Annotated in this window: 42 protein-coding genes and 2 pseudogenes; 29 read left to right on the top strand and 15 right to left on the bottom strand. The window is 47.1% G+C overall.

Annotated features, from left to right (window positions below):
* Positions 1-209: 209 nt before the first annotated feature.
* On the bottom strand, positions 210-635 hold the full coding sequence (gene mobA / locus QGT73_RS09415) for a conjugal transfer protein MobA (RefSeq protein ID WP_148464239.1): 426 nt from the start codon (positions 633-635) through the stop codon (positions 210-212).
* An 820-nt stretch (positions 636-1455) separates the two neighbouring features.
* Between mobA and QGT73_RS09410 the strand changes: the two genes are divergently transcribed.
* From QGT73_RS09410 to QGT73_RS09320, 19 genes and pseudogenes are all read left to right on the top strand, one after another.
* Positions 1456-2214, top strand: a complete 759-nt coding sequence (locus QGT73_RS09410) for a ParA family protein (protein WP_148464238.1) — start codon at positions 1456-1458, stop codon at positions 2212-2214.
* Between the two features lie 3 nt (positions 2215-2217).
* Complete coding sequence (locus tag QGT73_RS09405) at positions 2218-2682, top strand: DUF3408 domain-containing protein (protein WP_148464237.1); 465 nt, start codon at positions 2218-2220, stop codon at positions 2680-2682.
* A 10-nt stretch (positions 2683-2692) separates the two neighbouring features.
* Complete coding sequence (locus tag QGT73_RS09400; protein WP_148464236.1) at positions 2693-3007, top strand: DUF3408 domain-containing protein; 315 nt, start codon at positions 2693-2695, stop codon at positions 3005-3007.
* Entirely contained in the window at positions 3004-3780 is a 777-nt protein-coding gene (locus QGT73_RS09395; protein ID WP_148464235.1) for a hypothetical protein, read from the top strand. Before QGT73_RS09400 ends, QGT73_RS09395 begins: the two co-directional genes overlap by 4 nt.
* Positions 3781-3901: 121 nt before the next feature.
* A complete protein-coding gene (locus QGT73_RS09390; protein ID WP_148464234.1) occupies positions 3902-4201 on the top strand; it encodes a DUF4134 domain-containing protein in 300 nt (99 codons plus the stop codon).
* The gene (locus QGT73_RS09385) at positions 4201-4518 is read left to right on the top strand and encodes a DUF4133 domain-containing protein (RefSeq protein ID WP_148464233.1); all 318 of its coding nucleotides are present in this window, start codon (positions 4201-4203) and stop codon (positions 4516-4518) included. Before QGT73_RS09390 ends, QGT73_RS09385 begins: the two co-directional genes overlap by 1 nt.
* Positions 4515-7016: a TraG family conjugative transposon ATPase gene (locus QGT73_RS09380; protein ID WP_148464232.1), complete on the top strand. Its 2502-nt coding sequence runs from the start codon at positions 4515-4517 to the stop codon at positions 7014-7016. Before QGT73_RS09385 ends, QGT73_RS09380 begins: the two co-directional genes overlap by 4 nt.
* A gap of 177 nt (positions 7017-7193) precedes the next feature.
* Positions 7194-7832, top strand: coding sequence for a DUF4141 domain-containing protein (locus tag QGT73_RS09375; RefSeq protein ID WP_148464231.1), 639 nt, complete (start codon positions 7194-7196; stop codon positions 7830-7832).
* Between the two features lie 17 nt (positions 7833-7849).
* Positions 7850-8848 carry a conjugative transposon protein TraJ gene (gene traJ, locus QGT73_RS09370; protein ID WP_148464243.1) on the top strand — a complete coding sequence of 333 codons (999 nt, stop codon included), beginning with the start codon at positions 7850-7852 and terminating at the stop codon, positions 8846-8848.
* 16 nt (positions 8849-8864) lie between these two features.
* Positions 8865-10022, top strand: coding sequence for a DNA (cytosine-5-)-methyltransferase (gene dcm / locus QGT73_RS09365; RefSeq protein ID WP_280122290.1), 1158 nt, complete (start codon positions 8865-8867; stop codon positions 10020-10022).
* A gap of 21 nt (positions 10023-10043) precedes the next feature.
* Complete coding sequence (gene traK / locus QGT73_RS09360; RefSeq protein ID WP_148464229.1) at positions 10044-10679, top strand: conjugative transposon protein TraK; 636 nt, start codon at positions 10044-10046, stop codon at positions 10677-10679.
* Positions 10676-11053 carry a TraL conjugative transposon family protein gene (locus QGT73_RS09355; RefSeq protein ID WP_148464228.1) on the top strand — a complete coding sequence of 126 codons (378 nt, stop codon included), beginning with the start codon at positions 10676-10678 and terminating at the stop codon, positions 11051-11053. Before traK ends, QGT73_RS09355 begins: the two co-directional genes overlap by 4 nt.
* Complete coding sequence (traM, locus tag QGT73_RS09350; RefSeq protein ID WP_148464227.1) at positions 11040-12236, top strand: conjugative transposon protein TraM; 1197 nt, start codon at positions 11040-11042, stop codon at positions 12234-12236. The genes QGT73_RS09355 and traM overlap by 14 nt, the downstream gene beginning before the upstream one ends.
* Positions 12237-12419: 183 nt before the next feature.
* Positions 12420-13271, top strand: a pseudogene (gene traN / locus QGT73_RS09345) (conjugative transposon protein TraN); the annotation flags it as partial.
* Between the two features lie 3 nt (positions 13272-13274).
* Positions 13275-13856: a conjugal transfer protein TraO gene (locus tag QGT73_RS09340; RefSeq protein WP_148464226.1), complete on the top strand. Its 582-nt coding sequence runs from the start codon at positions 13275-13277 to the stop codon at positions 13854-13856.
* 4 nt (positions 13857-13860) lie between these two features.
* Positions 13861-14232 (top strand): hypothetical protein, encoded by a 372-nt coding sequence (locus QGT73_RS09335; RefSeq protein WP_148464225.1) that lies wholly within the window; start codon positions 13861-13863, stop codon positions 14230-14232.
* On the top strand, positions 14229-15107 hold the full coding sequence (locus tag QGT73_RS09330) for a toprim domain-containing protein (protein WP_148464224.1): 879 nt from the start codon (positions 14229-14231) through the stop codon (positions 15105-15107). The genes QGT73_RS09335 and QGT73_RS09330 overlap by 4 nt, the downstream gene beginning before the upstream one ends.
* Before the next feature lie 36 nt (positions 15108-15143).
* The gene (locus QGT73_RS09325; RefSeq protein ID WP_280122291.1) at positions 15144-15641 is read left to right on the top strand and encodes a DUF3872 domain-containing protein; all 498 of its coding nucleotides are present in this window, start codon (positions 15144-15146) and stop codon (positions 15639-15641) included.
* The gene (locus tag QGT73_RS09320) at positions 15638-16336 is read left to right on the top strand and encodes a M23 family metallopeptidase (RefSeq protein WP_148464675.1); all 699 of its coding nucleotides are present in this window, start codon (positions 15638-15640) and stop codon (positions 16334-16336) included. The genes QGT73_RS09325 and QGT73_RS09320 overlap by 4 nt, the downstream gene beginning before the upstream one ends.
* A gap of 4 nt (positions 16337-16340) precedes the next feature.
* Here QGT73_RS09320 and QGT73_RS09315 read toward each other — a convergent pair whose 3' ends face one another.
* Genes QGT73_RS09315 through QGT73_RS09305 form a run of 3 tightly spaced genes read right to left on the bottom strand, consistent with a single transcriptional unit; the run spans position 16341 to position 19557 of the window.
* Positions 16341-17390, bottom strand: coding sequence for a tyrosine-type recombinase/integrase (locus tag QGT73_RS09315; protein WP_123476834.1), 1050 nt, complete (start codon positions 17388-17390; stop codon positions 16341-16343).
* Positions 17391-17393: 3 nt separating this feature from the next.
* Positions 17394-18386: a tyrosine-type recombinase/integrase gene (locus tag QGT73_RS09310; RefSeq protein WP_160899848.1), complete on the bottom strand. Its 993-nt coding sequence runs from the start codon at positions 18384-18386 to the stop codon at positions 17394-17396.
* Positions 18379-19557 (bottom strand): tyrosine-type recombinase/integrase, encoded by a 1179-nt coding sequence (locus tag QGT73_RS09305; protein ID WP_123476830.1) that lies wholly within the window; start codon positions 19555-19557, stop codon positions 18379-18381. Before QGT73_RS09305 ends, QGT73_RS09310 begins: the two co-directional genes overlap by 8 nt.
* A gap of 233 nt (positions 19558-19790) precedes the next feature.
* Here QGT73_RS09305 and QGT73_RS09300 point away from each other — a divergent pair.
* Positions 19791-20126 (top strand): annotated as a pseudogene (locus QGT73_RS09300) (glycoside hydrolase family protein); the annotation flags it as partial.
* 116 nt (positions 20127-20242) lie between these two features.
* Here the strand turns inward: QGT73_RS09300 and QGT73_RS09295 are convergent.
* The 5 genes from QGT73_RS09295 to QGT73_RS09275 are packed head-to-tail and all read right to left on the bottom strand — an operon-like array spanning position 20243 to position 22894.
* Positions 20243-20560 (bottom strand): hypothetical protein, encoded by a 318-nt coding sequence (locus tag QGT73_RS09295; protein ID WP_148464624.1) that lies wholly within the window; start codon positions 20558-20560, stop codon positions 20243-20245.
* Positions 20545-20790, bottom strand: coding sequence for a DUF3873 domain-containing protein (locus tag QGT73_RS09290; protein ID WP_148464623.1), 246 nt, complete (start codon positions 20788-20790; stop codon positions 20545-20547). The genes QGT73_RS09295 and QGT73_RS09290 overlap by 16 nt, the downstream gene beginning before the upstream one ends.
* Positions 20791-20803: 13 nt before the next feature.
* Positions 20804-21061 (bottom strand): hypothetical protein, encoded by a 258-nt coding sequence (locus tag QGT73_RS09285; RefSeq protein WP_148464622.1) that lies wholly within the window; start codon positions 21059-21061, stop codon positions 20804-20806.
* Between the two features lie 54 nt (positions 21062-21115).
* Positions 21116-22444 carry a PcfJ domain-containing protein gene (locus tag QGT73_RS09280; RefSeq protein ID WP_148464621.1) on the bottom strand — a complete coding sequence of 443 codons (1329 nt, stop codon included), beginning with the start codon at positions 22442-22444 and terminating at the stop codon, positions 21116-21118.
* Positions 22445-22456: 12 nt separating this feature from the next.
* Positions 22457-22894 (bottom strand): PcfK-like family protein, encoded by a 438-nt coding sequence (locus QGT73_RS09275; RefSeq protein ID WP_148464620.1) that lies wholly within the window; start codon positions 22892-22894, stop codon positions 22457-22459.
* A gap of 261 nt (positions 22895-23155) precedes the next feature.
* Between QGT73_RS09275 and QGT73_RS09270 the strand changes: the two genes are divergently transcribed.
* The gene (locus QGT73_RS09270; protein WP_255563928.1) at positions 23156-23287 is read left to right on the top strand and encodes a hypothetical protein; all 132 of its coding nucleotides are present in this window, start codon (positions 23156-23158) and stop codon (positions 23285-23287) included.
* Positions 23288-23689: 402 nt separating this feature from the next.
* Here QGT73_RS09270 and QGT73_RS09265 read toward each other — a convergent pair whose 3' ends face one another.
* Complete coding sequence (locus QGT73_RS09265; protein ID WP_068959864.1) at positions 23690-24967, bottom strand: site-specific integrase; 1278 nt, start codon at positions 24965-24967, stop codon at positions 23690-23692.
* A gap of 702 nt (positions 24968-25669) precedes the next feature.
* On the opposite strand from QGT73_RS09265, the gene QGT73_RS09260 reads away from it, so the two are divergent.
* The 8 genes from QGT73_RS09260 (at position 25670) to QGT73_RS09225 (ending at position 36380) form a co-directional block, all read left to right on the top strand.
* A complete protein-coding gene (locus QGT73_RS09260; protein ID WP_123400128.1) occupies positions 25670-27133 on the top strand; it encodes a tyrosine-type recombinase/integrase in 1464 nt (487 codons plus the stop codon).
* A 129-nt stretch (positions 27134-27262) separates the two neighbouring features.
* Positions 27263-28057: a hypothetical protein gene (locus QGT73_RS09255; RefSeq protein WP_123400126.1), complete on the top strand. Its 795-nt coding sequence runs from the start codon at positions 27263-27265 to the stop codon at positions 28055-28057.
* Between the two features lie 35 nt (positions 28058-28092).
* A complete protein-coding gene (locus QGT73_RS09250) occupies positions 28093-29742 on the top strand; it encodes an ATP-binding protein (protein WP_280122289.1) in 1650 nt (549 codons plus the stop codon).
* 1560 nt (positions 29743-31302) lie between these two features.
* Entirely contained in the window at positions 31303-31632 is a 330-nt protein-coding gene (locus QGT73_RS09245) for a helix-turn-helix transcriptional regulator (protein ID WP_123400122.1), read from the top strand.
* Between the two features lie 4 nt (positions 31633-31636).
* Positions 31637-32854 carry a primase-helicase family protein gene (locus tag QGT73_RS09240; RefSeq protein ID WP_280122288.1) on the top strand — a complete coding sequence of 406 codons (1218 nt, stop codon included), beginning with the start codon at positions 31637-31639 and terminating at the stop codon, positions 32852-32854.
* A 450-nt stretch (positions 32855-33304) separates the two neighbouring features.
* Positions 33305-34090 (top strand): hypothetical protein, encoded by a 786-nt coding sequence (locus QGT73_RS09235; protein WP_280122287.1) that lies wholly within the window; start codon positions 33305-33307, stop codon positions 34088-34090.
* 430 nt (positions 34091-34520) lie between these two features.
* Positions 34521-34904: a plasmid mobilization protein gene (locus QGT73_RS09230; protein WP_123400117.1), complete on the top strand. Its 384-nt coding sequence runs from the start codon at positions 34521-34523 to the stop codon at positions 34902-34904.
* Positions 34905-34910: 6 nt separating this feature from the next.
* Entirely contained in the window at positions 34911-36380 is a 1470-nt protein-coding gene (locus QGT73_RS09225; protein WP_123400115.1) for a relaxase/mobilization nuclease domain-containing protein, read from the top strand.
* 243 nt (positions 36381-36623) lie between these two features.
* Here QGT73_RS09225 and QGT73_RS09220 read toward each other — a convergent pair whose 3' ends face one another.
* The 5 genes from QGT73_RS09220 to QGT73_RS09200 are packed head-to-tail and all read right to left on the bottom strand — an operon-like array spanning position 36624 to position 40428.
* Positions 36624-37265, bottom strand: coding sequence for a hypothetical protein (locus QGT73_RS09220; protein ID WP_123611179.1), 642 nt, complete (start codon positions 37263-37265; stop codon positions 36624-36626).
* Entirely contained in the window at positions 37262-38053 is a 792-nt protein-coding gene (locus QGT73_RS09215; RefSeq protein ID WP_123400111.1) for a DNA-deoxyinosine glycosylase, read from the bottom strand. The genes QGT73_RS09220 and QGT73_RS09215 overlap by 4 nt, the downstream gene beginning before the upstream one ends.
* A gap of 41 nt (positions 38054-38094) precedes the next feature.
* Positions 38095-39204: a CFI-box-CTERM domain-containing protein gene (locus tag QGT73_RS09210; protein WP_123400109.1), complete on the bottom strand. Its 1110-nt coding sequence runs from the start codon at positions 39202-39204 to the stop codon at positions 38095-38097.
* Entirely contained in the window at positions 39201-39578 is a 378-nt protein-coding gene (locus QGT73_RS09205) for a hypothetical protein (protein ID WP_123400107.1), read from the bottom strand. Before QGT73_RS09205 ends, QGT73_RS09210 begins: the two co-directional genes overlap by 4 nt.
* 1 nt (position 39579) lies before the next feature.
* Positions 39580-40428 (bottom strand): SPFH domain-containing protein, encoded by an 849-nt coding sequence (locus QGT73_RS09200; RefSeq protein WP_280122286.1) that lies wholly within the window; start codon positions 40426-40428, stop codon positions 39580-39582.
* Positions 40429-40517 lie beyond the last annotated feature (89 nt).

Here is a 40517-nt window from a genome sequence, read left to right as displayed (position 1 = left end):
GGAATTGACCCGAACAAGACTTTAAATGCTAAACTTGTCAAAGAACTCCTTGGCTTGGCGGTAGATGCCGCTTAGCCTATGAATAATTTTTTAACGAACTATTGTTATTTGGAACACTTATCTAACCTCTTGCCAAAGAGGTATTTGTTATGCGACCATTACGGACGCACTTTCGCCGTTGTAAACCAAAGCTCCGTAAAGGGAGTTGCCTAAAGAGATTTTTGCAACCATCGCTCGTCGAATTTATTTGCGAGAGCGACAATCTCACGGTTCAGTTTCACAAGCTCGATGGTAATCTTCTCCAGTTTGTAGAGAGCAGCCATCGCTTTCTTTTCAGTGAAATTCTCACGGAGTGTCTTTACCATGGTGTCATATTCTACTCCGATAGTGCGGTAATGGGAATTGAACGCCGATAGCTTGTCAATGAAAATCCGTGTGTTCTCATCAACGATAAACACCTTGAATGGCTTGCCGAACAACTGCATTTTGATAAACGCAGACAATGATTCCACTCCCGATTGCTCGTGCATATCAAGCAAACGGGCTTTCTCCGCCGCAGAGAAATTGACCGAGCAGCGGAACACCGTGGCGTCAATCTTGGGGTGACGCCCGGCTTTCTTAAAGTTTTGTTTCATAAATAAGATGGAATTAGTGGTGGTTGGAAACTGCCAACCGCAGGTTTTTATCTTGGCGGTTATGACTTTGGAGTAACCGCTGGCTCCATGCACATGGCAAGGGTTTTATGCAGCAAATTCAATTTTGTGCTGCGTAAAACATACCTTGCAATGTTCGTTTGAACATCCTGAACTGATAATCGGAATGATATGTGTGGGATATTATAGGAAAAGGTGTACTAATAGTGTACTACTCCACATGAATGGCGCTTTTTTAATCGTCAGCACCTACTATATATGGTTGCGGTACGATGTCGCATCAGGTGTGTACGCCTTTGCATTTCCTTGACTCTATAACAATCGTAAAAGCCATTTCGGATTTTCAAAAAACAAAAGTTGGGTAATATTGGGTAATCGGTGTGTAACCGTGGGAAATCGCTGGTAATCAATAATCTTTTTGCGTACTATCATCGTTTTACTTGCACAGAGGCTGAGATACCAATGCCGATACCGAATGATGAAATCTACATAGATACAGACATTCATATATTCATACATTCGTATCCACATATATACATCTATACCTCTGCATCTACATACTTACATCTGTATATACATATATACATACGTACATACGGAGATACATTTGTAGGTATGGCGATACATAGATAGAAACATACGTACATAAATGTGTATGTGTATGGATATGAACGTATTTATCTACCTGTGTACGAATATACATACTCCAATCACGGAGTTTTCAGACCCGGACATGGTTATCAAGCCGGGCGTATGGTGAAACTGCACCGCACTATTCAATAACTCAAATCCCCATTTTATTATGAGCGACCCAATTTATGTCGCCTTCGCCACTCAGAAAGGTGGCGTTGGCAAGTCGACTCTGACTGCTCTCGTAGCGAGTTACCTGTACTACGTTGAGGGCATCGAAGTCGCGGCGGTGGACTGTGACAGCACCCAACACTCGCTGAATGTTTACCGCGAACATGACCTTATGGTTACAAAGGAGAACCCGTATCTGAAAAGAGTGTGCCACAAATTCTACTCTCAGTTCAAGCAAAAGCCTTATGAAATTTTGCTGACCTCTCCAGCTGATGCAATAGCGGTGACAGACAATTTCCTGAAAGCCGGGAACACACCGCAGGTCATCTTCTTCGACATTACCGGAACAATCAACGACCACGACATCGTGAATCTAATTGCAAACATGGATTATCTGTTTGTTCCGATCACGACAGAAACCGGAGAAATGGCAAGTTCCATTTCATTCGCCAACAATGTGAAGAACAAAATGATGACTACTCAAGTGACGAATGTAAAGGAGATGCACCTCGTCTGGAACAAAATCAACACCCGCGAGAAATCCCGTTTATGTGAGATTATTGACGACTACATTGAGAAGATGGGACTTGACTCACTCGACACCGTACTTGTAAAAAGCAACAAGTTTGAGAAAGACGGGCGTGAAACCGGAAATGTCGGATTATTCCGCTCAACCATGCTGCCGCCTGACAAGCGTCTGCTGAAAGGCTCGAACCTTGAAGAACTGGTATCCGAAATCCGTAATATCATAAAAGTATAGGTTATGGCAAGAAAACAAGTAACCGACTTTGATGCGGACAGCTTTATCCAATCCGTCCGGGAGTCAGCCGTTCCGACTTATCACACGGCATCCGATGTAGCACCAGCCGCTGCTACGGCACCGGAGAAAAAGCCTAAACAGAAAGAGCCGGTTGAAACAAGGCGCAAAAGACGCATCGGAGAGTCTTCCGATTTTCTTCTGAAGAAAGTATCGGAAATGAACATGACCGAGGAAGAAGGCAACTATGTCAAGACTTACATCGGCAATGTGTCATTCGGTCAGGTCAATCGTAACGGCAACCCGATAGTCGTGCGAGAGGATTACCGGGAAATGATAAAGGATATATTCTCAATGTTCGGTGTAAGACTCAACATGGCTGCTTATGTCGATGCAGTCCTTACGGAACACTTCAAGCAATGTTATCCGCTAATTCAGGGCATAGCCGAAAAATGCCCGTCAAAATTCTAACTGAGAAAATATGGAGAAAACAAAATTCTGTGACCTTCGCACTTGCAACAAGGTCTGCGGGGTGGAGCCGACTTTTACCCCGGATAAAGAGAAGGTAAAGGCGTATGCCGATGAGTACCTCACACCTTCCAATGTCGGCGCACGCAAGGGGATATTCGTTCCCCGTGAACTGGTTAACAAACTGTCCAAACTGATTGCCCTCTACGATGTGGAGGGGCTGACAATCGGGGCATACGTCACCAATATCCTTATCAATCATCTGGTGGAAAACCGAGATGTAATCAACGAACTGTCCTTCGAGGGCGAAAAGACGGTGGCTCTATGACAGGAGTATCAATCTTTTTGCTGGGAACCGTTGCACTGACAAATGTCGGCTTCCTTCTCTATCTGATGCGCGACAATAATCAGAAAGCCAGTCCACCGCAGGCAAAGCCGCCTGAGCAACCGCAACCAACCGAGGCTGAAACAGCGAAAGAGCCCCCGACACCGCAGGCTACCGTTGGCAAGAGCAAATTCCGCATAGAGGAATTTGACGAGCGGTTTGAGGAAATTGAACAGCGGTTTGACCGGGTGATCCAGCTGCTCGACCGCATTGAGGGCGATGTCAGGCTCAAAGATGTGGAGTTTGCCAACACCGATGACGCTCCCACTCAAGAGGAAATTGCCCGCGACGCCGAGGCCGTTGACAATCCGGCAAAGGACAACCGCATGACACGCGAACAGGAGAAAGCCGCCTTTACCGATGTCCGGATAGAGGACGTTGAGCCTGAAACCGTTTCGCCTCCGTCGGCAAGCGGCGCGACACTGGACGACATTGAGAAATCAATGGAAACAGCCGCCAACCCTGCCGCCACTCCCGAAGAAAAGGCGAAAGCCGGACGGGTGCTGATAACACTGACCGACACCAATTTCATGGAGCATTTTTCCGATGATGCGGACATTCTGCAAAACGTGATGAGGTGTTGCAGGGAAAGCTGCCGTCTGGACATAGCCGACAAGACAGGCGAAAAGCCGGTAAGTATAACACGCCGGAAAACAACCATCGAGATCGCCAAGAACATTGACGATTTCAATCCCGCCGACCTCCTGAAAAAATAGTCGGCAACCACTAATCCAAGTCTGCAAAGACAAAATCCAACCCAATTTTTAACCCGAAGTGTGGGCTGCTCCAATCGGAGCGGTTGGGGCTGTCCTATGCTTCAAAAACTGAAACAAAAACATGATTAAAAGAAAACTTTTCACTCTGCTGCTTATTGCAGCCACAGTAACTAACTCATTCGCTGCCGGAAACGGCATGGCAGGTATCAACGAAGCCACATCAATGGTAAGTTCGTATTTCGACCCCGGCACCAAACTGGTGTATGCCATCGGCGCGGTGGTCGGACTTATCGGCGGCATCAAGGTTTACTCCAAGTGGTCGAGCGGCGACCCCGACACCAGCAAGACCGCCGCGTCGTGGTTCGGTGCTTGCATCTTCCTTATCGTTGCCGCCACCATTCTCCGTTCATTCTTCCTCTAATGTCCGAGTATCAGATAAATAAGGGTATCGGACGCTCGGTTGAGTACAAAGGATTGAAAGCCCAGTATCTGTTCATCTTCGCCGGCGGATTGCTTGCAATGTTCGTGGTGTTCGTCATCATGTATATCGTCGGAATATCGCAATGGTTCTGCATAGGCTTCGGTGTCATCGCCACATCAATCCTTGTCTGGCTCACATTTCATCTCAACGCCAAGTATGGCGAACATGGACTGATGAAACTGTCGGCGTCAAAGTATCATCCGCGATACATAATCAACCGTCTGCGCATAACCCGCTTAATTAAAGGAAGAAAATGAGGAATACACTTAAAGCAACGACCCTCGAAAGCAAACTGCCGTTGTTGGCGGTTGAACACGGTTGCATCATCTCAAAGGACGCGGATATAACCGTGGCCTTTGAGGTGGGCCTCCCGGAACTGTTTACGGTCACAAGTCAGGAGTATGAGGCCATGCACGCCGCATGGTGCAAGGCGATAAAGGTGCTACCGCACTTCTCCGTGGTACATAAGCAGGACTGGTTTATGGCTGAGAACTATAAGCCGGAGTTACAAAAAGACGATTTGAGTTTTCTTGACCGCTCGTTTGAACGCCATTTCAATGAGCGTCCGTACTTGGCTCACAAGTGCTACCTGTTCCTGACAAAGACGACAAAGGAGCGTATGCGCCAGCAGAGCAATTTCTCAACCCTCTGCCGAGGACGTATCACTCCGAAGGAACTCAATCATGAGATGGTTGTTAAATTCATGGAGTCAGTTGAACAGTTCGAGCGCATAATCAACGACACCGGCTATATCAAGCTGCGCCGATTGTCCGACGATGAGATTGTCGGCACTGAAACGACCTCCGGCATAATCGAAAGGTATATGTCGCTATCTATGGGCGATGTCAACTGCCTTGAAGATATTGACCTGTCGGCAAAGGAGATGCGCATCGGCGACAAGATGCTATGTCTGCACACCCTTTCCGACACCGACGACCTGCCCGGCAAAGTCAGCACCGACAACCGATATGAGCGTCTGTCAACTGACCGCTCGGATTGTAGGTTGAGTTTTGCCTCTCCCGTCGGATTGCTTCTGCCGTGCAACCACATCTACAACCAGTATGTGCTGATTGACGACCACGATGAGAACCTTGCCCGTTTTGAGAAAACGGCACGCAACATGAACTCTCTGTCAAAGTACAGCCGTAGCAACGCTATCAACAAGGAGTGGATTGACCGCTATCTCAACGAGGCACATTCTTACAGTCTGACCTCGGTGCGCTGCCACTGCAACATCATGGCGTGGAGCGATGATGCCGAAGAACTGCGAAGGATCAAGAACGATGTCGGCGGACAGTTGGCGACAATGGGTTGTATGCCGAGGCACAACACTATCGACTGCCCGACACTGTTCTGGGCGGCGATGCCCGGCAACGAGGCTGATTTTCCAGCCGAGGAAAGTTTTTACACCTTTATTGAGCCTGCCGTGTGCTTCTTCACTGCCGAAACCAACTACCGCAGTAGCCTCTCTCCATTCGGCATAAAGATGGTTGACCGTCTTACGGGAAAGCCTGTCCACTTGGATATTTCCGATGAACCGATGAAGCGTGGCATAACTACCAACCGAAACAAGTTCATACTTGGCCCGTCGGGTAGCGGAAAGTCATTCTTCACTAACCACTTGGTGCGCCAATATTACGAGCAAGGAGCCCATGTGCTTCTGATTGACACCGGCAATTCATACGAAGGGCTGTGCAACCTGATCCACAACCGAACCCACGGCGAGGACGGCATATATTACACCTACACCGAGGAAAAACCGATTTCATTCAATCCGTTTTTCACTGATGACGGGGTGTTCGACGTGGAGAAAAAGGACAGCATCAAGACACTGCTACTGACGCTGTGGAAGTCGGAGGACGACCGCATAAGCAAAACCGAAAGCGGCGAACTTGGCTCGGCACTCTCCATGTTCCTTGACAAGATGAAAACTGACCGGAACATCGTTCCCTGCTTCAACTCCTTCTACGAGTTCATGCGCGATGATTACCGAGCGGAAATGGCGAACCGTCTTATCCCGATTTACAAACAAGATTTCGATATTGACAATTTCCTGACGACCCTACGCCAGTATTACCACGGCGGACGCTTTGACTTCCTGCTCAACTCAAAGGAGAACATTGACCTGCTAAACAAGAGGTTTGTTGTATTCGAGATTGACGCCGTGAAAGATAACAAGGAATTGTTCCCCATTGTGACAATCATCATAATGGAAGCCTTCATCAACAAGATGCGCCGCTTGAAAGGTGTCCGCAAGATGCTAATCTGCGAGGAAGCGTGGAAAGCGTTGTCAACGGCTAACATGGCTGAGTATATGCGCTATATGTTCAAGACCGTCCGTAAGTATTTCGGCGAGGCTGTGGTTGTGACACAGGAGGTTGACGACATAATTTCGTCGCCGATTGTCAAGGAAACAATCATCAACAACTCCGACTGCAAGATACTTCTCGACCAGCGCAAGTACATGAACCGCTTCGACCAGATACAGGAGTTGCTCGGCTTGACCGACAAAGAGAAAGCGCAGATACTCAGTATCAACATGGCGAATAACCCGAACCGACTTTACAAAGAGGTATGGATTGGACTTGGCGGAACACAATCAGCCGTGTATGCCACTGAGGTGTCGCCGGAGGAATATCTCTGCTACACCACCGAAGAAACGGAGAAAATTCATGTGCTCAACCGCGCCGCCCAACTTGGCGGTGATATTGAGATGGCTATCCGGCAATTAGCGTCTGAAAGACGCGACCATTAACAACCACAAATCAGATTATGTATGAAATTTTCAAGAGTCGCGGCAAATGTTGCGTCAGGGATTGTCATTGCCCTCGCGGGCCTCCTGATGATAGTTCTCAGACTACTGATATTTACCGCAAAACTAATCGTGGGCATGGCTCACAAAATCAGATAACTCACTAATCCAAAGTTATAGATGAAACAAATAAAAATTATAATTCCGCTTATCGCCCTATGCCTGTTCCTCGGAACCGGCAGGGCGAAAGCCCAATGGACGGTCATAGATCCGTCCAACATTGCCCAAAGCATAGTCAACTCGTCAAAGTCGCTGGTGCAGGAGTCAACCACCGCAAAAAATATGGTGTCGAATTTTCAGGAAACCGTGAAGATCTACCAGCAGGCGAAGAAATATTATGATGCACTGCAAGCGGTCAACAACCTCGTCCGCGATGCCCGCAAGGTGCAGCAGACAGTTCTGATGCTCGGCGACATATCCGGCTACTATGTGAACAACTACAAGAAGATGCTGACCGACCCGAACTACACATCGGCGGAACTGTCGGCAATAGCCTCCGGCTACACGAGGATACTCGAAGATGCAACCGGCGTGCTCAACGACCTCAAACAGGTCGTGAACATCACGACACTCTCCATGACCGACAAGGACAGAATGGATGTCGTAGATGATTGCTACAACGAGATGAAACGGCTTAAAAGCCTGACCGCCTATTATACAAACAAGAACATTTCGGTGTCCTATCTCCGTGCGAAGAAAAAGGCTGATACGCAGAGGGTAATCAACCTGTACGGCGACGGTTCTGAAAAATACTGGTGATGCCTATGTTTTGCTCCATTGATTTTTCAAACCTCCACACTATACTCCGGTCGCTCTACGATGAGATGATGCCTTTGTGCGAGGACATGACGGGAGTCGCACAGGGCATTGCCGGACTCGGCGCGTTGTTCTACGTTGCCTACCGTATCTGGCAGTCACTGGCAAGAGCCGAACCTATTGAGGTATTCCCGTTGCTCCGTCCTTTTGTGATAGGCTTCTGCATCATGTTCTTTCCGACGGTCGTGCTCGGCACAATCAACTCAGTGATGTCGCCGATAGTACAGGGCTCGGCAAGTATGCTTGAAGGGCAGACGCTCGATATGCAGAAATACCGCGAGGAAAAGGACAGGCTGGAATATGAACAGATGATGCGTGACCCGTCAACCGCCTACCTCGTCGATGATGCCGAGTTTGACAGGCAGATTGATGAACTGGGCATTACTGAGGTCGGCACAGCCGCCGGAATGTATATCGAGCGAGGAATGTACAAGATGAAGAAAGCGATTTCCAATTTCTTCCGTGAACTGTTGGAGATGCTCTTTCAGGCTGCCTCGCTGACGATAGACACGATAAGGACTTTCTTCCTGATTGTGCTGGCGATACTCGGTCCCATATCATTTGCGCTCTCCGTCTGGGATGGCTTTCAGAATACACTCGTCCAATGGATATGCCGATACATTCAGACATACCTGTGGCTACCGGTCGCCGACCTGTTCAGCACGATACTCGCCAAGATACAGGTGCTGATGCTCCAGAACGACATTTCTGAACTGACGAACAATCCCAATGCGGACTTAGATGGTTCAAACACTTGTTACATCGTCTTCATGATTATCGGCATAATCGGCTATTTCACAATACCTACGGTCGCCGGTTGGATCATTCAGGCAGGTGGCATGGGCAGTTACGGTCGCTCAATCAACAGCACCGCCATGACCGGAGGCAGAATAGGCGGAAGCATAGCCGGAGGTGTCGCCGGCAATATCGTCGGACGGGCAGGCAAATTGCTCAAATAGCCGCATATCCAAGTCTATGGACAACGACGGCCTGACAGTGCTGTCGCTTTTCGACGGCATGTCGTGCGGAGCGATCGCCCTGCGGGAAGCCGGAATAAAGGTCAAACAATATTTTGCGTCCGAGATTGACAAGGCTGCCATACGCCAGACCGCACACAATTTCCCCGACGCCATACAACTGGGAAATGTAGTCAATATCTCGGCGGCGGATTTGCCCCGCATAGACCTTCTTATAGGCGGTTCTCCGTGTCAGGGGTTCAGTTTCGCCGGCAAGCAGATGAATTTCAAAGACCCGCGAAGCGTGCTATTCTTTGAATACGTCCGCATACTCAACGAGATCATGGCATATAACCCTGATGTGAAATTCCTTCTGGAAAATGTAAGGATGCGTGCCGAATATGAAAATGTCATAAGCAGCCATCTGGGATTGCAGCCTGTGGCGATAAATTCATCGCTTGTGTCCGCTCAGAACCGGCTCCGGCTTTACTGGACGAACATACTTACCTTGTCAACTCCACATCTCTTTGGAGAAACTGTACGGACGGCTGTTCCCCAGCCCGAAGACAAGGGTGTGTATCTGCGGGATATTCTCGATGATGAGGCTGATGCACGGTTTTTCCTTTCGAGGAAAGACATAGATAAGCTGGAAAGGCAGATAGCCTATGAATCAGAAAGTCAGGATTTCAGACCGGAAGAGAGTTTCATGGATCTGTTCCGCGATGATGATTTCTGCGAAACTTACGCAACGACGCCAGCCTCCTGTTTCTGTCCTGAGAACTGGATTTCCAGCCACACTATCCGTCCATCCCCTGACATAGAGCGGTTTCCGCTGTCCGCCGTACAAGGCAGCAAGGCAATAAGGGACTGCGCGTTGAAAACCGATTCCACCGTGATAATCTCCGGCGCCATCGTGTCGCCACAGTTTGGCGGAGGGTTCAGGCCCGTATTGTCAGGAAAGGCGCCTTGTCTGCTTGCCACGTCGAGCAACTCAGCGGCATGCCTGATTGTCAACGGCGACGACATAGTGCTGAGGCGGCTTACTCCAAAAGAGTGCTGCCGGCTTCAGACAATCCCGGACTGGTATGAATGGGTGTGCAGCGAACCGCAGATATATAAAATGCTCGGCAACGGCTGGACGGTGGATGTGATACGCCACATACTCCAATTCTTATAAAAACATTCACTAATTAAAATTATGGAATTTAAGTCATTAAAAAACATCGAAACATCCTTCAGGCAAATCCGACTGTTCGGTATAATCGTCATATCGCTCTGCGCTCTGGTCGCGGTAGCCTCGGTTATGATGTCCTTACGGTTTGCCGAAAAACAGAGGGAGAAAATCTATGTCCTTGACAACGGAAAGAGCCTGATGCTCGCCTTATCACAGGACATGGAACAGAACCGCCCAGCAGAGGCGCGTGAACACGTCCGACGCTTTCACGAACTGTTCTTCACGCTGTCGCCCGACAAGTCGGCGATTGAGCACAACATCAACCGCGCCATGTCACTGGCTGACAAAAGTGCCTACAACTATTACTCCGACTATGTGGAGAAAGGCTACTACAACCGCATAATCGCTGGTAATATATCTCAGGTGCTTCAGGTTGACAGCATAGTCTGCAATTTCAACGACTATCCCTACAATATAAGGACTTACGCCCGGCAGATGATTATCCGCCAGAGCAACGTGACGGAAAGGTCGCTTGTCACGGATTGCCGCCTTGTCAACACCGGCCGCTCGGACGACAATCCCAACGGCTTCATGATCGAGGGGCTGACGATACTCGAAAACAAAGATTTGATAACCACCAAACGTACTTTATCTCAATGAAACTAAAAATCAGAAACCTCGTGTCGCCCTTATATAATAAGGTATGGCACACACCGAAGGGGCGACTTGTCGCCAAAATCAGGAAGGCGTGCGATGACCTGCCCCGTAACCAGAGGCTGATGGTCGTGACAATACTCCTGTCGGCTTTCATACTCGCCGCTTTCTTCGTGTTCGGCAATGCCTGTTACAAGATGGGGGCGGGTCATGCCCGCCAATCCTTAGAGATTGAGCATATCGAGGCAATCCCCATACAGAAGGGACTGAGGACTATTTCCGATGAGAAACTCATGGACATTAAAATCAAGGCTTATGAGGAAATGACATCGGAAATAAATGTCGAACCATTAGACTCCGCTGCCCATGAAACTGATTGACGAACTCAGGAACCGGCTCACGCCCAAGACTCCGGCTGACCGGGAACGGGTAAAGAAGATTGCAGTCTATACCGTGTTGTGCCTGTCATGCCTCGTGTGCATCTGGCTGATATTCGCTCCAAGCGGAGATGATGAAGCGGTGGCAGGCAAAGCCAACACCGAACTACCCGACGGAACAACCGACGGTATTCCGGACAGTAAGATTGCCGCTTACCAGCAGGCTGCGCAGAATAAGGAGAAGGAAACCCGGCAGGCCCAGCTCGAAAGCATATCGGCAACGCTTGATACGGTTGCCACTCAGTCAACAACCGATATGCCGGACGCTATCCAGTCATCGGCTGACGCATACCAGCAGGCTCAGGCTTCATTACAAGACTTTTATATCTCGGAGCCGTCAGGCGAGGCACAGCAGGTTGCCGAGTTGCAGGAACGTATCGCAGAACTGGAAATGCAACAGGCGATGCCGGACTACAACCACAAATCTCCCGATGAGATGGAGTTGCTTGAGCGCTCCTATCAGCTTGCCGCCCAATATATGGGCAATGGCAACGGTGGCAATTACCAGCCTACACAGCCGCAGGAGGAAGAAAAAGGCAAACGCAATGTCCTGCCCGTTGCACAGGTCAGCCGCAATGTCGTTTCATCGCTCGGATCATCTTCCAACCGTGGGTTCAACACCTCGGTCGGAGTACAAAAGACATCAAGCAAGAACACCATTTCCGCAGTGGTCGCCAACGACCAAACTATCGCCAACGGTCAGCCCGTCAGACTGAGGCTTACTGAGCCGATGTGGGTCGGGAACAGACTTGTGCCACGCAATACAATCATAATGGGCGAAAGCCGATTGCAGGGCGAGAGGCTGGAGATTGAGATTTCATCGGTCGAGTCGGAAGGCTCCGTGTATGAGGTGGAGTTGCAGGTATTCGACTCCGACGGTCAGGAGGGTATCAACATACCCAACTCAATGGAGTCTGACGCACTGAAAGAGATTGGAGCAAACATGGGCAGCACTGTCGGCAGTTCAATCAACATCTCCACCAATGCGGGAGCGCAGATAGTGTCAGATGCGGGTCGTGGCATACTCAACGGCGTCAGCTCATATCTCACAAAGAAAGTCCGCGAGGTAAAAGTACACCTCAAAGCCGGCTATAAGGTCATGCTGCACCAGCCGGAACAAAACTAAATTCAAAACCACTAAAAATTTCCAAGTATAATGAAATTGAAAACATTTATTCTTTCAGCCATTGCTGTGATAGGCATGGCAACCCCGGCTTTTGCCAAAAACACCAAAGTTAACGTGTCTTCAACCGAAGACCAGACCACCGAAGTTGCCGAACACGACATGAATGTGTACGGTGCGAACTACACCGACGGCGACAAGTTTGACGGTCTAACCCGTAAAGTCGGCTTTGACCGAATGATACCCCCTCACGCACTGGAAGTCGCGTATGAAAAGACGACACACATCATCTTCCCCTCGGAGGTTGTCTATGTTGACCTCGGCAATGAGAACCTCGTCGCCGGACTTGCCGACGGTGCGAAAAATGTGCTGCGTGTCAAATCGGCTTTCAAGTCGTTCAAGACTGAAACAAACCTCTCGGTAATAACCGAAGATGGGTCATATTACAGCTTCAACGTGAAATTCGCCAAAGAGCCGCTGTTGCTCAACATCGAGATGACCGACTTTCTCCATGACGGCGAGGCAGTCAATCGTCCCAACAACGCACAGGAGATCTATCTGGAAAAACTCTGTCAGGAGTCGCCGATGCTCGTGAAGCTGATTATGAAATCTATCTACAAGCAGAACAAACGAGAAATCAAGCATATCGGCAGCAAGCGTTTCGGAGTGCAATTCCTTCTCAAATCAATCTACACCAATAATGGTTTGCTCTATTTCCACACCGAACTGAAGAATACATCAAACATCACTTTCGACATTGATTTTGTGTCGTTCAAGATTATGGATAAGAAAGTTATCAAGCGAACCGCCATGCAGGAGCAGGTGCTTGAACCGCTCCGTGCCCAGAACTATGTGACTGTCGTACACGGCAAATCCACTGAAAGAACCGTGTTTGCTCTGGAAAAATTCACAATCCCCGATGATAAGCAGCTCGTTATCGAGGTCGCCGAAAAGGAAGGTGGCCGCCATCAGTCTTTTGTCGTGGAGAACGATGATATTGTGAGAGCCAACGTAATTGACGAATTAAGCATACAGTAACCGATGAGAAAAGCGATAATGATTTTCGCTGCCATGCTTGCCCTTTTCACGGGGCAGGCAATGGCCCAGCGATGCCTCCCCGGAATGTCAGCCGTGGAAATAAAGGCGAATATGGTGGACGGTTTTTATACCGGCAACTCCCGCAACTGCGGCTATTCTTTCGGAGTATATTACTCCGTGTTCAAAGGCAACGCCAACACATGGACTTTCGGCGGCGAGTATCTCCAGACCTACAAGCCATACGGCGAAAAAGGGCGTATCCCTGTGGCGGAGTTCACTGGCGAGGTCGGCTACAACCTGCATCTGCTGAGCGACTACTCGCAAACCTTCCACCTCTATGGCGGCGTGTCGGCCATCGGCGGATATGAAACGGTAAACTGGGGTAAGTCGGTACTGTCCGACGGATCCACGCTCCATAACGGCGATGCCTTCATATATGGCGGCGCACTGACCATTCAGGCAGACTTTTACCTCTCCGATAAAATTGCCTTGACTGCCAACGTGAAAGAGCGTTTTGTGTTCGGCAACTCCACGGGCCATTTCCATACTCAGTATGGTGTCGGTGTCAAATTCATAATCGAATGAGCCTATGGGAATGACAGTGATTGACCTCGACATAAAAAATCTTCCTCTTGAAGAATTTATGAAGGCTATGGGATTTGAGCCGATAAACCGGAACAATAATCTTCTGACCTACGAGTCGCCATATTCGGCAAATGGCAATATCGTTGTGGATACCGATGCCAACGGTTGGTACGATAAGGCACAACCCGAAAAAATGTATGGCGGCATATATGACCTCGCCTATGAGATAATCGGCAGTGCCAATAAATCGGAACTAAACCTGTTCATCGCCTCGGAAATGAAAAAGGTTCGTGATGTGAAAATGTATCATGTCACGGCAAACGATCCGGGAAGAAAACAGGAACGACCGCAACGCAAACGTGGTATGCGCCTATGAACATCGACGCTATCAGACAAATCCCGTTGGTGGATTTTCTCAACCACCTCGGCTATCAGCCGACAGGACGCGACAGCAAAGGACTGTGGTTCTACTCTCCATACCGCAATGAGCGTAAGCCGTCGTTCCATGTCAACCCGCGTAAAAATCTATGGTTCGACTTCGGAAGCGGAGCAGGTGGCGACATATTCACTCTTGCCGGAGAACTGACAGGCGAAACTGACTTCATCAGACGGGCGGAGTTCATCGCTCAAAAGATGCAGTTGCCGGTCGAGAAGCCTTATAAACCCGTGCCATTCGTTGAGGAACCGACATTTGAGAATGTCGAAATATCACGTCTGGAGTCGCCGATACTGCTGAACTACCTCGCTGACCGTGGCATACCCCGTGACATCGCCCAACGATACTGCGTACAGGTTGACTACACGCTTCATGGCAAACGGTATTATGCCGTCGGCTTTGAGAACAATGCTCACGGATATGAATTGCGCAACCCGTTTTTCAAGGGAGCATATCCGCCGAAAAACATCACGCATATCGCCAACGGCAACCCACGGTGCAACGTGTTTGAAGGCTTCATAGACTTTCTTTCGGCGGAAAGACTTGGCTATAATGACGGTAACGACAGCGTGGTACTCAACTCCGTGTCAAATCTCAACAAGGCAATACCTTATCTGCAACACTATCCGCTTGTGCTATGCTATCTCGACAATGATGTTGCCGGACGTGCAGCACTCGCCAGACTACAACGTGAGTTTGGCGACAAGGTGGCGGATAAATCCTCACTCTATCCTCAACACAAGGATCTGAACGACTACCTTATGTCGCTCACTCCGAAAAAAGCAAAATCAACAAAATCAAAATTAAAACTCTGAAAAATTATGACTACAATTCTCAATAAGATTGGCGCGATGCGCCTTACTCCCGCCCGGTTCTTCGGGTTCTGGGCAACACTCTTTGCCCTCGTGTTCACTCTCTCGTCATGCACTGACGATCTCGATGTGCAACAGTCTTACCCCTTCACAGTGGAGGTAATGCCTTACGCTGAAAAGATAGTCAAGGGGCAGACCGTGGAGCTGCGCTTTGAGATCAAACCGGAAGGTAACTACACCAACACCCTCTACACAATCCGCTATTTCCAGTATGACGGCGAGGGAACGCTCAAACTCGTTGACGGTCCGGTGCTGGTTAACAACGACCGTGTTCTGCTCGAAAGCAAAACATTCCGACTGAACTACACTGCCAAATCTTCCGACGCACACAAATTCCTCGTGGTCGTAGAAGATAATTTCGGCTCGACACCGTGGGAACAGACTTTTGAGTTCAACGGAAAAAGCGAGAGTGACGATAACGGCGGAGTTACAATCCAGCCCGTAAATCCCGGAACATTAACCCCGATCAACCGATGAAAAAACTACTGATGTTCTTCGTGGCGTTGCTGACCCTTGCGGCAGCAACGCCCGCCCACGCGACCAAAAGAAGCATAATGGAGTTGCCGTTGTTTGAACGTGCAGTGCTGATAATCAAGAAATTTGAAACAATGCACCACCCGAAACACTGGCCCTATTATCAAAAGTATAACGTTATCCAAAGTAATGATATAAAAAGCTTCTATACTCATGGTTATACATTGGATTTTGGATGTTATTCTTGTGATAATAAATCAGCCCTTACATTGTCAAAACATATAGAGAAAAGATCTATTTTGTCAGCTCCACTGAGAAAGATTATTGTTACATCCCATTTTGGGAGGCGTACAGATCCGTTTACAAAAAAATCCAGATGGCATAATGGCGTGGATTTAAAAGCAGTTGCCGGAGAACCGACATATGCAATGTTCGCGGGAGTGGTTGCCGAGGTGGGTTTTGATAATAGCAGGGGCCGGTATGTTATAGTCCGTAGTGGTCGGTATGCTTTTGAGTATTATCATTTAAGCCGGTGTCTTGTGTCCGAAGGAAGCTTGGTTTTAGCGGGAGATTCGATTGGGAATGCCGGTTCCACTGGTCGTTCTACTGGTCCCCATCTTCACATCACTTTAAAATGTGATGGAGTAAGCATCAACCCGGCGATTCTTATTGACAGGATAAGGCGTCATCGCTATTGATTATTTAATGATTTCTGGAACCAAGCCTTTTAAGCCATTCTTTAAGGTTCCTGTCTGTTTCCCAAGACGGTCTCGATCCATCATCTGAAGTCTCGGGGATGACATCCCTGTATGCTTTCTCCAGGGCCTCCCGTTTCTGCCTGGAGTCCGCACGGGCATATATTTCAGTAGTCAGGATTGAGACATGTCCGAGAATATCTCTGATATATACAAGATTCACTCCGGCTTGCAAAAGATGCATTGCCCTTGTGTGACGTAGGCAATGCGGAGACAGTTTCACAGGAACTAAATCAGGATTGGCAGAATGAGCCTTTCGGATGTATTTCATAAGTATATACGTTACCCCTGCACATGTGAGCCGTCCTCCAACTCTATTTTTAAATAATGGTTCCGTCTGCATTTCCGGCCGATGCAGAAGGTTGTCATTAAGGTATTCGGTCAGTAGTGCCACGTTCTTCTTTTGCAGAGGCACCGCCCTGTTTTTGTTTCCTTTCCCTTGAAGAACCAGATACGCCGGTTCTTCAAGGTGAAGGTCGCAGGGACGTAAAAGTACCAGCTCATTGACCCTCGCCCCTGTGTCATAGAGCAGTGCCAGCATGGCAAGATCTCGTCGGTGGCTGATTGTGTCTGTTGGAATTTGGTTTAGCAACAGCCTGATTCCGTCAACTGATAGAAACAACATGGGCTTGGCAGTACCTTTCTTTGTTTTTATGGTCAGCACATCCTGCCATCTGTCAATATGAGGCACATCAACACGTTGCAGGTATCGGCATAACGAGTGGATAGCGGCAAGCCGCTGATTGCGGGTTGATACCGAGACATTTTTCTTGTCCTCAAGCCATGAAAGGTATTCAAGCACAAGTTTTTTTGTGACATACGCCGTGGTGATACGTTCTGAACGAATGTGTTGTGTCGTTTCAATGAAATCAATATATGATGACAACGCATTGGCATAAGATCTTACAGTGTGGGGACTGCAACCTTTCTCGGCACACAAATAGACCGAAAAGAAGTTTCCGATGTATCTGGCTATATATGTTTCTGTCCTGTTCATAAACTATATTGTTTTTATCGTTGGGAATACGTATTCTGATATGGGTGTGGTCAGTTCGGAGAAGTCTGGATATGCCTGATTGGTGATTCTGACATAATATTCGGTGTCGGTGACACATTTGTGCCCTAACGCCACGGACAGTACCGGCAGGATGCAGTAAACATCACGGCCCTCTTTTGCCATCCGGTCAAGAGCATGCACGGCAAAGGTGTGTCGGAGGTCGTGTATCCTCGGTCCAATTCCGGGTATGTACTTTATGTCAGCATCCCTGAGTATCTTATGGAACCATGCGCCTATGCAGCTCGGATGTAGCCTATCGCCCCTGAGATTCACCAAAAAATAAGAGTCGGGATTATCTATGTTTTTGACAGGTAGTTTTCTCCTATAATCAAGATATTGCGTTACTGCATATTGAAGCGTAGGGATTATAGGCAGTAGGCGTTCCTGCCTGTTTTTCGTATTCCGGACGGTTATCTTACCCGTTTGTATATCAACATCTGAATTCTTCAGGCTGCACGCCTCTCCGATTCTCATACCGGTCGAGTAAAGAAGCCGAAGAAGAACCGGGACTGAAAATATTACTGAATGATAGCGCAACGAACCGAGGCGTAAGGCGTCGGCTGCTCGAAAAATCTTCTGTATTTCCTCCCTGGAATAGATATATGGCGTATACGTCTTTTTGGGTTTGCGGGGATATGCCGGCACCTCGCATTTTATTCCGAGTCTGATAAGATATTTACAGAACTGACCGATGGCGCTAATCTTCTCATATATTGTTGCGGGCTTGTTCCCGGACATGGTTTTCTCAACCCAATGGGCTATTGTTTCTGCCCTCAGCTCTACATTAGGGATACTTTCCTGAGTGGCGAATCGGTCAAAAAGACGCAATGCGTCATAGAGTCCGCTGCGGGGACTAAGACCGCCGGCATCCTTCATGGCTACAAAACGTTCCAGATACGGTGCAAACACGCTGGTGTATTTCCTGTTCTCATTCATAAAATCCACCGTTTGATTGATTGTAAAAATTATCATCCACTTGTGGCACATCATGCATACAACGTGTCAATGAATTGATGTCTATGCGCAAGTAGTTCATTGTCACGTCAGTCCCACTATGGCCCAACGTTTCAGAGATGCACACGAGCCCTGTCCCTTGCTGGAGCAGACGGGTCGCAAGTGAAAACCGCATTGAATGAGGCCCGTGTTTACGTCCGGCGGTATGTATGTTGCTTCCCACAATCACATTTGAAATGTGTCTTGCTGCACCGGATCGGTTCATTGGGGTATATGGAAGTACATGAGTCACGAAAATATTGGGGCTTGATGTCTTTGGTCTTACTTTCAGATATGACACAATCGCCTCTCCGACATCTTTCAACAAAGGCAGTTCAACGGTTCTACCTGTTTTCGCTTGAATGATATTCAGCATGGATCTGTCCCAGTCCAAATCGTCAAATGTAAGTCCGATGATGTCGGAAATCCTTAAACCGAGCCTCGTGGAAAGGAGGAGCATGGCATATGTGCGCTTACCTATCGGGCCGCTACGATCAACATGGGATTCTATGGCCTTAATTTCGTCCCTTTCATATGTCGATGGCAATCTACTTGTTCTCGTCGAATGCATTAACTCAAAGATATATGTCATATCCTTTATGTCGGGATGCCTTTTAGATACATACCGGTAGAATTGCCTCATGGTGCTAAGACGGCTGCTTTTCGATTCCTCCACATTGAGAAACGCAATGATGTCGGACTCTTCTATCTGGGCAAAAGTGGTCTTTCCATTGACATTTAATGATGTCACAAAGTATGAGAGAAGTCTCTGATAATTCTCGACGGTAATAAGCCGGCAACGTTGTCCTATCTTATAGACAAGGAATTCTTTGCAGACAGCTCCTATTTCGCCGGGTAATGGGGGTTCTGCGACACGTTTGGCATGTTTAGGTATGTTACCGGTTTGGAAAAATGCATCTAATATTCTGATACTTCGCTTATACCGTCTTTGTGCGGACGGAGTAAGTGTTGGAAGTGTCTCAAATAGGAACCGCCTCCCAATCTCACAAGTATAAGCCGTTGCTCCGATCTTTTTAAGGTAAGGCAACACATGGAGTATCCATCGGCGCATGTGGACTTTTACGCAGCCGGGGGAATAGCCTGATTCATCCATTTGTCTTGAACAATTCCGGATGAGTTCATCGAAAGAGGAAATTGAGGTGGTCTTGGCTGTAAATTTTAGAAGTTTATCATTTTAACACATAAATTGTGTCAATAGTTTAATATTATCCAAACATATTATCTTAAAGATAAATTGGTGTGCAATGATATACATGTTCATAGTCAATATTGCTTTGGATAACGTTATACTTTTGATAATAGGGCTTATCCATAGCTTTTGATAAGCCTTATGTGGGCTACGGTCATTGCGTACAGCCGGGAGAACCATATCGCCGAGGTGTGCAACTGACCGAGGCTCAAGCCGACGCGCTACTGCGAAAAGACCTCCGCAAATTCTGTGCTCTATACTCACAATACGGCAAAGACAGCGTGCTGTTAGGCGCATTAGCCTATAACTGCGGGCCCGGAGTAGTCAACAAATCCTCAATCCTGAAAAAACTCCGCCGTGGCGATAGAAACATTTTCAAGGAATACACCGCCCATTGCCGCTACAAAGGCAAGTGGCACAAGCAACTGCACCAGCGTAGGCTGACCGAGTTTGCCGCCCTGTATGTGCGGTAATTAAGATGCAAGCCAAACGCCGCCTTTGGGCGGCCGAAATTTTCAGCAAAATCAGTGGCGCAACTCTATCACAGGGTCGCGCCACTTGTCATATTACGATTTGGCAAATAATATCTTTACATATAAAGGTGCATACCGGTCACATCTGAAAAGATGTCCTCAAGCATATCGCAATAGACACCTTCATAGGTCTTGATGTCCTTGATTTTGACCTCAAAAGTCTTGCGGCTGAACGATAGACGGTAGAACCTCACATTGTAGAGGTCTGCGCCTGCATCATAGATGATTTCAAGACGGTTAGCCGATGTCTTGTTACGGCTAAGGCTCATTCTCAATCCGTTGCCGAGGTTGATGAAGTTGTGGCTTCCGGTCATTGCCACAAACCGCTTGCCTCCGATTTGTCGGAGTATGGTTGCTGCTATCTGATTGTCCATAGTGCTTTATTTTGAGTGTTATGTTTCTTGTTGAGCCATTCATCACGTTTGCGTCTGCACTCTGCGAGTGTGGGAGCGACACAAGAGAACAGCTCGTTGTAGTTATCTCGGTAGTCGTACATCACACGGCTTATCCGCTTGCCACGATGGGCAGAGTAGAAAGTTTCGTATTGTTCAGTGCCGTGAGCGGTGGTTGTGCTCACTCCGTTGGCGGTCATTCTCGTTGCCATATTCATAAGTGTTTTAGAAATTCACAATCATCATTCGCTGGTCGAATGTCTTTACTGGGTCGCTGACAAGGCGTTGCTTTACCCAAAAGTGGTGTTTGCCGTAGCCATATAGGAAAAACTTGTTGAGGTCGGTACGCTCGGCGCATACGGCTACCGTTTCCCTCAGTTCGGTTTCATTGCGTGTCAGCAATATGCGGTTTATGAGGTCAAGCACAACCGCTCTTATCTTATCGTCAAAGTCAAATATCAGACTTTCAATTATCACGTTCATATCTTGTGGGGTGTTGTGACCTGCGCCAATGCTGACGCAGGTCGGATTAAACATTCAGGCGGTCATTCTCTTGCGGATTAGCTTGGCGTTGTTGTTGACAAGGTTGATGATGCGGTTGTGGTATTTGGTGTCCTTGTTGTATTTGCCGTGGCACTGCACCACTTTGAGGGTCTTTAAGTCAACCTCAACGGTTTCAATTATCTCATCGCCAATCCTTGCGGAAAGAATTAGGGTGTCTTCCTTGCGGTAATATCCCGCTCCGAACACGCAGATGTCCTGCATCCTGCCTTCCTCATAGTATTCATCTATGCTTTCAAGCACTTTGATTGTCAACTCGTTGTCAGTGATTACCAATCCGAAGAACTTGGATTTTAAGGCAATGAACTTATCTTCATTCTCCTTTTCTTTGAGTAACCTCTGTTGCTCACGCTCACGCCTTTCTATCTCATATTGCCGTTCACGCTCGGCTCTCGCTTTCTCCCTCTTGGCGTCAATAAGCCTATTGACTCGGTCGTGTGCCTCGATAAAATCTTGTGGGCAGATGTTCTTGGGATTGCGAATATCCTTATCCAAATTCTTCAGCATCATCAGATAGTCACACCACATTCCGATATTGTTGATTTGATAGTGGTGGCGTTTGGCTATCAGATACGATGCCCAAAGATTGTCGGCAGTCGTGCGATTGGAGAGAAAGTATTTCATTTCCTCAATCTCTCCGGCTTTCATCAGCGTTTCAATCCGTTGGTCGGAAAGGAGAGCCTTGAAAAGACGCACGGGAGATACTCCGTGGAAATCGCCTTTGAAGCCATTTCGCTTAAGTTGCGGAAGAATTGACATTCTTGGATAAACATCGCCCCATGCCACAACCTCGTCATATAGGCTGTTGTGCGGTCTTACCTCCATATCGCTGTCCAATGCCCATACATCGCAGTAGTAGAATGGAAAGCCACGGAGTAGAGCCATATCGGTGACTTTGCCGTTGGAAGAAATCCACCTTTGGACTACCTCATGGCAGTAAAACTGCATAGGCTGCCCCTTACGGCTGACATATTTAACTTGCGACACACGGATAACTTGAAAACCTTTGCAGGTGGTTATCACGCTGAAATATCGTGTCTGGTTCATAGTGCGCCTGCGTGTTTCCTGCACTTTGAGTTCAGAACCGCAGATTGGGCATCGGCAACCGCATAGATTATCGGCAAGGGTGCTTTTGCTGTGCCATACATGACCGCAGTCGGAGCAAGTCATCGTGCCATTCTTGGTGCGGTAGGCAATGTGTTCGATGCAATGTTTGTATGCCCATTCAAACTGAGCGTCAGATATTGGGCTGAGGGTAGCCGATAGTCTTGCAACCTCTTTCTGTATCTTGGTCTTGGGTGTCATAGCGGTGTGGTGTTAAAAGTCAAAAAGACTTGGTTGAACATCTTGGGTTTTCTTCTCGGTGGTCGGCTTGGGTTGGGAGTGCTTGCGCATCTTTGCCATTTCCTCTTGGCGCAGACGTTCTATCGCGTCCTGTCGTGCCTGTTCCTTTTCTTCCTCGGTCAACTCTACCGTATGGTTTACCACCACTTTGCAGTTGATAGGATTGCCCACCTCTATCTCGTTTTCCTCAAAGTAGTGTACGGCTTTTCCGAAAATCTCATCATCAGTAAATCCGTTGCAACCGCTTTTCTTGACCTCGTTGATTATATAGGTCACGCAGTCCTCTACGGACTTTGAGGGGTTTGCGAACTTGACGGCGAAAAGCACGTCATTCTCGGCTCTCTTTTCAAGGTAGTGACGGATAGTGTCCGCAAATGCCATAGTACCTTTGTTTTCATTCTTGTTTGCCATAGTCGTAATATTTTAGAGTGTCATTAACCAATAGATTATCGCTATCATCGTCAGTATGGAGATTAGCCACCCCACACCTCGGAGTATCGGTCGGACTACAACCCACATTATCAGAGCCACTATTAAGCCGATTATGCAACCAACCACTTTCGCCAACCCTTTGATTATGCGGTATTGATGGGAGGTTTGGTGAGCTTCGCTTCGACCTAAATTTCTATGTTGTTTTGTAGCTGTCATATCGGTGGGTACTTTTTTTTAACCATGCGTCCAATGACGGTGTGGCTGTATGAGTTGCTCGACGCCTCAATGACGTATGGCGACAAAAAAGGAATGTTCAGGCAGGCAGGAACAAATACTACCTCCGCAGGAGCGTGGAGATTTTTCCATGACTGAATGAACATTCCTTAGCCATACGTTTAATCAGGCGAGCTACTTATACTTGCCCATCTGTTATTGTGATGCTATGATTGAAAACGGTACCCCCGATATGACAGCCCGAAACAACATATAGACCCGGCAACCGTCAGTGTTGCCGATGGTTCTGAACCCTCTGAAAAAGAATGATTGAAAAACTGATAATGGCACAGTCCAATCCCGATAAGGCATAGTCTATGATTTCACATCATTGTCTATGCCCGTGGATTGCAACAACAAGCGGAGAGTGGCGTGGCGGTCTTGGTCCATTCATGGCTGACTGCCACACCTCTCTCCGCTTTCAAACGGTATGAAACAATTAAAGGAGATGATACCCCGTGTGGGAAATATCATCTCCTTTATCTTTTAATGCAGAACTGCTCAGATTGCTTCCTTGTCTGATTCTTCCTTGACCTTCTGCTTTTTCGGTTTGCCGAGGTTCATGGTGTCCCTGATGCTGTTCATGTCACGCAGGATTGATGAGTCAAGCACTCTGGCGTAACGCTCGGTCATTTTAACGCTGGCGTGTCCGAGCATCTTCGACACGTTTTTCAGACTAACGCCTTGCGAAAGGCAGACGGTGGCGTATGTGTGCCGGGCCACATGGGTGGTGAGATACTTGTCAATCTTGCAGATTGTGGCAATCTCTTTCAGATAGCGGTTCATCACCTGATTGCTCGGAATGGGGAGCAACACACCTTTTTTCGCCGCCTTCTTGTCGCCGCGATATTTCTCTATTATTTCAAGAGGAATATCCAGCAGGGGAATATTGCTCATTTGGCGCGTCTTCTGACGGGGCTTGCGTATCCACTTATTCCCCTCGTTGTCGGTCACGATATGTTCCTCGGTAAGCTGGGAAACATCAGTGAAGGCAAGGCCAGTGAACGCCGACATCAGAAACATATCACGCACCACCTCCAATCGCTTGCTTCCCGGATCACATTCATAGATGCGGTTGACTTCCTCGATAGTGAGAAACTCCGGGTCGGTGGGTTCCTCGCGGAATTTAATTCCGGCAAACGGATCTTTGTGTATCCAGTCGTTGGCGATGCAGCGGTTTGTAATCTTCTTCAACGCCTTCATGTAGCGGATAAGCGTGTTCTGGCAAAGGTCTTTCTCCGTTTTGAGATAGACCTCGTAGGCGCGGATTACCTCGCCGGTAAAATCCGAAAGGGGCAGGTCGGGCACATCGTATTTCTCCTTTATCATTTCGCAGAGGTAACGCTTCATCGACTCGTAGCGTCTGACGGTAATCTTCACAAAGTCCTTGCCGATTAGTTTCTCCGCTTCTTCGTTGTGTTCCTGAATTACTTGAAGGATTGTCCGCTCCTGTTTGCGAACCTGTCCGATGCCGTAGAAACGCTGTTGAACCACAGCGGGAGTGATTTCCTCGCCGTTCTGCTGAAGCTCGGTTATTATCTGGTGGATTTTGATGCGGGCTTCCTCGATAAAACGGTTGAGGTCAACGGCAGTCTTGCTCGTGCCTTTCGCACGTTCCTTTGACTGATCCCACAGATTGGGAAGGATACTTTTGCGGATATTATTTTCTACGCGCTGTCCGTCCACAGTGATACGCATACTCACAGAGGCTTCTCCGCTCTTGAGTAGCTTGGTCTTTTTAAGAAAAAAAGACACACGGAAATTGGTTTTGCTTCTCATTGCCAAATTCTTGTGTTAAAGGTTTGCGACGCGGTGGAGCAAAACTGATATAGATTTTGATAAATAACTCGTTGAAACATAGTATCTAAACGCTGTTTCGGTGGAGATTGTTCAGTGGATATTTCGGCTCCACCGATTTCTACACCACCGCCGGGAGAAATTTTTTCAAAAAAAATTTTCAGAGTGGCTCCGCCTTGTCAAAGTTCTGTTGATTATCTCTTCACAGAGGATCCTTTTAAGAATTTGGGCATAATGTTGTAAAATGCGTGATTGCAGATAGATAGCAAGCCGTGGGGTGGTGTGGATTTCAATCTTGCTCCACCAAATCTCGTTTGCTACCCTGCTGGATTGGTGTGGATTGAGCGTTTTGCCTTACCCCTAAAATGCGAAAAACACCGAATATCGCTGATATTCAGTGTTTTACACCGCCTTTCGGCTTTAGGTTGTGGTGCCACCAGCACCTGAGTTTCTGAATGAATACGAATGAATTTGAATGGCTTGTTTAGGCAAAATACTGAATAATAGTGCAATATGAACTTTGATGAATTTTGGGAATTTTCAGATTTATTCAAAAAACGTGGTGACCTGCGTGGTGACCCGACTTGACAAAATGCGGTTTGGGTTGTTATATTTGCAGAACCAAAGTGGCTGATTGTGAATAACTGTGAACGCCACCACTCAGAAATTTATAACATCGAAGATATGACAAAAACACCCTCTCCGAAAAAATTGACCCCGTTTCATGTCCGAACCAAGGATTTGAAGAAGGATACCGCGACTCTCTTTATCCGTATCCATACCCGCAAGGTTGATGTGCTGATTTCGACCATGCTTCAGGTTGAGGTTGCCGACTGGCAGAAGGCTACGACATCACCCCGCGCATGGCTGGCGCATCAGAAGAAGAATTATCAGCTTCATGCCAAGCTCACGCAGATTGAGGGCATAGTCAAGGCCCATCTCGCAAAGGTGAACTTTGACCGCGAGGCTCTCGACATGGATGTGCGCTATATCTCAGAGCCGGAGAAAGTGGACGCTGAACGTCGGGCGATGGAGGAAGCCGCCGAGGCCGAGCGTAAGGCTATCGCCAAACGTGAGGCGGCGAAAGAAAAAGCCCGCAAGAAAGCCGAGGAAAAGAAACGTATCGAGGATGAGAAGAACCGCCTTATCTGGCCGTTCCTCGTTCAGTTTGTCGATGACATCAAGAGCGGGGCGCGCAAGATTGGCAGTGACGACTATGCACCCGGCACATGCAAGGCATGGAAAAGTTTTATTGGTGTCTATGAAGGCTTCGACACATTGCACAAGTTCGGATGGGCAGACATCGACCGTGCGTTTGTGTCACGCTACATCAACTACTTACAGAAGCACGGCTACATGGCGAAGGTGGTCAACAAGCATCTGACAAACCTGAAGGCTCTTATCAATGCCGCATTCGTTGACGGCGTACATGATAATCAGAGAGCTGCCGCGCTCATTGTCAAGAAGAAGATTGAAGACCGCGACAAGGCTGTCGAGATTTATCTCACCGAGGAGGAGTTGCAGGCTCTCTATGAAATGCCTCTGACCGGGAAGAAAGAACACATCCGCGATGTTTTTCTCATTGGCTGCTACACCTGTCAGCGTGTAAGCGATTACAACAACCTCAATGTTGACAATTTTGAGACCACCCGCAAGGGGACGCGCATCATCCGTCTTGTGCAGCAGAAGACCAAGACCGAGGTAACAATCCCCATTCTCAACGAGAACCTTATCACCATCTGCGAGAAGTACGGCTACAATATTCCGAAAGCCAACGAGCAGGTGCTGAACCGCTACATCAAGGATATTCTCAAAGACCTGTCGGAGCAGTTGCCGTCACTGAAAGAGAAAGTGCCGACCAAGCTCACCATGAAGCAGAAGGAGGCGTTGAGAAAAGAGAAGAAGGAACCGGAGACCGACCTCAACGGCAACGTGATTGTGCCGCGCTATGAGTGTGTGACAAGCCACACCGCCCGACGCACCGGCATCACGAATATGTACCTCAGCCACAGGTACACCATCTTCCAGATGATGCACGTCAGCGGTCATAAGACCCAAAAGACCTTCATGGACTACATCAAGCTATCCTCCGAGGAGATAGCCGACGAAATTGCCGCCATGTCCAAGAAAGAGAATGATATGTGGTAAACCCTTGGCTCAACTCCTCTCAAGTGGCAAAATAGCCGCTTTCTGGGGTGGTGAGCCTTTAATCCTCTCACTAAAAGCGGATAATTCAGCATAATTTTGTATCTTTGCAAAAAAATAATTGCGCAATAAATGAACAATCTATATACTAAAGATACGCTCAAGCACTATCTCCATAATCCTCTTGGAATATTGGGGATGTTTATTACCCTCTGTTATCTAATTGCGGGCATTGTCTTTTCAATAGGATTAGGTCAGCTGCAAGGAGATTCTGAAAGATTGCCATTCATATATTTCATTATAGGTTTCCCCTTAGTTATTTTGATCGCGTTTTTATTTTTGGTTATATGTCACCACGAAAAGCTTTATAGCCCACAAGATTTTTCAGATGAAGCAAATTTTGTAAAATTAACCGGTAAAGAGAGCACTGAAAAACTTAGGAAGGAGGCAGTAGAAATAATTTCCCATGGGAACAATGTCCTCAGAGAAACAAAAAATGTTACAGAAAAAGTCCATGCATTGATGCCAATAGTAGAAAATGTAGAGAAATTAGCCGTAAAAAAAATAGAGAGTATCTATGGCATTCAATTTCAAAGGGAAGTTCAGTATGTTTTAAACCGCCATCGATATATATTTGATGCTTTTGCACAAAAGGATGAGATTTTTTATATTTTTGAATGCAAATATGTAAGAAATGCCATCTCTCGTGAAAGGTTGAGGAGTGTGTTAGAGCAAATGTTACGATATAAACAGATGTTCAAAGATCAAGGTATTGCAACTAAATTTATTGTTGCATTTGTATTAGATGAATTTACCGAAAACCGTCAGCACGAAATTATGGATTTTTATTCATCAGTTGCACCTGAAATGACAGTATATGTATTTGATTTCAACAAATTAAAGGTAGAATTCTCTACAAAATCCTGAAAATGCCCAGATATACAATAGAACAACTTCAACATATGCGTGAGTCGGAAGACCACGTTGAGTTCAAAAAAGGGGAACACGGAAACGTATCCTATAACGGTGCGGGTAAAGACAAACCACAGGAGCGTCGCCGGTGTATCCTCGGATATGTCGCTGCTCTCTGTAACGAGGGTGGCGGTCGTATCGTCATAGGTATGCACGATGCCTATCCTCATAAGGTTATCGGCACAAAACAGTGTCTTAACGGTATCGGGCAACTTGAGAGTGACATATATCGGGATATGGGCATACGCCCCGACATCTACGAATTGTATGAGGACGAGGAAGCAAAATCCGGGCGAGTGCTTGTAATCGAGGTTCCTCCGCATCCGATTGGCAAGGTATTCAAATTCGAGGACGTAGCACTTATGCGTGTGGGAGAGGAATTGAAGCCAATGGATGACAAGACTTTCATCTCCATCATTCAGGAGCAGGAGCCTGATTTCTCGGAGCACATCTGCGAAGGTATCACCATTGATGACCTGGACAAAGAGGCAATCAAAGTGATGAAGGAAAGATACGCTGAAAAGCAGAAGAATCCAACATTTACATCATTGTCCGATGCACAGGCATTAAGCGACCTTAGGCTGATAATTGGAGATAAGGTTACGAATGCCGCGCTACTGCTGGTCGGCAAGGAAGAAGTGATTGAGCGTTTCTATCCTCAGGCAAAAGTAATGCTTGAATATCGCAATACAGAAAGCCAGATACACTTTGACAACAGAAAATCTTTCGGTCAGCCGTTCTTCCTTCTGATTGACGAGCTTTGGGAGGAAATAAATCGACGTAACGGTTCCGTGCCGGTAAGAAAAGGTCCGTACATATTCGACATTCCTTTCTTCAACGAGGACGTTATACGAGAGATTGTTAATAACGCTTTTTCTCATAGAGATTATAGATTTGGCAGTGAGATTGTAATCAAGCAATATCCTCTAAAATTCACAATCATCAATGGTGGCGGTTTTCCTCATGGCGTGTCAGTCGATAATCTTCTGACTACTCCGAGTATGCCACGAAACAGGCTCATCGCTGATGTTCTGTCCAAGACCGGTATCGTAGAACGCTCCGGCCAAGGAGTTGACAAGATATTTCTATACACGCTTTCAGAAGGGAAGCCTGCTCCGGATTACTCAAAGACTGACGAGTTCAATGTTACAGCGACATTATCAGCCACTGTGAAGAATACCGGATTCGCCCTTTATGTGCAGGATATTCAGGATGGACTGCCGGATGACAAGAAACTTACGGTGTTTGAGGTGCTTGCTCTATGTGAAATACGGGATGGAGCAAAACGACCATCTGACAAGGAGATAGCCTTAAAGCTTGAAAAACTTGGATTCATAGAGAAGCATGGCAAGACCAACGCACAATACTACATTCTACCCCGCAAATATTATGAACTGAGTGGTGATTTGGCAGCCTATTCGTTAAAGACCGATTGGGACATCAATCAGGTATGGGCTGTACTTCATCCTTTTATGGTCAAATATGGCAAGGCAAAGCGGGCTGATATAAATACCCTTATTGGAACCCATTTGTCGGAAAAGCAACTTCGTAATTTTATTGAGGAGTTGAAACAGCAGGGAAAATTGAGAGCAGAAGGAGGAAGAGGGTATGTAGTGTATTATCTTGGAGAGAACGCTTAAAGGGCGAACTAAAGGGCGAACTTTTACGCCTTATAAGCCATTTCAACTTGAAATCATCCTCTTATCATGTTGATAATTAGAACTAAACATTAACCGTCAAAGGGCGAACTAAAGGGCAAAAGGATTATAAGCATATTTTAGGAGACAAAGGGTACTCAGAAAGGAAAAGAAGGGAGCCAGAACGCAATAACGGGAACCATGCCCGGAATAATTTGGAAAGTCTGATAAGGTGGTATTATCTTTGCCAGAGAATTGTGAGGCGACCATTGCTATATCGGTTATATATACTGAGATACATGTACAACCTTGTGCTATATCCGGCGGAAAATATTTGGCGGGATTGAAAATTACACTTTATCTTTGCCGCTGTAAGGATGAAAAGAAAGTCCGGAACCAGGAGTAGGGGCTAATGCCCGGTCATGCACTACTTTTGGCTATGGATGATATTTTTCGCTGAATCGTGAACTTTTTTGGACAAAGCTTTGTTAGGAAAGTTGCGGTGGCAAATCTCGCGACCATAGCGGAGCGTCAGATTGCTCTGCCGTGACGGTTGCGCCCTTATACACCGCAGACACAACCCGCAGCCCAAGAGTGGGCTGACTCCCTATGAGCCGACCCCGAAGGGTCGGATCCGATGCACAACACTCGGAGGTGTGTGCCTGAATTTCGCAGCCGGATGCGCAATATCTTGCGAACAAATCGGTGTGCGGGTACTTACCCGAATCTTACACCGACACCGGTGCCCATATTCAGGCGTGACACTTGTGGACGCTATCGGCACACACCTACATCATACACACCCGATAGCCGACAATGTCAACCGCCGACGGGAGATTGTGCCGATTTGGTAATCTCGGAAAATTTTGTTATCTTTATGTAACGATTGAAGGCAGCGCACGCCCGAAGCGACACGTTCAGCTTTATAGACAGGAACAGGAACGATGCTCCCCGACGGATGCCATGCCCGATATTGACACTGTAACAATAATAACGAGGTACCTGATCAGAAGACCGGACTCAGAATCCGGAACCACTATGAAAAGCCTGCTGTTGAATGCGGAACGAACCGCAACGGTTTAACCCGATATCAACTCGCACTAAGGAAGCGATGCTCAACGGATTAAATGCGTGGAACAACGGCAGAAGAAGAAAGAACGGCACAGCCATAAACTGTCATAGAGCCTATACGAGCTGAATTTTGCGACAGCCATAACTGTGCCCGTACAGAATCTGTACGTCAAAAACAATCAATTAAAAAGAAGAAGAAATGCGTATGCCTTACCTTATTGCAAAGTAAGACACAACCGCCTTTGTATCTGCCCCGTATAAGGAACAGATGCCCTCATGTCGTTGCCTTTCGGCGCGATATGGAAAAGGGTGAACCACGCCCTTTGCCGACCCTGACAGGACGGCAGCAACAACCGTCGGCTTTAGCGAAACATAGCCGACAGCCCTTCCTATGTCCTTTCGGGGACACGTCACCGCAGCCTCTTTCGTCGCCGGGGCTGTGGGTGATGCAAGTTACTTGGCGATATAACTTTAATTTCATAATCCCCCCAGATGAAATTGAATCTTTTTGACCTTCTTCAGGCGTCGGCACTCGACCCTGACTCCCCCGATATTATCCTCAACGTCCGCCTCTCTGACCTCCATCAGCTTGTGGTGGACACAATCGAAGCCACCCGCGAGCGTCTGCTCCCCCTCTACATGGAGGCCGAGTCGGACAGGTCAATCACCAAGAAAGAGGTTGCCGAGCGGCTCGGCGTCTGCGAGACCACGGTCTACAACATGACCAAGGACGGCAGACTCCACCCTTTCAAGGTGAACGGCAGTACCCGCTACAGCCTGCGGGAAGTCAACTCCATTATCAACCCCTCTAACGATGACTGAGCTTATGGAAGACGTAATAGTTACACCTCCCGCCGACGACCGCTTCGAGCGCATCGGTACCACTTACTACAAGATTGTCCGCCAGCCCAACGCTGCCGGACAGCTCATCGAGCGCAGCATACCGTGGACTATCGAGGCAATCCGTCAGGACTACGGCAAGGACTTCCTTGCCAACGTGCCCAAGTACGACGGCTTCTGCTGTGTTCCCTCGCATCTGGACTATAAGCCGGTTGTCGGCAGTTTCAAGAACAAGTATTCGCCGTTGAGCCATATTCCCGCCGATGGAGAATGGCCATGCATCGAATCGCTTGTGCGCCATATCTTCGGCGAACAGTACGACCTCGGTCTCGACTACCTGCAAATACTTTACACCATACCGTTGCAGAAACTTCCGATACTGCTGCTGGTGTCGGAGGAACGGAACACCGGCAAATCCACCTTCCTCAATTTCCTCAAACTGCTCTTTGAGGCTAATGTCACGTTCAACACCAACGAGAACTTCCGCAGCCAGTTTAACGATGATTGGAACGGCAAGCTGGTAATCGTAGTGGACGAGGTGTTGCTCAACAAGCGAGAGGATTCCGAGCGTCTGAAAAACCTCAGCACCACCTACAACTACAAGATGGAGGCCAAAGGACGCGACCGCGAGGAGGTGAGTTTCTTCGCCAAGTTCGTACTATGCTCCAACAACGAGTATCTCCCCGTGGTCATCGACCCCGGCGAGACCCGCTACTGGGTGCGGAAGGTTCCGAGGCTTACCACGGACGATACCACGTTTCTGGAGAAAATCCGCTACGAGATACCGGCATTTCTCCATGCCCTGACCTATCGGCAGCTGATAACCGCCGAGGAAAGCCGCATGTGGTTCAATCCCGCGCTGCTCGACACCGAGGCATTGCAGAAAATCATCCGCGCCAACCGCAACCGTGTGGAGCTGGAGCTTGCCGAGCTGCTGACCGAGATAATGGACTCGCGCAAAATCGACGAGGTGGATTTCTGCTTCAACGACATCCTGAGTCTATTCGGCTACCGTCAAGTCAAGGCTGACCGTAGCCAGCTCCGGAAGGTGGTGCAGGACTGCTGGAAGCTCAGACCTGCCTCCAACTCGTTCTGCTACACGACCTACACCGTCGGGATGTTCCTCAACGAAGAAACATACGTTGAGACCCGCCGTTGCGGACGATACTACACCGTCACCCGTCAGATGTTGGAAAATTTATAATTTTTTCTCGTTGAAATTTGATGAACTGATGAAAGGAGAGACAGTCTATTGTTTTTCAGTGCCTTTTCTTCTCATCGGTTATTCATCAACGCTTCATCAAAGGATGAAAGGCAATGAAAAGAAAATATAGTGGCACTGAGAGAAAACCTCAATTTTCTTTTCCCTCGCCGAAATTTTCTTCTCACCGCCCATATAATAACGATGAAACAATGATGAACAGATAACGCACTGATATGATTAAATATACCTGTCCGATTCATCAGTTTATCAAATTCAACACCTCACCCGGTCGCCGAGACTTTTATCTCGGTGTCCACAATTCACAATGATATGGCAAAATCAACCAAATCCACCAAAGCATCAGGTTTTGATGCGGATAAATACCTTGAGGAACTGGAAGAGGAGTCCCGAAAGGAAAAAGAAGCTGCAAAGAAAAAGGAAGCTCGCATTATGGAATATTCAATTCCATGGAACATGACAGATAGAGAGCCTCCGCTCCCGGAAATGAAGTTGAACGCATGGCGTTTCAGATGGGAGCCCGAGAATCTGGAAGAGTTCATACCGAAATATGGCGAAGATTGCAAGAGGATAATTGCGGAAATCAACGCCGAAAAGAAAAGACGACTCGACACGATTCCGGACGTAAGGCGACCGGGCTACTCGGTGACAGGGAATAAGCTCGATACTGATGAGCCAGCCAATCAACCGGATGCACAGGCAAGCAGTCAACCGGAACATCAGTCAACCAAGACAACGGAGACCGAGATACCGGACGATGCGGTGCAACCGCAACCTCAGTCTACCGGTACACCGGTTACACCGTCCGCAGCTTCCGAGCCGGAGGTGAAAGATGTATTGCCTCCGTCATCGCCGATCACCGATGCTCCCGACGTTCAGAACTCCGACACGGACACAGCTTCTGTTCCGCCACAAGCTGAGTCGCGGCCAAACTCCGCCACCGTGGAACAATTGAAAAAGTCCCGCGTCAGTGCCAGGAAGGTCGATGCCGATTTCGAGGAATTGTCCCGAAGGTATCTCCACGTCGTCAGTCTCGGCGAGAAGAAACCGGTGTTCCTCCCTCTCGAACTCCGCAACGCTTTGGATACTCTCGCCCGGTTGAGTGGTGTACCGAATCTGGCACCGTCTCACATTGTCATCAACATTCTTAAAGCGTTCTTTGACGATAACCGCGAACTTATCAACTGCAAACTCTCACGTGAGAAATTAAGAATCTGAAATTATTGCTGTCCGGTAAAACTTTGACATGATAGGAAATGGACTATTTTTATCTCATACAGCATGAAACAGACTCGTATAGATGTCTTTTAAGGGCTTTTTGATGCTTAATGCTACCAATTTCACATCGCCTCAAATGACAAGCCCTTTTTCGTAAAACAGGTGTAACTTATTATATTTGTAGAGAATATATGCTTTTGTCTTTTTTTACCGGACAGCAATAATCTGAAATCTACGTGATTCAGGGCGCGGCGGTATCCATCCGCAGGGCTAATGGAGGGGCTAAGCGAGTTTAGATTTTTGTGATACAAAAATCGTCGCAACCATGTTGCTCCCCTCGCCACCCTCCATTACACCGGGTGGACCGGTACACCGGTGTAACGAATCCGCTTTGCCCCTCCATTTTCAAACCCTCAATCCACCCACGCCAATGAAACCGAAATCCCCGACCCGCAAATCGAATCTCAAGGCAGGACACCGCAACGGCCGTCCCGCCTTGCCGGAAGAAGAACGTCAGTCCTACGTCCGGCACACGCGATACAACGAGGCTGAAAACACCCTCCTGCTTGCCAATGTCAAGCGCACGGGAATGAAAAATGTCAGCGAATATATACGATCGGTGACGCTCAATCCTCACATTGTTCCACGACTCGATGAGTCAGAAATGAGAATCGCCCGCAATCTCTCCGGCATGAGCAACAATTTCAATCAGCTTCTGCGTCTCTGCCATCAGCGCGGACTCGACGCCATGGCCCGCGATGTGCAATACTGCCTCAGCCAATTCCGCGGACTTTTCGCAAAATTAAGTTCCTAATTTCCTATGATAGCATATATAATAAGCGGCTCAGGCTTTGGCGGATGTGTCGATTATGTCACCCGCCGCAAGCTCGAAGAGAAGCTCTATAAGGAGCAGTCGAAAGGTCTGAAAGCCGATGAAAGAAAATATGAACCCGCGAAGCGGCTCGCGAGTGGGCTTGAAGCGCATGTCAGCGGAGCTGGTGCGCGGTGGCAAAGCCATCAAGACCCACCGCAGCGCAACAAAGGAGAGGATATAATCGACCATCTTTCCAAAGACTGGAAACTCCTGTCTTCCTCCGGCGACATAAGGATATATGAAGGCCGCAAGGCTATGGCTGACGACATCGCCCGACCGTCACGACAACGTAAGCCTATAAAAGACCCGGTCGGTCATATATCACTCGACTTTCATCCAGACGATGCTCCGAAGATGACGGACGAACTTATGACCGAGGTGGCGCAGGAATATATGAGGCAGATGGGGCTGACCAATACCCCGTACATAGTGGTACGACATTTTGACAAGGCGCATCCGCACTGTCATATAGTTTTCAGCCGGGTTGATTATGACGGCAAGATTCTGACTCAGACCACCAACTTCAAGAAGAATGAGCGCGTCTGCAAGGCTCTCAATCTGAAACACCGTCTTACGCAGGGAAAGAGCAAACTTAATACAGATGTTTCAAAACTGCGGGGAAAAGATAAAATCCGTTACCCACTTGTCCACAATATAGCCGGAGTGTACATCCGTCCGGAGATTCAGGACTGGAACTCGTTTCTCATTGCTCTTAAGCAACAGGGTATAAGGGTCAAGGAAAAGACTGGCCAATCAGGGAAAACGAATCTGTATTACTGCACAGGCAGACATGAATTCTGGTATAAGAAACTCGATTCCTTTTTCAGCCGCGAGAATCTTGAATTGAAATTCAAGGCTCGTCGAGAGAAACAGCAAGCGGCAAAGACTCAACCCGGAACCGCACCACAGCCTAAACCGCAACGGCAGTCACAGCCTAAATCAAAGCAGCCGGAGCCTATTGTTATCCCGCCATTGCCGGATATCGTATGCGGCGTAAGGATTGACCGACTAAAGCAGCAAGCCTATCAGGAAGGCAAGTTCATCAGCATCGGAATCTGTGACCCCGGAGGCGTTGTGCCAATCAATCATTGGATTTGGTACGATTTCGACAAACGAGAACCCGTAATGAGCCGTACATATCCCTACGACCACAAAATCCCCGAAGCCTTCCAGCGACAGTTGGCGTCTAAGCAATCTCCCGCATCATCATCGCAGGGCACCGGAATCCGATTCTCATCGCCTTCTCTCGGTGGAAACATTCCTGAAGAACAAGGTTTCGCTCACGACAGAGGAATGCCGGACGACTTCAAGCACTTCCTTGAATTGCACCCCGGCATGAGCTTTGAGGAAGCCAAACGCCGCTTTAAGGACGAGCAAAAAGCCAAGCAACAACGCAAAGGTCCTAAACTGCACTAATCAAAAATCCACCGAGAGAAGATCGTTTCTTTCGGTGGATTAACTTTGTTTTTTTGTGTAATAGTTCGACGAAATAATTTCGTTCTTAGCTCATAAAGTCTGTCCAATATCTATTTTTCTTTGCCTACAAGCCATTGCATACTCATATTCAAAGCCATTGCTTTGATACTATTTGGTGCCTCTGATTAAATTAGTTAAAATTATCAATGACAAATGCCTGTCCAATATTTGATGTCTGATTATTTATAATTTAGACGAATTTTTGCTCTCCCTTTTTTCTTTGTTTCGTAGGTATCTAGTAGCCAACTCATGATATGATGAGTCTGATTTACTTAAAAATAATTTGCGTGTGTCGCTGTCGATATCATATTCATCAATTATATCGAAAGTGTTTTGGAGCATTTTAATCTTGACATTGACTCGATCTATTCGTGACGATATAACCCCCTGCCTTGAAGCCATATCTTCAATTACTGAAAAATCGAGCACTATTTCTTTAAATAGTTTAAGTGCTTCAGGGAGATTTGTCAGAGACAGTTGTCTTTGACATTTTTGTATCAGGCTATGGACGAAAACAAGCATTTCTGAAAGTTTTTGCCCTTCAGATGTTTGTGGGAGTTTATCCCTACGCAAATCCCTAATCTTATACCAAGTTTTTTTATCACGGATATCATTAGCCACGGCTTCCCCCTCATTGTCTACGCTGGTTACATGCCAGGCACAACAAAATGAGCAGTAGTAGCTTCTGGACGGGACTTTCCCAGACAAAGAGGCTATTTCATCTCGATTGAACTTGATGAAATTATCTGCCTTTGCTTGAGTTTCAAAGAGCATCTTTGGATGTCTGCATCCAATGCAGTATACACGGTTCTTCGTTGGCTTCATTGTTTTAGAATCGTTTCCCAGCGGTCTATTTTAGCGTCTAGCGTAAAATGGGTGTTTGTTGAACTGGAACTTGGGAGAGAAACGACACGTATATGTTTCGGTAGTTCATCTATATTTATATATGTTCTAAAATAAGTTGAAGCTTTGTCTCCGTTTAGACCGATGACACGAATATTTGGATGCTTTGAAATAAACCCTAATATATCATTGATAGTTAAGTTTTTGATGTCTGAATCGAGACTACTGATTCTTTCTGCTGATTTGAGCACATCCCACAATGCGATATGGTGTTTCTCCAAAAATCGTAGCCTGTCTTCATAAGCGAGTGGTATACTTTCGTCAAACAGACTTGACATGATTTTCCAGAATTGATTACCCTGATTCGCATAGTAACATTGTGTCTCCAATGATACTTTGCCCGGCAATGTCCCTAAGATCAGAAATTCCGATTCTGAATCGGCGATGGGCGCAAGACCCTCTGTGACAACGCTGGATGTCAGGACTTTTGTCATGATGACTTCTGTCTCTGACGTATGTGCCGGGGTGGAAAGCGATGTTTTTTTACAATTTGAATGTCGGATATACCATGATTGTTTTTTACCGCCGGGTTGCTCTGCATTAGGAATTTTGCCATCTCGCAGGTGTCTGCGTAAAGTTTTTCCTCCGTCGGAAGGCAAAGCCCCGTTTTTAGCTAAATAGGCGGCGACTTCACTGGGCCCCACATGATTTAATCTGTTTGATTCGAGGTATTCATCAATCAGATATATGATTCTGTTTATGTCTGCCATAGCTGAAATATTTGTTTTACGGTATTATCATTTTTATGGGGTTATTTAAAAATTCGGTCTTTATAAGGCGTAGATTCAACGCCATTTACTTGAAGTTTACGAACAAGTCCGTCAAGTAGAGCAAGACAGATTCTCTTAAAGATTGCAGTGTTGCCAACCCATTTTACAAGGGTCGGACTAACAGCATAGTAGGTGCGTATGAAAGCGCGCCCATACCAAGTTTCGGCGAGTGTGTAATCGCGGAATCTGCGTAGTGTCCAAACTTCGGGACAATCGTAAGAGCCATATACCGCTGTTGCAACATAGCACGGTCCGGAAGATGGATTTGATATATGCTCCTCATTAAACGTGTCAAGATTTCCGCTTGGAAGACCCTGCTTGATTCTATTAAGTATAGCGCGAAATTCCGTAACGGATTCTTCGTTAAGATTCGATTTAAATACGTTAAAACGAGCGTTAACAGCTTGCGTGAAATTAATCCAGTTTTTTGCCGCAAATCCTACAAGGCAAGAAAGTTCCTCATGTGCGACTTTATCATCCGGGATCACATAGCGTAAACTCAGCAACAATTCATATTGGCTCATTATAAAAGCAAATATTTCATCTGAATCGGCTGTAAGTTCTGATGCTTTAAATGGATTCGATATACAATTCAGTTCATATATCTGCTTTAAAGCCCCTGTGTTTTGTAATTGCTCGGTAAACGACTGAAGGTTTACGTTGAGAACTGTTATATAGAAGCCGTATACGTCTATTTCCAATTCTCCATTGGATTTTTCGATAGCCTTTTTTCCGGCAGATATTATCTCTGTGACTCTAAGGTTGTCAATACTTGAGGATAATCCGATGGCTTTCATCTTAATAAACCATGCCTGGGCATTGTCGCAGTCAATTTCAAGAATACGTTTAACATATGACTCCGCTTCATCAACATTTAAACTGTCAATGGCATTCTGAGCAAGAGACAACAAGTTTGGAACTTTGTCCGATTGATCAATCTTGACTTTCCCTTCAATGTTGACAACTCCTTCGACCATCATTTTCTTGGCTTCTTCAACGGAGTATTTGGTTCCGCATGACTGACATACGAATACACCATCTTGTTTAAGGATATTTGTGCTTCCGCACATTTCACAGGTAAGTGGTTTCATGAGGATTTACAGTCTTGTGAGGGTTTATTTTTGACTTGATTTGCAGAACGTTTGGCAATGGCATAAATGAGACAGCCATTAAATGCCATTAGACAGAGGATAGCAATGATTCCCCAATTGTCTTCTAACTGAGAAGGCATTAATAGTCCCATAATAAATTCTATTAAAGTAAATAACGGGATGATAAAAGCCAGAGATATTGTAAATGCAGATTTAAAAGACCCTTTGTTGACCCAGTAGGAAAACAAGGCTGCAACGCAGATTACAACTGTATTTATTCCCATATTGAACATGGGATAGCAGGATAATATCAATCCGGCTACGATATTTATCATCAGAAAGATGACATATAAGATTGGGAATATTTGTTTCATATTATGGCAAAGGTGGTGGTGTAATAGAATTGATTAACGATGCTAATGTCGGAATCTGAGAGATAGGAAGCCAAGCAGACATTCCAATCGTCCACGCAAGCGTGGAACCATCGACAACACCACTTGAGATGTAAGCCGAAATACTCTCGGTCGTTAGATTGGGGACTTGTTGACCATCTATCAGCAAATAGTATGTCGGAGCGGACTGAGGGATGGGCGGCACATGAGGATTGGTGTTTAGATACTGGCCGGCAATATTACCGGCTGCATTACCCACGCCCATCCCAGCTCCGAGACCTACGCCTAACCCCATCATCTGACCTCCTGCGCCATCATTGTTAGCAGCGGCTTCAAGGACGTTGAAACTACGTTCCATTTGGTATACATCGCGTCCGGTAATACGAAGACGCGCGGCAAGATCTTTGGCGTTTTTTAGCTTAATAACACTTTCGTCATCCTGAGGGAAAGTAATTGACATTATCGAAAATTCGATAATTGAAACTCCGTATTTCCCAAGCAGTTGATTGAGTTGCTCATTAATGGAATCAGACATTGACAACAATAATGTATTGATGTCAAGAATTGATATGCCGTTGGTAACAATTTGCCTCGCGAGCAAAGAGTTTAGGGCGGAAATGATTCTGCCCTTATAAAATTGTTCAATCTGTTCAGATGTAAACGCCCCCATGCTGCCGATAAGAGTTTCCAAGAAGATACGGGGATTAGTGACACGGATACCATATTGACCATGAGCTCGAACAGGCACAATAATATGATACCGAGGATCTTCAATTTGAATTGGGTGCGGAGTGCCCCAGGGAAGATGGGTCAAGCCGAAATGGCGGTGCATGGATTTTGAGAAAAGTGTTAAATTTGCGGTATGAAAACCGCAGATGCAATATGGATGTGCCTGCCCGAGGGCATGGACGAACTATTTGA

This window comes from Duncaniella muricolitica (genome assembly GCF_910574735.1).
Lineage (GTDB): Bacteria > Bacteroidota > Bacteroidia > Bacteroidales > Muribaculaceae > Duncaniella > Duncaniella muricolitica.
This window is presented reverse-complemented; position numbering and strand designations above follow the sequence as displayed.

Coding starts and splice junctions, on each gene's coding strand:
- mobA (WP_148464239.1), bottom strand. CDS start 635: ATGAAACAAAACTTTAAGAAAGCCGGGCGTCACCCCAAGATTGACGCC.
- QGT73_RS09410 (WP_148464238.1), top strand. CDS start 1,456: ATGAGCGACCCAATTTATGTCGCCTTCGCCACTCAGAAAGGTGGCGTT.
- QGT73_RS09405 (WP_148464237.1), top strand. CDS start 2,218: ATGGCAAGAAAACAAGTAACCGACTTTGATGCGGACAGCTTTATCCAA.
- QGT73_RS09400 (WP_148464236.1), top strand. CDS start 2,693: ATGGAGAAAACAAAATTCTGTGACCTTCGCACTTGCAACAAGGTCTGC.
- QGT73_RS09395 (WP_148464235.1), top strand. CDS start 3,004: ATGACAGGAGTATCAATCTTTTTGCTGGGAACCGTTGCACTGACAAAT.
- QGT73_RS09390 (WP_148464234.1), top strand. CDS start 3,902: ATGATTAAAAGAAAACTTTTCACTCTGCTGCTTATTGCAGCCACAGTA.
- QGT73_RS09385 (WP_148464233.1), top strand. CDS start 4,201: ATGTCCGAGTATCAGATAAATAAGGGTATCGGACGCTCGGTTGAGTAC.
- QGT73_RS09380 (WP_148464232.1), top strand. CDS start 4,515: ATGAGGAATACACTTAAAGCAACGACCCTCGAAAGCAAACTGCCGTTG.
- QGT73_RS09375 (WP_148464231.1), top strand. CDS start 7,194: ATGAAACAAATAAAAATTATAATTCCGCTTATCGCCCTATGCCTGTTC.
- dcm (WP_280122290.1), top strand. CDS start 8,865: ATGGACAACGACGGCCTGACAGTGCTGTCGCTTTTCGACGGCATGTCG.
- traK (WP_148464229.1), top strand. CDS start 10,044: ATGGAATTTAAGTCATTAAAAAACATCGAAACATCCTTCAGGCAAATC.
- QGT73_RS09355 (WP_148464228.1), top strand. CDS start 10,676: ATGAAACTAAAAATCAGAAACCTCGTGTCGCCCTTATATAATAAGGTA.
- traM (WP_148464227.1), top strand. CDS start 11,040: ATGAAACTGATTGACGAACTCAGGAACCGGCTCACGCCCAAGACTCCG.
- QGT73_RS09340 (WP_148464226.1), top strand. CDS start 13,275: ATGAGAAAAGCGATAATGATTTTCGCTGCCATGCTTGCCCTTTTCACG.
- QGT73_RS09335 (WP_148464225.1), top strand. CDS start 13,861: ATGGGAATGACAGTGATTGACCTCGACATAAAAAATCTTCCTCTTGAA.
- QGT73_RS09330 (WP_148464224.1), top strand. CDS start 14,229: ATGAACATCGACGCTATCAGACAAATCCCGTTGGTGGATTTTCTCAAC.
- QGT73_RS09325 (WP_280122291.1), top strand. CDS start 15,144: ATGCGCCTTACTCCCGCCCGGTTCTTCGGGTTCTGGGCAACACTCTTT.
- QGT73_RS09320 (WP_148464675.1), top strand. CDS start 15,638: ATGAAAAAACTACTGATGTTCTTCGTGGCGTTGCTGACCCTTGCGGCA.
- QGT73_RS09315 (WP_123476834.1), bottom strand. CDS start 17,390: ATGAACAGGACAGAAACATATATAGCCAGATACATCGGAAACTTCTTT.
- QGT73_RS09310 (WP_160899848.1), bottom strand. CDS start 18,386: ATGAATGAGAACAGGAAATACACCAGCGTGTTTGCACCGTATCTGGAA.
- QGT73_RS09305 (WP_123476830.1), bottom strand. CDS start 19,557: ATGGATGAATCAGGCTATTCCCCCGGCTGCGTAAAAGTCCACATGCGC.
- QGT73_RS09295 (WP_148464624.1), bottom strand. CDS start 20,560: ATGGACAATCAGATAGCAGCAACCATACTCCGACAAATCGGAGGCAAG.
- QGT73_RS09290 (WP_148464623.1), bottom strand. CDS start 20,790: ATGGCAACGAGAATGACCGCCAACGGAGTGAGCACAACCACCGCTCAC.
- QGT73_RS09285 (WP_148464622.1), bottom strand. CDS start 21,061: ATGAACGTGATAATTGAAAGTCTGATATTTGACTTTGACGATAAGATA.
- QGT73_RS09280 (WP_148464621.1), bottom strand. CDS start 22,444: ATGACACCCAAGACCAAGATACAGAAAGAGGTTGCAAGACTATCGGCT.
- QGT73_RS09275 (WP_148464620.1), bottom strand. CDS start 22,894: ATGGCAAACAAGAATGAAAACAAAGGTACTATGGCATTTGCGGACACT.
- QGT73_RS09270 (WP_255563928.1), top strand. CDS start 23,156: ATGCGTCCAATGACGGTGTGGCTGTATGAGTTGCTCGACGCCTCAATG.
- QGT73_RS09265 (WP_068959864.1), bottom strand. CDS start 24,967: ATGAGAAGCAAAACCAATTTCCGTGTGTCTTTTTTTCTTAAAAAGACC.
- QGT73_RS09260 (WP_123400128.1), top strand. CDS start 25,670: ATGACAAAAACACCCTCTCCGAAAAAATTGACCCCGTTTCATGTCCGA.
- QGT73_RS09255 (WP_123400126.1), top strand. CDS start 27,263: ATGAACAATCTATATACTAAAGATACGCTCAAGCACTATCTCCATAAT.
- QGT73_RS09250 (WP_280122289.1), top strand. CDS start 28,093: ATGCGTGAGTCGGAAGACCACGTTGAGTTCAAAAAAGGGGAACACGGA.
- QGT73_RS09245 (WP_123400122.1), top strand. CDS start 31,303: ATGAAATTGAATCTTTTTGACCTTCTTCAGGCGTCGGCACTCGACCCT.
- QGT73_RS09240 (WP_280122288.1), top strand. CDS start 31,637: ATGGAAGACGTAATAGTTACACCTCCCGCCGACGACCGCTTCGAGCGC.
- QGT73_RS09235 (WP_280122287.1), top strand. CDS start 33,305: ATGGAATATTCAATTCCATGGAACATGACAGATAGAGAGCCTCCGCTC.
- QGT73_RS09230 (WP_123400117.1), top strand. CDS start 34,521: ATGAAACCGAAATCCCCGACCCGCAAATCGAATCTCAAGGCAGGACAC.
- QGT73_RS09225 (WP_123400115.1), top strand. CDS start 34,911: ATGATAGCATATATAATAAGCGGCTCAGGCTTTGGCGGATGTGTCGAT.
- QGT73_RS09220 (WP_123611179.1), bottom strand. CDS start 37,265: ATGAAGCCAACGAAGAACCGTGTATACTGCATTGGATGCAGACATCCA.
- QGT73_RS09215 (WP_123400111.1), bottom strand. CDS start 38,053: ATGGCAGACATAAACAGAATCATATATCTGATTGATGAATACCTCGAA.
- QGT73_RS09210 (WP_123400109.1), bottom strand. CDS start 39,204: ATGAAACCACTTACCTGTGAAATGTGCGGAAGCACAAATATCCTTAAA.
- QGT73_RS09205 (WP_123400107.1), bottom strand. CDS start 39,578: ATGAAACAAATATTCCCAATCTTATATGTCATCTTTCTGATGATAAAT.
- QGT73_RS09200 (WP_280122286.1), bottom strand. CDS start 40,428: ATGCACCGCCATTTCGGCTTGACCCATCTTCCCTGGGGCACTCCGCAC.